This is a genomic window from Amycolatopsis benzoatilytica AK 16/65 (genome assembly GCF_000383915.1).
GTDB classification, from domain to species: Bacteria; Actinomycetota; Actinomycetes; order Mycobacteriales; family Pseudonocardiaceae; genus Amycolatopsis; species Amycolatopsis benzoatilytica.
The window spans coordinates 3,052,349-3,109,334 of the sequence record NZ_KB912942.1; the positions used below are offsets into that span (position 1 = coordinate 3,052,349).

Below are 56,986 nucleotides of genomic sequence, written 5' to 3' on the forward strand. Positions count from 1 at the left end.
AGAGGTCTGGGCCCGGCGCGAGTTCGACGATCTTGCCCAGGTACATCACCGCGACCCGGTCGGACATGTGCCGCACCACGGACAGGTCGTGCGCGATCATGACGTAGGTCAGGTCCAGCTCGTCCTGGAGGTCTTCCAGCAGATTGATCACCTGCGCCTGGATGGACACGTCCAGCGCCGACACCGGCTCGTCCGCGACGATCAGCTTCGGGCGCAGCGCGAGGGTGCGCGCGATGCCGATCCGCTGCCGCTGGCCGCCGGAGAACTCGTGCGGGTACCGGTTGTAGTGCTCCGGGCTGAGGCCGACCAGTTCGAGCAGTTCCTGCACGGCGCGTTTGACGCCCTGCGGCGGTTCCACGCCCTGCAGCCGGAACGGCGCGCCGACGATCGTCCCGACGGTGTGCCGCGGGTTCAGCGACGAGTACGGGTCCTGGAAGATCATCTGGATGTCGCGCCGCACCGGCCGCATCCGGCGGGCGGGCAGATGCGTGATGTCGCGGCCGTCGAACACGATCCGGCCCTCGCTCGGTTCCAGCAGCCGGGTGAGCAGGCGGCCGGTCGTGGTCTTGCCGCAGCCCGACTCGCCGACCAGGGAGAGCGTTTCGCCGCGGGCAACGGAAAACTCGATCCCGTCGACCGCGTGTACCGCCGCGACCGTCCGGCGCAGCACCCCGCGCCGGACTGGGAAGTGCTTGCGTAGGCCCGAAACGGCCAGCATTTCACTCATCGCGCTCGCCTCGCAGCTTCGGTCCGATTTCGCCGTGCCAGATCGTGCTCCACTGCTCCCCGCTCAGATGGCAGGCGACTTCGTGCCCGCCGCCGACGTCCAGCATTTCCGGTACCGCCGTGTAGCAGCGGTTCCCATTGAGGTGGGCGTAGCCGCACCGGGGATGGAACGCGCAGCCCGCCGGGACGTTGATCAGGCTGGGCGGATTGCCCTTGATGGGCAGCAGGCGACCGGTCCGCGCACGGTCGAGCCGGGGCATCGAGCCGAGCAGGCCCCAGGTGTAGGGATGCTGCGGTTCCTCGAACACGACGCGCGCCGAGCCGTACTCCGCGGCCCGCCCGGCGTACATCACGAGGATGTCGTCCGCCATCTCCGCCACCACGCCGAGATCGTGGGTGATCACGATGACCGCCGAGTCGAATTCGCGCTGCAGGTCCTGGATGAGGTCGAGGATCTGCGCCTGTACCGTCACGTCGAGCGCGGTGGTCGGTTCGTCCGCGATCAGCAGTTCCGGGTCGCAGGACAACGCCATCGCGATCATCACGCGCTGCCGCATCCCGCCGGAGAACTGGTGCGGGTAATCGTCCACTCTGGACTTGGCGTGCGGGATGCCGACGCGGTCGAGCAGCTCTGTCGCGTGCGCGCGGGCGGCCGCCTTCCCGACTTTGTTGTGGATCCGGTACGCCTCGACGATCTGGTCGCCCACGGTGTAATACGGGTGCAGCGACGAAAGCGGGTCCTGGAAGATCATCGCCATCTTGCGCCCGCGCAGGCGCCGGACCTCCTCCGCCGTGGCGGCCACCAGGTCACGGCCGTCCAGCAGGACCTTCCCGGAGATCACCGACCTCGTTCCGTGGTGCAATCCCATGATGGCCAGGCTGGTCACGCTCTTGCCGGACCCGGATTCTCCGACGATGCCGAGCGTCGCGCCCCGGTCGAGCTGGAACGACAGCCCGTCGACCGCCTTGACCAGTCCGTCGTCGGTGGGGAAATGCACGCGCAGCTCGCGCACGTCGAGGAAGGCCCCGGGGGCCAGGCGGTCGTCGTCCGCCGCGAGGTCTTCGCGGCGCCGGGGAACGCTCACTGGTACCTCACCCTCGGGTCGACGACCGCGTACATGAGGTCCACCACCAGGTTCGCGACGATGATGAAGATCGCCGCCATCAGCGTCACGCCCAGTACCTTCGGCAGGTCGTTGGTGGTGATGGCCTGCACCGCGTACTGGCCGATGCCGGGCAGCGAGTAGGTGCTCTCGGTCAGCACCGCGCCGCCGAGCAGCAGCCCCAGGTCGAGCCCGAAGATGGTCAGGATAGGGGTGAGCGCGGACCGCAGGCCGTGCTTGAGCACCACGGTCCGTTCCGGCAGGCCCTTCGCCCGCGCGGTCCGGATGAAGTCCTCCCGCATCGTTTCGAGCATTCCCGCCCGGGTGAGCCGGGCGTACCCGGCGGCATACAGGAACGCCAGCGTGATCCACGGCAGCACCAGGTCGTAAGCCCACAACGCCGGGTTCTGCGTGATCGGGGTGTAGCTGCTGCCGCCCGGGAAGATCCGCAGCGTGTAGGCGAAGATCGACAGCGCCAGCAGGCCGGTGAAGAAGATCGGCAGCGACACGCCGGCCAGTGCGGTCCCCATCGCGATCCGGTCGAAGGCGCTGCCGGGGCGCAGCGCGGAGACCACCCCGGTCGCCACGCCGAACACGAGCCAGAGCACCGCCGCGCCGACCGCGAGCGACAACGTGACCGGCAGGCGCTGGAGCAGTTCCGGCAGCACCGGGTTCTGGGTGATGAACGAATAGCCGAAGCACGGCGCCGGGCAGTGCACGGTGACCGGGCCGGTGCTGTAGTCGGACCCGGCCACGAGCCCTTTCGCGAACCGGCCGTACTGCACCCACAGCGGATCGGTGAAGCCGAGCTTCTGCGCCATCTCGTGGATCTGCTGCGGGCCGGCGGTTTTGCCGACGTAGCGCGACGCGAGGTCGTCCGCCGACGCACCGGCGAGACGCGGGATGAAGAAAAAGATCGCGAACGTCGCGACGCTCACCACGAACAGCATGAACACCGCGGCGACCGACCGCCGGATCAGGAATGTGACCACCGCGCCGGCCGCGGCGGCCGGGAGCGGCCGGATCCGCCGGCCCGCTCCCGGACTCCGCCGGCCTCCACCTTCTTCCGCTTACTTCTTCACGCCCAGCGTGAGGTAGTCATACATCTGGAAACCGTCGGTGACGAACACGTTCGTCAGGTTCGGCGGCCGGTAGAGCAGTCCCTTCGCCCAGATGCCGGGCAGGATGTACGCGTCGTCCATCACCTTGGCGTCGATCTGCGCCCAGACCTTCTCGCGCGCCGGGGTGTCCGTGGTGGCGAGCGCCTTGTCGATCAGCGCGTCCACCGCCGGGTCCTTGACCGACAGGTTGGTGTTGCCGCCCGAGGCCCGGATGACCCGGCTGTCGACGATCTGGCTCAGGAAGCCGAACCCGTCCGGCCAGTCCGCGCCCCAGCCGGTGATCATCAGGCCGAGTCCGTTCGCCTTCGCGTAGTCCGGCTTTCCGGCGTACAGCTTGTAATAGTCGCCCGCAGGATAGGGCTTCAGCGTGACGGTGATGCCGGCCTTGGCCAACGACTGCTGCAACGCTTCCGCGGTCGCCTTCTCCTTGGGACGCTCGGCCCGGTAGGACAGTCCGGTCGAGAACCCGCCTGCCTGGCCGCAGGCCGCCAGTTCCTGCTTCGCCTTCGCGACGTCGCCGTGGTTGTCCGGGCCTGGCGGGTAAGGGTTGTTCGCCTGCGCGCCGGGGATCACCGGCGGCATCAGGTTGGTCGCGATCTGGCCGCCGGTCGGCCCGCCGTACGCGTTCTGGTAAGCGACCTTGTCGGCCGCGTACTCGACGGCCCGGCGGCAGTGGATGTTGTCCAGCGGAGCCACGTCGCCGTTGATCGCGGTGTACCAGAGCCGGGCCACGGTCGCGGAGTCCGCGCGCGCCTTCAGCGCCGGGTCGGCGAGGATCCGGCCCTGCGCGGCCGGCTGCACGCCGGTGCCGGCCACGTCGACGTCGAGGTCGCCCGACAGCAGCCGGTTGTCGATGTCGTCGGCGTTCACGTTGAGCTGCACTTCGATCCGGTCCGGCAGCGCCTTGCGGTTCGGGTCGGTCGCCGGGTCCCAGTTCGGGTTGCGCACGAGCGCGAAGTTCTTGCCGAGGTTGTTGGTCTGGAACATGTACGGGCCGGAGGACACGACGTGTTCCTTGTACTTGGTCCCGGTGTCCTTCGCCCGGGGCACCGGGATCGTGGACGGCAGCTGGGCGAAGTAGTCGAATCCGGCGAACGTCTGGTTCAAGTGGAAGACGATGGTCTGATCGTCCGGGGTGTCGATCGCCTTGAGGCCCAGTTTGTTCGGGTCCGGATCGGAGTAGGGGCTCTTGTAGCCCTGCAGCGCCAGGAAGTCGTTGAAGTAGGTCGGCCCGTTCGGGAAGGTGGTCTTGTCCAGCGATCGTTCGACCGCGTACTTGACGTCCTTCGACGTGACCGCGGTGCCGTCCTCGAACTTCACCCCGGGGCGCAGCTTGTAGGTCCAGGTCTTCGCGTTGTCGCTGGGCACGCCCAGCGTCTGCGCGAGGTCCGGAACCAGTTTCGCGCCCTGCGCGCCGGGCGCGGGCGCGAACATCACCAGCGGCCGCCCGTACAGCCGGATGAAGTCCCACGAGTACCCGTAGTAGGTGTCGGCCGGGTCGAGCGAGTCCCAGTCGCCGGCGTTCGCCACGCGCAGAGTCCCGCCCTTCGCGGTCGACGGGTTGAACACGTGGCCCACGCCCGCGTTGAACCCGGCCTGCGAACCGGGCGGGCCAGGCTGGCCGGGCCCTCCGCCGCCTCCGCAGGCCGCGAGGACGGCCGTCGCGCCGAGCGCGAGAATCGTGCTGGTTCTCCGGTGCTTCATCTGGATGCACCCCCTGGTGGGGAGTCGGGATTTCCGGTTTTTTCAGCGCGCCCGCGGGTCGAGCGCATCACGCAGTCCGTCGCCGAAAAGGTTGAACGACAGGACGGTGACGAAAATGGCGAGACCCGGCACGAGCATGAATTCCGGGTCGATCTGGTAGTAGTGCGCGGCGTCGGCGAGCATGCCGCCCCAGGTCGGAGTGGGCGGCCGGATTCCGACGCCGAGGAACGACAACGCGGCTTCGAAAAGCACGTTGGCCGGGATCAGCAAGGTCGAGTACACCAGGATCGGGGCGGCCAGGTTCGGCAGCAGTTCCCGGAACAGGATGTAGGGCCCGCGCGCGCCCAGGCTGCGCGCGGCGTCCACGAATTCCCTTTCTCTCAGCGACAACGTCTGCCCGCGGATGATGCGGCCGATGTAGGGCCAGCTGAAGAAGCCGATGATGAAGATCAGCAATCCGACGCGCAGGCTGTCCCCGCTGAACCCGAACGCGTGGTCGGGAACCACCCCGGCGAGCGCGATCGCGAAGAGCAGCAACGGAAACGCGAGGAAGACGTCCATCGTCCGGCTGATCAGCGTGTCCGCCCAGCCGCCGAAATAGCCCGCGACGACACCGAGAACGGTGCCGAGGACGACCGACAGCGCGGTCGCCAGGAACGCGATCAGCAGGGAAATCCGCGAGCCGTACAGGACCCGGCTGAACAAGTCCCGGCCGTTGACCGGCTCGACGCCCAGCAGGTTGTCCGCGCTGATGCCGCCGAACGCGCCTTTGGGCACCTGGAGATCCGGGTCGACCAAGGTTTCCTGGAATTGCGTCGGCGGGTGGCCGAACCACCCGACGAGCAGCGGGGCCAGCAGCGCGGCGGCGATGAGCAGCAGGACGACGCAGCCGCCGGCTATCGCCACCCGGTCGCGCTTGAGCCGCATCCAGGCGATCTGCCGCAGAGATCGGCTCTGGATGGCTTCTCCGGGGCGGACGAGCGCGGGCTCGCCCGCCGGTTCAGGGACTTCCAGTGGAGCTGCCATGACCCCGCCCGGACACAGTTCGAAAAGCGTGCTCGCGGACCAGAAGACTGTCGTTCCTGGCGCGCCGGCATACCAGCCCGCCGCATTCTCCGTAGCGGGATCGTGATTCAACCGCGACGGTCCGATGCTTCCGCGCTGCCGAGCGGTCGCTGGCAGTGGCGAACCGGTCGATTGTCCGGCCATTCCGGATAAAGGGCCCGGAGGGAACAATCAGCCGATGTCGTTCCTTTGTGGACTCTGCCGAATGCCGGAAGCAGCGCTGGAGGCGCCCGCGGGCGCCTCCAGCGACAAGCCAGGCGGCAGAGCTCCCGAAGCGGGAGCTCCGCGTACCGTCAGGCGGCCACCGCCTGATCGTTGCCAACCGCCCGCGGAGTCCGCTTTCCCAGCTCGGTCAGCGGGGTCCGGTAGGTCTCGCGCATGGTCAGCACCGCGAGCCCGGCCGCGAGAGCCGCACCGGCGGCCAGGCCGGCGACCGGAAGCCAGTTCTTCAGACCCGGACCGGCGAGCGCAGCGGCGATCGACGGCGCGAAGCCGCCCAGTGCGAAGCCAAGTTGCGTGCCGACCGCGACCCCGGACATCCGCACCTTGGTGCCGAACTGCTCGGTCCAGAGCGCGTAGCCGACCCCGCCGTAGGCGCTGTACACCACGCCCGAAAGCAGAATCCCCAGCGCGAACACCAGCGCGACGTTCGCCTGGCTGATCGCCCAGATGAACGGCCAGATCAGCACCGCGACGCCCAGCGCGCCGACGGCGAACACCGGCTTGCGGCCGAACCGGTCGCCTGCCTTGCCCCACAACGGGATCGCCGCCAGCGCCACCACGTTGCTCAGCATGACCATCCACAGCATCGAACCGCGGGACAGGCCGATCGTGGACACCCCGTAGGTGAGCGAGTAGATGCTGACGATCGTGCTGGTGACCGAGATCAGCGCGCTCACCACGATCTTGAGCACGTCGGGAGTGTGGTGGCGCAGCAGCACCAGCAGCGGCGCCTTCGGGACCGCGTCCCGCTTCCGCTCGGCGGCGAATTCCGGGCTCTCCTGCATCGACCGCCGGATCCACCAGCCGGCCACCGTGACGGCGGCGCTGAGCAGGAACGGGATCCGCCAGCCCCAGGACAGCAGCTCGGCGGTCGGCATGGACGACAGCGGGAGGAACACCGCGGTCGCCAGGATCAGGCCGAATTGCGTGCCCGCCAACGTGAAGCTGGTGAAGTAGGCGCGCCGGCCCGCCGGTGCGTGCTCCAGCGTGACGGATCCGGCGCTGGACTGTTCGCCGGCGACCGCCAGCCCCTGGATCAGCCGCAGTGCGACCAGCAGGATCGGGGCCGCGACGCCGATCGTCCCGTATCCGGGCAGGACGCCGATCAGGAAGGTCGCCGCGCCCATCCCGAGCAGCGTCATGAGCAGCACTCGCTTGCGCCCCAGGGTGTCGCCGAGATGCCCGAGGACGAACGACCCGATCGGGCGGGCGACATAGGCGACCCCGAAGGTCGCGAGCGAGGCGATCGTCGCGGTCGCGCCGTTGCCGGCCGGGAAGAACACCTTAGGGAAGATCAGCGCTGCGGCGGTGCCGTAGATGAAGAAGTCGTAGTACTCCAGGGCACTGCCGATCCACGAGGACACGGCTGCCTGGCGGGGGGTTCGGCGGGCCGCGCCCGGCGATGCGGGATCGTGCCCCTGGCGTGCGACGGCGTCGTCCACGTCAGCCTCCTTGATGACCGCGGCGGCGGTCGAACGAATCCGGCCGGCCGGAATGTACCGGCTGGTTATGTACCGGATAGTGAGTTAGCGACCGCGATCGTGTCAAGACTTTGGCCGCGATCGGCGCCGATCCGCCTCCGGTCAGGCCCGCCCGACGTGCGCCGTCAGGTACTCGAGAACCAGGTCTCCGAGCATGCGGCGGTAATGGTCGCGGCGTGCGGGATCCAGCAGGTCGCGATCGAAAATGACCTGGAAGGTGTGCTGGTTGGCGGTCCGGAACACGCAGAACGCGCTGATCACCATGTGCACGTCGAGCGCGTCCACGTCGTCGCGGAACAGGCCGGCCGTGCGCCCGCGCTCCAGGATGCCGGCGAGCACGTCGACCGCGGGCGCGGCCAGGCCGGGCAGGATCGGCGAGGTGCGCAGATGCCGCGCGTGGTGGATGTTCTCGATGCCGACCAGCCGGATGAACGCGGGATGCGATTCGTGGTGGTCGAAGGTCAGCTCGGCGAGAGCGCGCATGGCCCGGGCCGGGTCGAGGTGGTCCACGTCGAGCTGCTGCTCCAGCGCGCGGATGCCCTGGTAGGCGCGCTCGAGGACGGCGACGTACAAACCTTCCTTGCTGCCGAAGTAGTAGTAGAGCATCCGCTTGGTCGTACTGGTGCGGGCGGCGATCTCGTCGACGCGGGCGCCGTCGTACCCGCGGTCGGCGAACTCGCCGGTCGCGACGTCGAGGATCTCGGCACGGGTGCGTTCGGCGTCTCGCTGCCGCTCCGGCGCGTCGGACGGCTCGGCGCTCACGGGATCGTCCTCGCTGCTCGGCTCACGCCGCCGAGGATATCCGGCCGCGCTTCCCTTTCGCGTCAGGACACGGTACAAGTTACTAACTAGTACATTCATCGATCGCGAGGAGCCCTGCCATGCCCCCCGACCGCGTTGCGCCCGGCCCGCTGCGGACCGGTCTGATCGGGAGCGGGATCGGCCCGTCGCTCTCCCCCGCGCTGCACGAGCGCGAGGCGCGCGAACTCGGGCTGGAGTGCACCTACACCCGGTTCGATCTCGACGTGCTCGGCGTGCCGGCCGACGCGGTCGGCGATCTGGTCGCCCAGGCTCGCGCCGAGGGCCGGTCCGGCGTCAACGTCACGCATCCGGCCAAGCAACTCGTGATCCCGCACCTGGACGAGCTGTCTCCGGACGCGGCGGCGATCGGCGCGGTCAACACCGTCGTCTTCGACGGACGTCGCACGGTCGGGCACAACACCGACTGGTCCGGCTTCCGCGACGGCTTCGTCACCGGACTGCCCGCTGCGCCGCTGGCTCGCGTGGTGCTCCTGGGCGCGGGCGGAGCAGGCGCGGCCGCCGCGCACGCGCTGCTGAGCCTCGGCGCCGGTTCGCTCGCCGTACTCGACACCGATTCCGCCCGGGCAGTCCGGCTCGCCGACGAGCTCACCGCACGATTCGGGGCCGGGCGCGCACGGGGCGGCGGCGTCGCCGATCTCGAACGCCGGCTTGCCGAAGCCGACGGATTGGTGCACGCGACGCCGGTCGGGATGGCCGGACATCCCGGCTTGCCGCTGCCGATGTCGTTGCTGCGCGCGGAACTCTGGGTCGCCGAGATCGTCTACCGGCCCCTGGAAACGCCACTGCTGCGCGCCGCCCGCTCGCTCGGCTGCCGCACGCTCGACGGCGGGCGGATGGCGGTGCACCAAGCGGCTGCCGCGCTGAAACTGTTCTGCGGCCGGGAACCGGACCCGGAAAGAATGCTGCGCCACCTCACCGAGCTGATCGACGCCGAAACCGCCGGAGGCACCAGCCGTGTCGCATGAAATCCGCACCGGAATCGCCACCGTCTGCCTGTCCGGAACGCTCGACGGCAAACTCGCCGCCGCGGCGGGCGCCGGCTTCGACGGGGTCGAGATCTTCGAGCCCGACCTCGTCGCTTCTCCCCTGCCACCCGGCGAAGTGCGGTTGCGCTGCGCGGACCTCGGCTTGTCGATTGACCTGTACCAGCCCTTCCGGGACCTCGACTCCACCGATCCGGAGCGGTTCGCCGCCAACCTGCGCCGCGCGGAACACAAGTTCGACCTCATGGAAGAACTCGGCGCGGACACCGTGCTCGTCTGTTCCTCGGTGGCCGCCGACGCGGTCGCCGACCTCGACCTGCTCGCCGAGCAGCTGCACGCGCTCGGCGAGCGGGCCGGCGCGCGCGGCCTGCGCATCGCTTACGAGGCATTGGCTTGGGGCAAGGAAGTGTCCACTTACGACCGGTCCTGGGAGGCGGTGCGGCGGGCCGCTCACCCCGCGGTCGGTCTGTGCCTGGACAGCTTCCACCTCCTCTCGCGCGGCTCCGATCCGGCCGGTATCGCCGAAATCCCCGGAGACAAGCTGTTCTTCCTCCAGCTCGCCGACGCGCCGCACCTCTCGATGGACGTGCTGCAGTGGAGCCGCCACCACCGGCTCTTCCCCGGGCAGGGCGCGTTCGACCTGCCCGGCTTTCTCGCCCCGGTCCTCGCCGCGGGATACGCCGGCCCGCTGTCGCTCGAAGTCTTCAACGACGTCTTCCGCCAAGCCGACCCGGCTCGCGCCGCGATCGACGCGCATCGGTCCCTGCTCGCGCTCGCCGAAGCGACCGCGGCGCGTACCGGAACGTCCGACCCGATCGCCCAGCCCGCGCCCGAAGTCCGCGGACCGGCGTTCGTCGAACTCTCCGCCGGCGACTCGCTGGCGCCGGTCCTGTCCGCGCTCGGCTTCGCGCGCACCGGAATACACCGCACCAAGCCGGTGGAACGCTGGGAACAGGGCACTGCGCGAATCCTCGTCAACCGCTCAGGCGGCCCGGCGGCCGTCGCCGCGCTCGCTGTCGAATCGGCCGACCCGGCGGCCGCCGCGCGCCGGGCAGTGCGGCTCGACGCGACTCGCCCGCCGCGGGAACGAGGCCCCGCCGAAGCGGATCTCGCCGCGGTGACCGCGCCCGACGGAACCGCGTTGTTCTTCTGCCGCACCGGCAACGAAGGCGATTGGACCGGCGACTTCGTGCCCACCGGCGAGACCGCCGACGGCATCGGCATCGTCGGCATCGACCACATCGGACTGGCGCAGCCCTTCGACCACTTCGACGAAGCCGTGCTCTTCTACCGCACCGTGCTCGGTCTCGACCCCGCCGCGACGGGTGAGTTCGCCGCCCCGTTCGGCCTGGTCCGCAGCCAAGCCGTCGCCGACCCGCTCCGCCGGCTCCGGCTCGCGCTGACGGTTTCCCTGCTGCGCCGGGGAGAATGGGCACCCGGAGTTTCCGAACCGCAGTACGTCGCCCTCGCCGTCGACGACCTGCTGGCCACGGCACGCGCCGCGCAGGCGGCGGGCGCTCCCCTGCTGGCCATTCCGGACAACTACTACGCCGACTTGGACGCGCGCCTCGCCCTGCCCGCCGACCGGCTCGCCGCCTACCGCGAACTCGGCGTGCTGCACGAACACACCGCGGAAGGCGACTACCTGCAGGTCTGCACCGAAGTACTCGGCGGCCGGGTGTTCCTCGCCCTCGTCCAGCGCCTCGGCGACCACGACGGCTACGGCTGGACCGACGCACCCGTCCGGATGGCCGCGCACCGCCGCCGGCGGCTCGCCCGCGCACACGCGGCGGTCTGAACAGCGCCGCGTTTCAGCCGACCACCCGCGAACGGGAGAGAACGCCGCGCGCCGCTCACGAAAGTCCGTGAAGGGCCCCTTGCCGGAACCCAAGTCCCTCAAGGCGTCCTTCACGGATTGCCAGCCCGCCCGGCCGAGCGCGCGGGTGCACCTGCCCGGCCCGGCCGAGCGCGCGGGTGCACCTGCCCGGCCCGGCCGAGCGCGCGGGTGCACCTGCCCGGCCCGCCCGGTGATCCGGACAAATACCGTCGAATATCCCGATTGTTCCCTTTTTGATTCCAGAAGATGCCGTCTGCACCGATCTTGAAGCAGCGGATCGCTTGCCTGATCCGCTGGCTTGCCGTTAAAGTCCAACCGATTAGGAAACTTTACTAACTACCGCCGCCGCTATTCACGAGCCATTCGCCGGGCCGAAGGAGCGCGACGTGCACCTGACTCTCGTCCTGCCGTGTTCCTCGCGGCTCGCGCGGATGCCCTCGGCGGGTCGCGCGCAGCGAACGTGACACAACCCGATTCATCGCAAGCACATCCGCAGAAATCGCATCCTTCGTCGGTTTGGGCAGGAAACGGAGAATCACATGGCACACGGAAAAAGGTGGGCGACCACGGTCGTGGCAGCGGCGACAGCCGCACTGGGCCTGGCGGCCAGTCCGGCCAGCGCGAGCCAGGACCTGAGCACCCGGGCCGCACCGCCGAAGCCGGACCACGTGGTCATCGTCATGATGGAGAACCGCGGCTACCGCAACATCATCGGCAGTTCGCACGCTCCGTACCTGAATTCGCTGACCAAGCAGGGTGCGCTGTTCACCAATTCCTTCGCGCTCACACATCCCAGCGAACCCAACTACATCGCCCTGCTGTCCGGCTCCACCCAGGGCGTCACCGACGACTCCTGCCCGCACACCTTCAAAGCGGACAACCTCGCACATCAGCTCACGGCCGCCGGCGGCAGCTTCACCGGCTACTCCGAAAGCCTGCCGAAGGCGGGCTACACCGGCTGCGAAAAGGGCGACTACGCCCGCAAACACAGCCCGTGGGTCAACTTCAGCGACATCCCCGCGTCCGCGAACCAGCCGTACACGAGCTTCCCGGCGGACTACACCAAGCTGCCGACGCTGTCCTGGGTCACCCCGAACCTGCAAGACGACATGCACGACGGCACCATCCAGCAGGGCGACGCCTGGCTGAAGAAGAACCTCGACGGCTACGCCCAGTGGGCCAAAACGCACAACAGCCTGCTCATCGTCACCTGGGACGAGGACGAGGACGACGGCGGGAACAACTCGATCCCGACGATTTTCGTCGGAGCCAACGTGAAGACCGGGCAGTACAGCGAGAAGATCAACCACTACACCGTGCTCAGCACCCTGGAAAGCGCCTACGGCCTCCCCGCGCTCGGCTCGGCCGCCAAGGCGAAGCCGATCACGGACGTCTGGGGGTCCTGAACCAAGGCCGGAGACTGTCCCCGGGCCTGCGGCAGGCGACCGCCTGCCGCAGGCCCGCGTCACCGCCGCCTGCCGTGCGGTGAGCGGTCCAGGGACCGCGCCCTTCCTCAGGCCGCAGCTGGCTGGGCACTGGCCTGCCGGGCGCGCAAGAGTGCGACCCGATAGGTCGCGTACAGCGAAGCCCCCAGCGCGGCGACGAGAACAGCCGCCAGCACGAGCAGTCCGCCGTCGATCGGCGGGGACTTCGGCTGTCCGGCCTGAGCGCGCGCCGACCCGGTGAGGAACGGCACGATCACCAGCACGGACAGCCCCAAGGCGGCTTCTCCCCGAACAACCGCCGGGAAATGACGCAGCGCCAAGGAGAATCCCCGGCCCAGATCGCCGGACGCGTGCGCTCGGGCGATCCGGGGCAGCAGCACCAGCTGGTTGTAGGCACCGGTGCCCACCAGCGCGGCGACCAGCAGCAGTTTCAGCAGCAGGAACCGGCCGTACGAGGTGCTGACCAGCTGATCGACGCTGCCCACGTGCCGCCACGCCAGCCAGCTCCCGGACGCGACGAGCACCCCCACCGCGACCAGCGCCAGCACGCTGAACCGCGACCACACCGGTGCCCAGTACAGGCTGGCGTCGGCCCCGAACGGTCGAGACCGGGCGAGCGCCGCGAGGCAGACCAGCCCGCCGAGCCAGGCCGCCGCGGCGACGATGTGCGCTTGCGTCAACCAGGTGTCCAGCTGTTTGTCGACGGTCAGCCCGGCCAGCTTGCCCGGCACCGACAGCACCAGCGACGCGGCCGTCGCCAGCGCGACCGCCGAAGCCGAGATCGCGGTGAGCCGCTGCCGGGCGAACAAGCTCAGCAGCGCGAGGGCGGCCAGCAGGAGCAGCGCGTTTTGGATCAGCACCAGGACGCCGGTCGACACCCATGCCCCCGGTTCGGCCGGCGCCGTCAGGAAAGACCAGATGCGCCACGGTGCCAGCGCTTGCCCGAACGAGACACCGGAGACGGTCCGCGCGACCCGGGCCGCCAGCTGCAGGTAGGCGGCGACGATCAGGACCGGACCGCACCAAGCCAAGAACCTCGCGCACCGGGCGCGTACGACGTCTGCCACGTCGTCGCGCAAGACTGGCCGGACGACCAGCAAGTATGCGAGACCGCCGCCGATGACGACGGAGAGCGCGGCGAAGTAGGCGGACATGCTCACCACTCGCCACCACGGCGGCAGGGAAGCGGCGGCCGGTGCGGCCGCCAGCGAAATCTCGATCACAAGGTAAGTAGGTTAGGCTTAGCTAACTCATGAAGCAAGAGGCGCGTCTGCCCGGCGAGACCCAGGGGCCGGAGCTGGCAATGCAGCCGGGCCCGCGGAGGCCGGGGATACCCGCAGCCTTGGAACGTGCCCTGATCGCGACCCGGCCCGATGTCGAATCGGAGATCTGCCGGCCTTGCGACACCCGCCCGCCTTGACGGCTCGGGCCCCCACGGAGACCCGGCCGCATTGATAACCCCCGCCGTCGCACTCGAACCAGGCGACGATAAGTCAAACTTTCCAATTGACAAGTTTCCGCCGGTCGCCGACTCTGGTCCCCGTCACAGGCGACTCCCGCTCACCGGGAGCCGCCCTCTGGATCCCGCTGAAGCGGGCCTGGTGGAGGCGCTCAATGTCGAACGCGGAAACACCCCGGACCAGTCTCAAACGCGACGCTTTCGGCGTCCCCAGCATCCTGTTCTTCGTCCTGTCCGCCCAGGCGCCGCTGACCAGCATCGTCGGCGCCGCCTGCCTCGCCATCGCCATGGGCGACGGGGCCGGGGCGCCGGGCGCGTACCTGGTGGTCGGGCTGGTGGTGATCCTCTTTTCCGTCGGGTTCACCACGATCACCCGGCATCTCGACACCCGGGGCGGGTTCTTCGCCGTGATCCGGGCCGGGCTCGGGCTGCGCACCGGCGCGGGCGGGTCGCTGCTCGCCCTGTTGTCCTACAACGCCGTCCAGTTCGCGATGTACGGACTGTTCGGCGCGAGTCTCGCCGGGCTGTTGGCCCGGGACGCCGGGTTCGGCTCGCCGTGGTGGACGTGGTCGCTCGCCGCGATCGCGCTCGTGTGGTTCCTCGGCTCGCGCAAGGTCGAACTCGGCGCCCGCGTGCTCGCCGTGCTGGTCGCGTTCGAACTCCTGCTGCTGATCGCGTTCGCGATCGGCGTGCTCGCCACTCGCGGCCTCGGTTCCCTCGACGTGGCAAGCAGTTTCGGTCCGAAAGCAGTGCTGGCGGGCGCACCGGGAGTCGCGATCATGTTCGCGATCGCGTCGATGTTCGGATTCGAGTCCACCGCCATCTACTCCGGCGAAGCCAAGGATCCGAAGCGGACCGTCCCGCGCGCGACCTACATCGCGGTCACACTCATCGCGGTCTTCCTCGCCTTCGTCACCTGGACGCTCGTCGGCTACTACGGCGCCGCACACGTGCAGGACCAGGCCGCCCAGGCGCTCGGCACCGACCCCGCGCTGTTCGCGCTGACCCCGCTGCAGAACGTCCTCGGCGGCTGGGCCAGCACCGCGGCCGACATCCTGCTGTGCACCTCGCTGTTCGCCGGAGTGCTGGCCTTCCACAACATGATCACCCGGTACTTCCACGCGATGGCCGGCAGCCGCCTCTTCCCGGCGGTGCTCGAGCGCACCAACCGGCACCAGGCACCCGCGAACGCCTCCGCGGCGCAGTCCTTCGCCGCGGCAGCCGCGATCGCCCCGTTCGCGATCCTCGGGCTCGACCCGGTAGCGAAGCTGTTCAGCTGGTTCAGCGGCCTCGCGGTGGCGACGCTGATCGTGCTCTATGCGCTCACCTCGGTCGCGGTCGTCGTCTACTTCCGGCGCGAACGGGTCGAGACCAACCCCTGGACCACTCGCATCGCACCCGGACTGTCCACGCTGCTGATGGCCGGGATTCTGGTGCTGGTGCTGAACAACTTCGGCGTGCTGACCGGCGGCGACCCGCTCACCGTGGTCCTCCTGCTCGCGTCCGTTCCGGTCAGTTTCGCCTTCGGCTGGGCACGGGTGCGCACCAAGTCCGCGGTGCCGGTGCCCGCCGAAATCGCTTGATCCGCCTACGAAAGCAAGGATGAAGATGTCGTTGCAGACGCTGCCCGTCACCGACGCCGAGCCGACCTCCGTCCGTCATCCGCTCGCTCCGCTGACCCCGGCCGAGATCCGGCGCGCCCGGACGGTTCTGGACGAAGCCGGGCTGACCACCGCGCACAGCCGCTTCTCCTACGTGATGCTGCGCGAGCCGGAGAAAGCCGACGTTCTCGCCTGGGATGGAACACGGGAGCTGCCCAGGGAAATCTCCCTTCTGAAGACCGAAGTGGACACTCTGGAGCTCAGCGTCCTGGTGGTCGACGTGTCCTGCGGCCGAGTGGTCTCCCGGACCGGACTCGACCCGGCCGCCGCGGGCTTCGGCCCCTGCTTGGACGAGGACTACGAGCTGGTCGACCAGATCGTCAAGGCCGATCCCGGCTGGATCGCGGCCCTGGCCAAGCGCGGGGTCACCGACCTGTCGACGGTCAAGCCGGTGCCGTTGTCGGCGGGCGTGTTCGGCTACGACGACGAGATCGGCACCCGGGTCTACCGCGTGCTCAGCTTCGTCCAGCAACACCCCTCCGATTCCGCTTGGGCGCATCCGGTCGGCGGCGTGATCGCGCACGTCGACATCGCCGGGCGCAAAGTGCTGCGGGTGGTGGAAACGCACGTCGGCCATGTTCCCGAGGAGTCCGGCGACTACCTGGACCCGGACTTGCGCGGGCCGGAGCGCACCGGACTCAAACCGATCTCCATCACCCAGCCCGAGGGCGTGTCCTTCACCGTCGAGGACGGTGTGCTGCGCTGGCAGAACTGGTCCGTCCGGCTCGGCTTCAACGGCCGTGAAGGTCTTACCCTGCACCAGCTTTCCTACGACGACCACGGCGCCCAGCGGCCGATCCTGTACCGCGCGTCGATCGCCGAGATGGTCGTCAACTACGGCGACCCCGGCCCGACCCACGGCTGGCAGAACTACTTCGATCTCGGCGAGTACCAGTTCGGCCGGCTGGCGAACTCCCTCGAACTCGGCTGCGACTGCCTCGGCGAGATCACCTATCTCGACGCCGTCGTAGTGGACGACCACTGCGCGCCGGTCGCCATCCGCAACGCGATCTGCGTCCACGAAGAGGACTACGGCGTCCTGTGGAAGCACAAGGACATCTTCTCCGGTTCCGCCGAAACCCGCCGCCAGCGCCGGATCGTCGTGTCCTTCTTCGGCACCGTCGGCAACTACGACTACGGCTTCTACTGGTACCTGTACCTGGACGGCACAGTCGAACTGGAGGCGAAAGCCACCGGCATCCCGTTCCCCTCCGGCTACGACGGAACGGACCCGTACTTCACCGAGCTGGCCCCGGGTCTCGGCGCGCCGGTGCACCAGCACCTGTTCTCCGCGCGGCTCGACTTCACGGTGGACGGCGTCCGCAACCACGTGGACGAACTCGACGTCGCGACCGTGCCGATGGGCGAAGGCAACCCGTGGGGCAACGCGATCTCCCGCACGACGACCCGGCTCCGCACCGAGCGGCAAGCCCGCCGCCAGGCCGCCGGCCACCTCAACCGCGTCTGGGCGGTGTCGAGCGACGAACGCGCCAACCGGCTCGGGACGCCGACGTCGTACGTGCTGTATCCCGAGGGGCAGCCCGCGCTGCTGGCCGACCCCGCGTCTTCGATCGCCGCCCGCGCCGCCTTCGCCCGGCACCATCTCTGGGTCACCCGCTACGACCGCGACCAGCTGTGGCCCGCCGGCTACACGGTCAACCAGAACCCCGGCGGCGACGGCCTGCCCGCCTACTCCGCGGCCGACCGCGACGTCGACGGGCAAGACCTGGTCGTCTGGCACACCTTCGGGCTCACCCACTTCGTCCGCCCCGAGGACTGGCCGATCATGCCGGTCGACTACACCGGGTTCACGCTGAAACCGCACGGCTTCTTCGACCGCAACCCGACCCTTGACGTCCCGGACCTCAACCGCCGCACCACCACCTGCTGCCCGGCCGAAGGCGGCCATGCGCACGGGTGAGGTCCTGGTGCGCCGCGCCGTCGCGGTCGTCTCGGCAGCCGGGGGTCTCGGCCACCTCGCCATGGCCGGTGCGTCATGGACGTTCGCCGTCATGGCCGCGCTGTGCCTGCCGTGCGCGGTGCACCTGTGGCGCCGCGGCAGCCGGCGGGCGTGGGCGATGGCAGCGTTCGGCGCGGTCGGCATGGTCGCCGCGCACCTCGCGCTCCTCGTGCACTCCCCCGGCGGTTCCCCGCACCACCATTTCGCCGCACCGGCAATGCTTTCCCATCCCACAGCGCACCTGCTCCCGCTGACCGCGATCGAGGCGCTGGTCGTCATCGGCGCGCTGTGGGCAGCCCCGTCCCCGTCCCGACCCTTCAGGAGCCAGGCATGACCGCGACCACGACCGCACCGACCGAGCTGTTCCTCGCCGGACGGTGGACCTCCGGAGGCGCCGGCACTCTCGAGACGCTCAACCCGAGCACCGGCGAAACGCTTGCCGAAGTCGCGTCCGCGAGCGCGGACGACGTCGACACTGCCGTCCTCGCCGCCACCGCCGCGCTGCGCGGCGACTGGTCCGCCGTTCCCCCTTCGCAGAAGGGGCACTTCCTCGCCAAGCTCGCCGACCTCGTCGAACGCGACGCCGAACTCCTGGCCCGGCTCGAAGCGCTGGAAATCGGCGTCCCGTACGGGTTCGCGAGCGCCTTGTTCGTGCCGAACCTGATCGGCTCGCTGCGGTACTACGCGGGTTGGGCGGACAAGGTCAACGGCGAACTCGTCGTCAACGACGGCTACTTCGGCACGCCCACGCACGCCTATACCCGGCGCGAGCCGGTCGGTGTCATCGCCGCGATCGTCCCGTGGAACGCGCCGCTGATGATCCTCGGCTGGAAGCTCGCGCCCGCGCTGGCCACCGGCAACACCGTGATCGTCAAGCCCGCCGAGGACGCCTCGCTGGCGATCCTGCACCTGGGGAAGCTGATCGAAGAAGCCGGTTTCCCTGCCGGGACAGTGCAAATCCTGCCCGGTGCCGGCGGTGTCGTCGGCGAAGCCCTCGCGGTGCACCCGGGCGTGCACAAGGTCAGCTTCACCGGTTCCACCGCGACCGGCCGCCGGATCCTTCGCAACTCGGCCGGCAACTTCAAGCGCACCACGCTCGAGCTGGGCGGCAAATCGCCGCAGATCGTCTTCGAAGACGCCGACCTGGACTCCGCGGTCCGCGGCGCGGCGATGGGCCTGTTCTCCAACCAAGGGCAGGTGTGCGCCGCCGGCACCCGGGTCCTGGTGCACCGTTCGATCCGCGACGCGGTGCTCGACGGCCTGAAAGCCGCCGCCGAAGCGCAGGTGCTCGGCGACCCGTTCGACCCGGCCGCGACGATGGGACCGCTGGTCAATCGCGCACAGCGGGACAAGGTGCTCGGCTACGTCGAGAAGGGCAAGGCCGAGGGCGCGCAACTGGTCACCGGTGGCGCCGCGCCGGACGGCCCCGGCTTTTTCGTCGCACCGGCGGTGTTCGCCGGCACGAACGAGCAGACCATTGCCCGCGAAGAAATCTTCGGACCGGTCGGGACGGTGATCCCGTTCGAAGACGAGGACGAGGCCATCGCGCTGGCCAACGACAGCGAGTACGGCCTCGCGGCGACCGTCTGGACGAAAGACTTGCGGCGCGCGCACACCGTTTCCGCCGCGCTGCAAGCCGGCGCGGTCGGCGTGAACGGCTGGTCGCCGCTCGGCCCGCAGCTGCCCTGGGGCGGGGTGAAAGCCAGCGGAGTCGGCCGAGAGCTCGGCTACGAAGGCATTCTCGCCAACACCGAAACCAAAACCGTCACGATCGTGCTGTGAGGTGACCGCCGTGTCCATCGAAGAAACCGTCGCGGAACTGGCCCGCCGGGTCGGGGTCCTGGAGGCCGAAGCGGAGATCCGCCGGATCCAGGCGCGCTACATGTTCCTCTGCGACACCCCGTGCCCGGAGTTCGGCGTCGCCGACGACGAGCGGCGCATCGACCTGATCATGGAGCTCTACGCCGAAGACGCGGTGTGGGAAGGCGTGGGCGAGTACTACGACGGCCAGTTCGGCCGAGCCGAGGGCGCCGCCGCGATCCGGGCCCACTTCCAGCGGTTCTGGGGCGAGAAACGTGACCCGGCGCTGCTGCTCAACGCGCATTACCTGACCTCGGAGCAGATCCGGGTCGACGGCGACGCGGCGACCGGGCAGTGGATCCACCTGCAGCCGTGGCTGTTCTCCGACGGCACCGCGCTGCTGCGCTCCAGCAGGCTCAACAACGCGTTCCGCCGGGAACCCGGAGGCTGGCGGATCACCCGCACCCGCACCGAAAATGTCTTCATCGCCCCGCTGTCGCCCGGTTGGGCGAGCGACTACCCGTCGGCGTCGGTGCTGATGAAGCCTTAGCTTTCACTAGACTTCCGCCACGAGGGAAGCGGAGGTAGCAGCCGATGGGCGGGGTGGCGTACGGATCGGGGCGGCAGGCGCTGCTCGACGCCGCGATCCGGGTGGTGTCGACCCAGGGCCTGCGCGGCCTGACCTACCGGTCGGTGGCCGCGGAGGCCGGGGTCAGCCACGGTTCGGTGCGCTATCACTTCGGAGACTGGGCGACGCTGGTCGAGGAGGCACTGGCCAGCTGCGTCGAACGCAGTGTCGCCGACGCCGAGCTGTCCTCGGACGAGCCCGGGTTCGGCCAGTTCGCGAGCGGGCTGGTGTCTCTGGTGTCGGCGAACCCGGACGCCCAGGCGTTCCAGTACGAGCTCACCCTGGAGGCGCGCCGCCGCCCGGAGCTGCGTCCGGTGATGGAACGCGTCAACGACATCTATCGCGACGCCGTCCAGCGCGAACTGGCCCGCAACGGCCTCGACGACCGCGCGCTGGCGGAGCTGGTCTTCATGACAATAGACGGGCTCGTTTTCCACCAGACCGCCTTCGGCGACGACCAGCGGACCGAACGCGCGGTGGCGGCTCTTCGCGCGTTGCTGTCCGCTTACGCGGCCAGTCGCTCGTGACGCCCGGGTAAGATCGCCACGAGCTCGGATGCCGGGTCTCCGGTCTCAGCCGCCCTTTGCCGGTCCGGTCTGACCGAGGTCGAGGGCGCAGCGCGCTCATGCTCGACAACGCCCGGTCCAGGCCGCGGCATATCCGGATCGCTCCGTCGAGTCGCCGTCACCGAACGCGTCCTCTCTCCGGCGCTGGCCGGCGCCCGAGGTTTATCGGCGCCGGATGCGGAAAACCTGCCGGGGAACCGCACCCTCGACCAGGAGACCGGACATGACCGCACCCGGACCCGAACCGGACGAGGTGCCGGGTCTCGAACCCGGCGGCTCGGTGCCGCCCGGCGACACCCCGCCCGACGCGGGCCAAACGTCGGGCCTCTCGCACCCGCAGCCCATGCCTTCGCGCACGCTGCCGGTCGGGTGGCTCGTCGCGGTGGCGGTGCTCGTGCTGGTGGTGGCCGCCTTCTTCGCGCTGCGAGCCGCGGAGTGGTTCTAGCGTCTCGCGATCCCGGTGCCTTTGTTCCGCGTTGTTGTCGACGAGTTGCCCGGACGCCGGTGAACGCGCACCGCCCTACGTCCGTGAAGGACCCCTTGAGGGAATCCAGGTCCGGCAAGGGCCCCTTCACGGCAGTTGCGCCGTAAAGCGATCACGCGACACTGGCTGGCGGCTACGCCCGGATTATCAACGTTTCGCCTGCTTCGCGGCGGGTAACCGGACGCCGGAAGGGAACTCGAATGACAAGCTTGATCACTGACGACTCCGGCGCGACGGCGCACCGAGGCCCGCTCCACCGCGGCATCCCGGTCCCCCGCACGGCGCTGCCCGATGCGTCCTCGCTGCTGCACCGACTTTCGTCGCTGGCCTCCCTGCGCGCCTGGGAGCAACGATCCACTCCGGCTCTGATGCACCAGGCGATTCTGGGCGGCGCGAATGCGTGTCAAGCCGCCGAAGCGGCACACCTGACAGTCGCCGACGCACATTTGTGCTGGTGCGTATGGGCGACCAAGCAGCTGGACCGGCAGCATCCCGACCTGACAGTGGAGCAGTTCCTGACAGTGCACGGTGCTTTCGCGACAGTACTCTCGCACGCACAACGCGCCGCGACGGAACAGGTGCGGCGCTAGCCGCGCAGATCGCGCCCGCGCCAGGTCCGTCCGCAGCTCGGCCAGGTCCGGCCGCGCGCCGGGCTTGTCCACCACTACGGCCTGCTTTCCTCCGTCAATTTCGCGCCCAGCCCGGTACACCTGCGACCTACGCAACGGCCGCGCCGAGGCTGGCTCTGCCCGACGTTGCGCGGCGTCTCCCCCGGCGGAGCCTCCGGATCCGCATCGGCTCGGCCGCCCACGGCCGCGAAGCGCCAGATCGAGATCGGACTGGCGCCGCAGCGAACCGTCGCGTAAAAATGGGGCCGCCACGAGCCCGGCGGCGTGCTGCGGCGCCGCCGGAAGCACCGGAGTTCCGGCAGGAAGGAGCGTGCGCGGCGAATGCTCCACGTTCTGTCTGGACGAACCGGCCGTCGCGGTCGGACGGCGCGCGAAGTTCGCCGAAGCCACCGGCTACCGGACCGAGGCCGAGGAACCCGGCATCTCGGAGGTATTCCACGCGATGGTGCGGCCGGACGCACCTGGCCGGCATCCAGCCCGACCGCCGATCCTTGGAGCGCCGATGACCTCGATCGAGACCGTCCGCGGGCCGGTGGACACCGCCTCTCTGGGCGTCACACTCATGCACGAACACGTCTTCGTGCTCACCGCCGACATCCAGGCGAACTACCCCGAGCAGTGGGGAGACGAGGACGAACGCGTCGCTGACGCGGTCGCCAAGCTGCAGCGCGCGTACGACGCGGGCGCGCGCACGATCGTCGACCCGACGGTGGTCGGGCTGGGCCGCTACATTCCGCGCATCCAGCGCATCGCCGAGCAGGTGCCGCTCAACATCGTCGTCGCTACGGGCATCTACACCTACGACGACGTGCCGTTCTACTTCCGCTACCGGGGCCCGGCGCTCAACGCCCAGGTGCCGGACCCGATGGTCGACATGTTCGTCAAGGACATCCGCGAGGGCATCGCCGGCACCGGGGTCAAGGCGGGGATGCTCAAATGCGCCATCGACAGCCAGGGCCTCACCGCCGGCGTGGAACGGGTGCTGCGCGCGGTCGCGAAGGCGCACCTGGTGACCAATGTGCCGATCACGGTGCACACGCACCCCGGCTCGCGCACCGGGCTGGCGGTCAAGCGCGTGCTGTGCGACGAGGAGGGCGTCGACCCGCGCCGGGTCGTGCTCGGGCACAGCGGCGACACCACCGACTGCGATCATCTCGCCGAGCTGGCCGAAGCGGGTTTCGTGCTCGGCATGGACCGGTTCGGCATCAACCTGGAGACCACGTTCGAGGCTCGCGCGGACACCCTGGCCGAGCTGGTCCGGCGCGGTTACGCCGGACAAATGGTGCTTTCGCAGGACGCGTCGTGCTATCTCGACTGGATCGACCCGAACGTGCTGGAACTGTTGCCGCAATGGCATTTCACGCATCTCTTCGAGGACGTTCTTCCCTACCTGCGAGACAGCGGCGTGACCGAGGAGCAGATCCGTACCATGCTGATCGACGTGCCGCGCAGCTTCTTCGAAAGACGGTGACCGATGTCGTTCAACCTCGCCGCGATGCTCACCGAATCGGCCGCGGCGCACGCGGACAAGCCGTTCCTGCACGCCGGCGACCGGGTGCTGACCTACGCCGAGGTCGACGAGCTTTCCGGCCGCGTCGCCGAATCGCTGGTGCGGCTCGGGCTCGAACCGGGCGACAAGGTCGCGGTGCAGCTGCCGAACGTGCCGCAGTTCGTCCTCGCCTACTTCGGCATCCTCAAGGCGGGCCTGACGATGGTTCCGCTGAATCCGCTGCTGACCGCGCCGGAGATCGCGTATCACCTGCAGGACAGCGAGTCCCGGCTGCTGATCGCATTCGACCAGTTCGCGGAGGCCGCGTTCCAGGGCGCGGGCGGGCTTCCGGTGTACGTCGTCGGCACGCCCGGCGAAGCCCGCGCGTTCGACGAACTCCTCGAAGCGCCGGATTCGGGCCTGCTGCGGGCGATGTCCCCAGACGACACCGCGGTGCTGCTCTACACCAGCGGCACCACCGGCAAGCCCAAGGGCGCGGAACTGACCCACTTCCAGCTCTTCATGAACTGCACCGTCTCGGGCGAGCTGTTCGGTGCCACCGCCGAGGATGTGGGCCTTGGCGTGCTGCCGCTGTTCCATGTCTTCGGACTGTCCAGCGTGCTCAACATCATGGTCCGCTTCGGCGGATCTCTCGTGCTGGTGCCGAGATTCGACGCGGCGACAGTCTTGGACGAGATCGAGCGGCACCGCTGCACGCTCTTCTCCGGCGTCCCGACGATGTACGTCGCGTTGCTGCAACAGGATCTGTCCGGCCGCGACCTGTCGTCGCTGCGCTCGGCGGTCTCGGGCGGCGCGTCGATGCCCGGCGAGGTGATCCGGGCGTTCGAGGAGAAGTTCGGCGGGGTCGTCGTCCTCGAAGGCTACGGCCTGTCCGAGACGGCGAGCACGACGACGTTCAACATCAGCGCCGAGCAACGGAAAGTGCTGTCGATCGGCAAACCGATCTGGGGCGTGGAGGTGCGAGTCCTCGACGCCGACGGGAAGGTGCTCGGCCCCGGCCCGGACCAGATCGGCGAAATCGTCGTGCGCGGGCACAACGTCATGAAGGGCTACTACCGCCGCCCGGAGGCGACCGCGCAGACGATCCGCGACGGCTGGTTCCGCACCGGCGACCTCGGCTACCGCGACGACGAGGGCTACTTCTTCGTCGTCGACCGGCTCAAAGACCTGGTGATCCGCGGCGGCTTCAACGTCTATCCGCGCGAGATCGAGGAAGTGCTGTACGAGCATCCGGCCGTGGCGGAAGCCGCGGTCGTCGGCGAGCCGCACGAACGGCTCGGCGAGGAGGTCGCGGCATACGTCGTGCTCAAGGCCGGGTCCAGCGCGAGCGTCGAAGATCTGGCAATGCACTGTAAGGAACGGCTCGCTGCCTACAAGTATCCGCGCACGATCACACTGCTGGACGAGCTTCCCAAGGGACCCACCGGGAAAATTCTCAAGCGGACGCTGCGAGGCTGACCGGCCCCGGCCCGGGGTCCCGGCCGGTGCCGCCGGGCTAACCGGTCGTGCGCAGGTCGTAGTCGTGCGGGTCGCCGGCCAGCGGAGTCGCCGTGACCTGCAATCGGTCGTAATGCCCGTCGGACAATCCGCTGACCGTCACCTCGGTCCGGACCGAAACGACTTTTCCGTCCGCGCAGTCCGGAGCGCAGTCGTTCTCCCGCAACGTGCCGGTGGCGTGCGCGGTGGCCGAGCCCCATCCGGACCAGTGCAAATCGTCGAGAACGGTATTCGCGTCCGCGCAGGTCAGGATCAGGCTCGAAGGTTTCACCACGTATTTGCCGCACGCGTTGACAGTCGGCACCGCAGCGGCGGGACTCGACGCGACGGGCGTGGACACCGGCGGTGCCTCCCCCGGCCCGCCGGCGCACGCCGCGCCGGCGGACGCGATCAGCATTAGCGCACCAGCGCCGAGAACTGATCGTCGAAGTGCGTTTCTCGCCATGGCTTTCTCCCTCCCGCGCGGCTCCGGACGATGCCCCCGAATCACCGTAGTCGTTCCGGGCAGATGTGCGGGTTAGTACCTCGCGATCCGGCGTCTTTACTTCGCGTTGTTTCGACGAGTTTCTTCATGTCGGTCTGGACGAGGCGGACCTTGACGCTGATGCAGGCAGGCGCAGCGACCCAAGTCCGTGAAGGACCCCTTGAGGGAATCTGAGTCCGGCAAGGGCCCCTTCACTGCAGTTCCACCGCTGCCCCGGCCCGGGAACCCATATGATCCGCCCGGCGTCGTACCCGCGTCGCGGTCTGGGCGGAAAGCTGTGGAGGACAGGCATGTCGAACCTGGGGTTGACCCTCATCCGGATCATTCCGGAGCTGTTGCAGCTGGTGGTGGGTTTGATCGGCCTGATCGTTTCGGTCCAGCGACGCGCCCGCGGGGTTTCCGGGCTGATGGTGGCCGCGTTCGCGGTCATGCTGGTCGCGACGGCGGCCTCGATCGCCTGGCAGTTCCTGCTGATGGACACGACGTCCTGGATGGACTCCGACCACCTCAGCAGCGACGAGATCACGGTGATCTTCACGGTCGTCGGCCTCGTGCTCGACGGACTCAGCCTGCTCTCGTGGATCCTGGTCGCGGTAGCGGTCGCCAAGGGCGGCCGGCAGCCGCAGCAGCCCGGATACGCCCCGGTCGGCTACGCGCCGCAGCCGGGATTCGGGCCGGGGCAGCCAGGATTCGGGCCGCCGCAGCAGGGTTTCGGCACCACCCCGCCGTCCGGGTACAGCCAGCCCGGGCAGCCGCCGTTCCCCCAGGACGGGCCGCCGCCGCAGAGCTGACCGCGGAACGCTACAGCGCGTCGCGTCCGCGTTCCCCGGTGCGGACCCGGATCACCGTCTCGACCGGCGTGACCCAGATCTTGCCGTCGCCGATCTTGCCGGTGTGCGCGGTCTCCAAGATCGCGCGCAGCGCGGTGTCGACCTGGTCGTCGTCGAGCAGGATCTCCAGCCGGTACTTGGTGATGAAGTCGACCGCGTACTCGGCGCCGCGGTAGATCTCGGTGTGGCCCTTCTGCCTGCCGTAGCCGCGGACCTCGCTCACCGTCATCCCGGCGATGCCGAGGTCCTGCAGGGCCACCCGGACGTCGTCCAGCACGAACGGTTTGACGACGGCGGTCAGCAGCTTCATCGAGTCTCCTCGCGCGCCGGCAGGTGCGGCCCGAAGCCGCCGGCGGGCGCGCTCCCCCGGCGTCCGGACTGGATTGCCAGCTCGTACGCGCCTTCGGCGTGCTCGGCCTCGTCGACCCCGTCGATCTCGGCTTCGCGGTCGACCCGGAATCCCCAGAACTTGTGCATGGCCCAGCCGATCAGCAAGGTCACCACGAACGAATACCCTAGTACCGCCAGCGTTCCGACCGCCTGGCGCCACAACTGGTCGAGTCCGCCGCCGTAGAACAGGCCGTTCGCGCCTTGCGGGTCGACGCTCATCGTCGCGAACAGGCCGATCATCAGCGTGCCGGTGAGCCCGCCGAGTCCGTGCACCGCGACCACGTCGAGCGAATCGTCGAAGCCGAACCGGTACTTCAGGCTCACCGCGAACGAGCAGGCCACGCCCGCGACCGCGCCGATGGCGATCGCGCCGAGCGGTTCCACGTACGCGCAGCCGGGCGTGATCCCGACCAGCCCGGCCACCGCGCCGGACGCGGCGCCGAGCGTGGTCGGCTTCCCGTCGCGCAGCTGCTCGACGATCAGCCAGCCCACCACTGCCGCCGCACCGGCGACAGTGGTGTTCAGGAACGACGTGGCGGCCAGATTCTTCGCGACCAGCGCGGAACCGGCGTTGAACCCGAACCAGCCGAACCACAGCAGCCCGGCGCCGAACATCACGAACGGCAGGTTGTGCGGCCGGACCGGCTGTTTCGGCCAGCCGTGCCGGCGGCCGAGCACGAGCGCCAGCGCCAGCGCGGCGGCACCGGAATTGACCTCGACGACCGTGCCGCCCGCGAAGTCCAGCACGTGCAGCTTCGCGGCGATCCACCCGTCGGGGGCGAACACCCAATGCGCCACCGGGATGTACACCAGGGTGACCCAGACGATGGAAAACACCGTCCAGGTCCAGAACCGGGCGCGCTCGGCGATCGCGCCGGCCAGCAGTGCGACGGTGATGATCGCGAACATCATCTGGAACGCGACGAACCCGTAGAGCGGTACCTGGTTCCCCGGCGGCCCGACGGTCTGCTCCGCCAGTCCGCGCAGGCCCGCCATCCGCAGATTGCCGAGCAGCCCGCCGAACCAGTCCGGGCCGAACGCGAGCGAATACCCGTAGATCACCCAGACGAGCCCGACCGTGGCGAGGCAGATGAAGGTCATCGCCATCACGTTCAGCACGCTCCGGGCGCGGACCATGCCGCCGTAAAACAGCGCGAGGCCCGGGGTCATGAGCATGACCAGGGCGGCGCTGCCGAGCAGCCATGCCGTGCTTCCGGTATCCACCACGCTGGAACACTCCTCGTCTCCGACTACCGGCCGTTGGAAGCTAACCGCGCGGTGTTACGAGGATGTTTCCGTCGTGCTTCCGGCGGTCGCCCGCAACCGGGCGAAACAGCCGAAACGGAATCAGCGGGAAGAGGAATGCCCGCAGAAGCGGACAGCAGCGGCCGGACTGCGCGAAGTCGCCGAAAAGGGGGCAGTCCGGTCGGCGCGGCGGCCGCGGCCAGTCCGCGGTTCCGGTCCGAGCCAGCGAAAAGGAGGTGCTCAGCGAGGGTCCAGCAGCGCAGGCAACTCCGCCACCGAACCCAGCACGTGCGTCGCGCCGTGCGCGCGCAGCACCGCTTCGTTGTGCGCTCCGGTCAGCACTCCGGCAACCACCGAAGCTCCGGCTCGGCGGCCGGTCAGCATGTCGAACCCGGTGTCGCCCGCCACGGCCACCGCGCGCACGTCGCTGATTCCCAAGCGCAGCACCGCCGTCAGCACCAGGTCGGGGAACGGCCGTCCGCGGCCCGCGTCCGAGGGGCACATCACCAGGTCGGCCACCTCGGTCCAGCCGAGCCGGGCGAGGAGCGCGTCGCGGGTCTCGGCCGAGAAACCGGTGCTGAGGCATACCTTGCGGCCCTGTGCCTGGAGCTTGTCGATCGCCTCCGCCGCACCGGGCAGCGGCTCGGCCGCTTCGATCGCGTGCGCGGCGAACGCCTTCTCGAACGCGAGATTCGCTTGTTCGGCAACGTCGTCCTCCGCGAACAATGCGCGGAATACCTCAATTTTGGACTGTCCCATGGTGTCGCGGACGTAAGCGTCCACCTCCGCGCGCTCCGGCGAGTCCGCCGGCACGCCTGCCGTCTCCAGCGCCTCCGCGAAGGCGGCTTCGACCGCTCCGTCGTCGCGAACCGTCGTGCCGGCCAGGTCCAGCACGACCAACTCGATGCCTGCGCTCATCGGGCTTCCTCCATTTCCCGGCCGGTCACCGCGTGCACCGCGCTGATCAGCGCCATCGTCTCGACATCGGCCGCGCTGCACCCGCGCGAAAGATCGTGCAGCGGCGCGGCGACGCCTTGCAGGATCGGGCCGAGCGCGGTCGCGCCGCCGAGCCGTTCGGCGACCTTGTAGGCGATGTTTCCGGCGTCGAGATTCGGGAACACCAGCACATTCGCCCGACCGGCGACGGACGAGCGCGGCGCCTTCGCCATGCCCACCGCGTCCACCACGGCGGCGTCGAACTGCAGTTCGCCGTCCACCTCGATGCCGGGCAGCCGTTCCTGGACCAACTCGGTGGCGCGCCGGACCTTCTCCACCGCGGAGTGCTTCGCGCTGCCGCGAGTGCTGAACGACAGCAACGCGACGACCGGCTCGGTTCCGGTGAGCGCACGGTGCGTTTCGGCGGCGCTCGCGGCGATGTCCGCCAGCGCGTCGGCGTCCGGCTCCGGCACCACAGCGCAATCGGCGAAGGTGAGTGCCCGGCCGTCTCGCAGCAGCATCAGGAACGAGCTGCTCAAGGTCCGCACGCCAGGGACCAGGCCGACGATCCGCAGGCCGGCCCGGAGCACGTCGGAAGTCGGCCGGGTCGCGCCGGCCAGGCAGGCGTCGACCCGGCCGAGGGCCAGCGCGGCCGCGGCGAGCGCGAGCGGGTCGCAGACCACCGTGTCCGTCCGGCCCGGGAACGCGGCGGCAAGCCGGGCGAGGACGGCTTCGTCGGCCGCGAGTTCCGCAGTGTCCAAAACGGACGGAACAGGCAGCCCCAAAACAGCAGCGGCCGCGGCGATTTCCGCGGTCGGACCGACCAGCAACGGTCGGATCGCGCCTTGCTCGGTCAGCCGGGCGGCCGCGCGGACCGCGCGTTCATCGGCACCGTCGGCCAGTGCGACCCGCGGGCGGGCGCTGCCGACGCGTTCGCGCCAGGTCTCGGCCAGAGGGGCCATGGTCATCTCGCAACTCCTCGCGGCGGACAGCAACGCTCTCCGTGAGGATGGCGACCCGCTGGCCACCACGACAGGGCCAGAACCGTCCCCGATGGCGGGTCCAGCCGAGCTCCTTCTGGACCCTTCGACCGCGCGGTTTCTGGCACTTTCGCCGTGGCCAGCCGTCCCGCACTCTCGGTCCACACACGACAGATGGGAGCAGGCGATGAAGATCGGTGTGCCTCGTGAGGTCAAGAACCACGAGTACCGGGTAGCGGCGACGCCGGCCGGCGTGCACGAGTTCGTCGCGGCCGGCCACGAGGTCTTCGTGGAGCGCGGCGCGGGCGAGGGCTCGTCCATTCGCGACGACGACTACGCGGCCGCCGGCGCGAAGCTGCTCGACCGGGCGGACGACGTGTGGGGCACCGCGGAACTGGTGCTGAAAGTGAAGGAACCGGTCGCCGAGGAGTACCACCGGCTCCGCTCCGACCAGCTGCTGTTCACCTACCTGCACCTCGCGGCCAGCGAGCCCTGCACGCGGGCGCTGCTCGACGCGGGCACGACGACGGTCGCCTACGAGACCGTGCAGCTGCCCAACGGCTCGCTTCCGTTGCTGTTCCCGATGAGCGAGGTAGCCGGCCGGCTGGCGCCGCAGGTCGGCGCGCAGACGCTGATGCGCGTGAACGGCGGGCGCGGCGTGCTGATCGGCGGCGTGTCCGGAGTCCCGCCGGCCCGCGTGGTCGTGCTGGGCGCGGGCGTCGCCGGGATGAACGCGGTCGCGGTCGCGGCGGGCACCTGGGGCGACGTCGTGTTGTTCGACAAGAACGTGGACAAGCTGCGTGCCGCGGACCGGATGTACCAGGGCCGCATCCGCACCGCCGCGGCGAACTCGTACGCGATCGAGCAGGCGGTGCTCGAAGCCGACCTGGTGATCGGCGCGGTGCTGGTGCCCGGGGCGAAGGCGCCGAGCCTGGTGTCCAACGAGACGGTCTCCCGGATGAAGCCGGGCAGCGTGCTGGTGGACATCTCGATCGATCAGGGCGGCTGCTTCGAAGACTCCCGGCCCACGACGCACGCCGAGCCGACCTTCCGCGTCCACGAATCGGTGTTCTACTGCGTGGCCAACATGCCGGGCGCGGTACCGCACACCTCCACGCACGCGCTCACCAATGTGACACTGCCCTATGCGCTGGAAATCGCGAACAAGGGCCTGCGGACCGCGGTGCGCGACACGCCCGAACTGCTCGGCGGCGTGAACACCGTGTCCGGGACGCTGACCTACGAGCCGGTCGCCGTCGCCCACGGCCTTCCCGTCGCGGACGCGGCCGCCGCGCTCGCCTGAGGCGCGCCGGCCCACCCGGCGCGGGGTGGGAAAACGGGCCGCCGCACGTTACGTTCGGCCCACCTTGCCCCGCGCCGGCCATCGGAGGAGAACGCCCTTGCCGCGCACCTTGATCGAGATCGACCGGTCGTCCGACGAGCCGCTGTACCGGCAGGTCCGCCGGGCGATCGAGCACGGCATCGCGGTCGGTACGTTCGACCCGGCGCGCCGGCTGCCCAGCTCGCGGGAGCTGGCCGTGGAGCTGGGTGTCTCCCGTAACACGATCAACCTTGCCTACCAGGAGCTGGTGGCCGAGGGCTACGTGGACAGCCGCGAACGCAGCGGGCTGTTCGTCAACCGGGAGATGCGCCCGCACTGCGCGACCGAGCAGCGCGACACCGAGTCGCGCATCGACTGGACCCGCCGCGTGCGCAGCTTCCCGGACGCCGGCATCGCGCACATCGAGAAGCGCAGCGACTGGGCGAGCTATCCGTACCCGTTCCTCGCCGGGCAGGTCGACGTCGCCGCCTTCCCCGCGCGGTCGTGGACTCGCTGCCTGCGCGACGCGCTGTACAAACCGCACGTGTTCCACAGCCTCCAGGACAGCGTCGGCTCCGACGACCCGATGCTGGTCGAGATGGTCTGCCGGGAGCTGCTGACCGCCCGCGGGATCGAAGCGGAACCGGACGAAGTGCTGATCACCGTCGGATCGCAGCAGGGGCTCGACCTGCTCGGCCGGGTGCTGCTCGGACCGGACCAGGTGGTGGGCATCGAAAACCCCGGCTATCTCGACGCACGGCACATTTTCCTGCGCACCGGAGCGCGAGTCGCCGGAATCGACGTCGACTCCCGCGGCCTGCGCCCGCCCGAGTCGCTCGACGGGATCGACCTGCTCTACCTCACGCCGAGCCACCAGCACCCGACGAACGCGACACTGAGCATCGGCCGCCGCCGCCAGCTGCTCGCCCAGGCCGCCGCGTCCGGGACTGTGGTCGTCGAGGACGACTACGACAGCGAGTTCCGCTACCAGGGCAGCCCGACTCCCGCACTGAAGGCGCTCGACAGCAGCGGGGACGCGGTCTACCTGGGCACGTTCTCCAAGTTCCTGTCCCCGGGGCTGCGACTGGGCTACCTGGTCGGGCCGAAGGAACTGGTGCGCGCCCTGCGCGAAGCCCGCCGCTACATGGTGCGCCACCCGCCCGGGCAGCTGCAGCGCGCATTGGCGCTGCTCATCGAAAGCGGCGAGTACCACCGTTCGCTGCGGCGCTACCGCACGAAACTCATGCGCAAGTGGGCCGCCACCTGCGCCGCCTCCGCCGAAGATCTGCCGTGGCCGCAGCCGCCGTACCCGCCCGGCGGCGTCAGCCTGTGGATGACCGGCCCGCCCGAGCTGGACTGCCGGGTCCTGGTGGAGCGCGCCGAGCGGAAGGGAATCCTGATCGAGCCCGGCGACATCTTCTTCCTCGGCGACGATCCGCCGCGCAACCACTTCCGCATCGGGTTCTCCGCCACGCCGGCGCCGGCGATCGAACCGGGAATCCGGCTGCTCGGCCAGGTGTGCACAGAGCTGCTCGGGGGCTGAACCCGGCCACGTCCGGCGGCCCCGGCTGTCAGTGAAGGACCCCTTGAGGGACTTGGATTCCGTGAAGGGGCCCCTGACGGACGCGGAGTTCGTCAGGACCTCCGACGGACCTGGAGTCCGTGAAGGGAACATTCAGGGACTCTGAGTCCCTCAAGGGGTCCTTCACGACCGCACCGCACCCGGACCCGGACGAACCGCGGAACGCTCGCCCCGCAACCGCCCCCGGCGGCATCAACACCGGCCTGGTGTCGATGGGGTTGAACCTGGTGATCGTCTTCGGCTGGAGCCTGCTTTCTCGCTGCTCAGCCGGCCGGCTGACGGCGCGCGATCAGGTCGAGGATCTCGCGGAAGGCGCGGAAACCCGTGCCTTCCGCGGCATCCAGCGACAGGCTGCGTCGGTAGTACGCGCTCAGATCGAGCCCGACCCCGATGCCGTACACCTCCGCGTCGCCGCCGCGCGCAACATCGCCGGCCACCTCGGCCAGGTGGTGATCGAGACAGCGCTCGTCGTTCGCCAGCGCGGTGGCACCGTCCATCGGACTCCCGTCGGACACCACGAAAATCAGCCGCCGCCGCGCCTCGCACGCGCGCGCCCGAGAGGCAGCCCAGGCCAGTGCTTCGCCGTCGATGCCTTCACGGAACAAGTCCGGTTTGAGCAACGCCGCTATGTCCCGCCGAGCACGTCGCCAGGGCGTCGCAGCGTCTTTGAACACCAAGTGCCGACGCTCGTTCAGCCGTCCCGGATGCGCCGGGCGCCCGGCCCGCAGCCAGTCGCGCCGGGCGCGGCCGCCGTTCCACGCGGAGGTGGTGAAGCCGAGGATTTCGCAGCTCGCGCCGGCCAGATCGAGCGCTCGGGCGAAAAGGTCGACCAGCACCGCGACGGTTTCGCGGTGCGCCTTCATCGAACCCGAGCAGTCCAGCAGGAAGGTCACCAGCACGTCGGCGACCGGCTCGGTGCGCTCCACCCGGAACACCCGGTGATCCGCGGGAGTGGCGATCAGCCGCGCCAAGGCCCGGCCGTCGATCCGGCCCTCCTCCTGGTCGCTGTCCCACCCGGCGCGCTCGGGTGCGGCCAGGACGGCGGTCAGTTCCCGCGCCAGCCGGGCCACGTTGACGCCGTGGCGCGCGACCCGCTCGTCCAGCCGTTCCCGCAGTTCCCGCAACAGGTCCGGCCGCACGAGCGAGCCCGCCCGGTCCTCCCGGTCGTACGCGGTGGTGAACACCCGATACGGTCCGCTCGCGGCGGTCAGTCCGGTCTGGCCGCCCAAACTGGCGGTGCCGCCGTCCTCCGCGCCTGGATCGTCCTCGAAATCCAGCAAGAGCGCGTACTCCACGCCCTTCTCGTCCTTCTCCGCGTCCTCCGCCTGCTCAGGTCCAAGCATCCCAGCGACTGCGTCGGCCAGCGCGCGAGCGTGCGCGGCAAACGCTTCCTGGTCGGTGCGGCACCGGCGAAGCCCGGCCAAGTGGGTGCCGAGGACAGGGGCGATCGCCGCGCGCGTAGGCTCGATCAGGTCCTCAGTTTCAGCCACTACCGGCTCGCCGGTGATCCGGGCACGGGCGACCTGGGCAACGGTGTAGATCAGCACTCCGCGCGCGGTTTCAGTCAGTCCATTGTGGTGCGCCGCGAGCGACCAGCGAACGTGTCGCCGCCGCAGATTCGCCGCGATACCGGGAAAATCGGCCGGCACCAGAGACTCCACCCGGAATTGTTCGAGCAGCTCGAACAGCAGCCGCGCGACGCCGCCGCCGGGCCGCAGGCGCGCGTGCCGGGCGCGGTCGGACCGGACCAGGCGCAACGCCATCCCGTCCGCCGCACCGCGAAACGACCGCACGTCCTCGTCTTCGGCGCGCAGGTGCGGCACGGACAGCGGCACCGGCCGGCCGTCGCGATGCAGCCGCCCGGCCCGGAAATGCACCTCGGGTTCGCCGCTGACCGCGCGGATCGCCGCCGCGGACAGCTCTTCGACTTCCTGGCGGCGCCGGACCTCGGAAGCGTTCACGCCGCGGCGAGTTCCCGGTCGAAGCAGCGCTGGAAGTACTCGGCGACGACCGGCCGCTCGGCTTCGTCGCATTTGTTGAGGAAGGTCAGCCGGAACGCCAGCGCCGGATCGCCGAAGATCTCGCAGTTCTCCGCCCACGTGATGACGGTGCGCGGCGACATCAGCGCGGACAGATCACCCGCCCGGAACCCTTCGCGAGTCAGCCCGGCCACCGCCACCATCGCCGGCACCAGCTGCGCGGGCAGCCGCGGCACCCGGGCGCGCACGATCGCGGCTTCCTCCTCCGGTGCCAGATAGTCCAGCGCGGCCACGATGTTCCAGCGGTCGATCTGCGCGTGGTTGAGCCGCTGGACCCCATGGTAGAGACCGTTGAGGTTGCCCAGCCCCACCGTGTTGGCGGTGGCGAAAAGCCGGAAGCCGGGATGCGGGCGGAGCACCGTGTTGCTGTCGATCAGCGTGAACTTGCCGTCCCGCTCCAGCAGCCGCTGGATGACGAACATGACGTCCGGCCGCCCCGCGTCGTATTCGTCGAGGATCAGCGCGGTGGGCCGGCGCAGGGACCACGGCAGGATTCCCTCGCGGAACTCGGTCACCTGCTTGCCTTCGCGCAGCACCACCGCGTCCTTGCCGACCAGGTCCAGCCGGCTCAGGTGCCCGTCGAGGTTCACCCGCAGGCACGGCCAGTTGAGCCGGGCGGCGACCTGCTCGATGTGGGTGGACTTGCCGGTGCCGTGCAGGCCCTGCACGAGCACCCGCCGGTTGTGCGCGAACCCGGCCAGCAACGCGAGCGTCACGTCTGGATTGAACCGGTACGCGGAGTCGAGTTCGGGCACGTGCTCGTCCGGTTCGGCGAAGCACGGGACGAGCAGGTCCGCGTCGATGCCGAACGCGTCGCGCACGGCGACCCGGGCGTCGGGACCGTGGGGGGACAACGAGTTCATCAAGGGACCTCCGTCAGGACGGGATGCTGTCGGCGGCGTCGGGTTGTCCCTCTGCCTCGACCTCCTGGATCGCCTCGGCGGCTCGCTGCAGCGCGGGCAGCGCCTGCAGCGCCTTGTCTGCGGTGAGCCGCATGACCGGGGCCTGCACCGCCACCGCCAGGTTGGAACGGCCAGTGCGGCTGGGCACCAGCACCGCCACGCACACCAGGCCGGGCAGGAACTCCTCGTCGTCCAGGGCGAATCCGTCCCGCCGGATGCGGGCGAACTCCTCCTCCAGCTCGTCGAGGTCGGTGATCGTCTTCGCGGTGTAGGACTTGAGCGGCGCGTGCGCGAGCAGCTTGCGCCGCTGCGCCGGGCTCATCTGGGCCAGGATGATCTTGCCGCTGGCCGAGCAGTGGATCGGCACCCGCGAACCCGGGCGCAGGTAGAACCGCAGCGGCTCGGGCGTCTCGACGCGGTCGAGGTACACGATTTCGCTGCCGGACAGCGCGGTGATGTTGCAGCTCTCCCCCAGCTCGTCCACCAGGTGCTTGAGCACCGCGTGCCGCGCGCCGTGATGGGTCGCGTTGAGCAGCAGGTTCTCCGCGAGCCGGCGCAGCCGGACGCCGGTGCCGTAGTGCCTGCCGTCCGCCTGGCGGACGAGCAGCCCGGCGCCTTCCAGCTGCTGCAGCATCCGGTGCAGGGTCGGTTTGGGCAGGCCGGTCTCCTCGACCAGCCCCTGCAGCGTCACCAGCTGGTCCTTGGCCGCGATGAGCTCGAGCAGCGAGAACAGCCGCATGGTCGGGGTGTCGCCGTCGAGGCCCGCCCCGTCCGGCTCGCGCACGAGCTCGACGGCGGGCGGCTTACGCAACTCACTCACGTTCCGAAAAGTAGCACACCCTGTCTCGTTTTCCAGGAACTCGCGGTTGACCTGCCGCACGTGGCGTCCTATCGTCCACCATGTTCAGCTTTTATGAACTTCACGTACCGAAAACCAAGACTTTCACTCGTCGAAGGAGTTCAACCATGGCGGAGAGGAAGACGGGCGACGGCCGCACCGTCGTCAGCGGGACGGCGAAGATGACCCCGTCCGAGGCCTTCGTCGAGACGCTGGTGGCCAATGGCGTCACCGACATCTTCGGCATCATGGGCTCGGCGTTCATGGACGCGATGGACATCTTCGCGCCGGCCGGCATCCGGCTCGTCCCGGTCGTGCACGAGCAGGGCGCCGCGCACATGGCAGACGGCTACGCCCGGGTCAGCGGCCGGCACGGCGTGGTGATCGGGCAGAACGGCCCGGGCATCAGCAACTGCGTCACCGCGATCGCCGCGGCCTACTGGGCGCACAGCCCGGTCGTGATGATCACGCCGGAGGCGGGCACGATGGGCACCGGGCTGGGCGGCTTCCAGGAAGCCAACCAGCTGCCCATGTTCCAGGAGTTCACGAAGTACCAGGCGCACGTGAACAACCCGAAGCGGATGGCCGAGTACACCGCGCGGGCCTTCGACCGGGCGCTCGCCGAGATCGGCCCGACCCAGCTGAACATCCCCCGCGACTTCTTCTACGGCGAGATCGAAACCGAGATCCCGGAGCCGCAGCGGCTGGACCGCGGCCCCGGCGGCGACAAGAGCCTCGCCCAGGCGGCCGAACTGCTGGCCACCGCGGAGTTCCCGGTCATCATCTCCGGCGGCGGCGTAGTCATGTCCGACGGCGTCGAGGAGGCCAAGGCGCTCGCCGAGCGCCTCGGCGCGCCGGTCGTCAACAGCTACCAGCACAACGACAGCTTCCCGGCCAGCCACCCGCAGTGGTGCGGCCCGCTCGGCTACCAGGGCTCCAAGGCCGCGATGAAGCTCATCTCGCAGGCGGACGTGGTGATCGCGCTCGGCACCCGGCTCGGCCCGTTCGGCACCCTGCCGCAGCACGGCATGGACTACTGGCCGAAGAACGCGAAGATCATCCAGATCGACGCGGACCACAAGATGCTCGGCCTGGTCAAGAAGATCACCGTCGGCATCTGCGGCGACGCGAAGGCCGCCGCGGCGGCGCTCGCCGACCGGCTCGCCGACCGGACGCTCGCCTGCGACGCCACCCGCGACGAACGCGCCGCGCGCACCAAGGCCGAAAAAGAGGCGTGGGAGCGAGAGCTCTCCGAGTGGACCCACGAGAAGGACCCCTACTCCCTCGACATGATCGCCGAGCAGGACCAGGAGGAGGGCAACTGGCTGCACCCGCGCCAGGTCCTGCGCGAGCTGGAGAAGGCCATGCCGCCGCGGGTGATGGTCTCCACCGACATCGGCAACATCAACTCCGTCGCGCACAGCTACCTGCGGTTCGAGGAGCCCCGCTCCTTCTTCGCCCCGATGTCCTTCGGCAACTGCGGTTACGCGCTGCCGACCATCATCGGCGCGAAGGCCGCCGCGATGGACCGGCCGGCGATCGCGTACGCCGGCGACGGCGCGTGGGGCATGAGCATGGGCGAGATCATGACCGCGGTGCGGCACGACATCCCAGTCACCGCGGTGGTCTTCCACAACCGGCAATGGGGCGCGGAAAAGAAGAACCAGGTCGACTTCTACGACCGCCGGTTCGTCGCCGGCGAACTGGAAAGCGAGAGCTTCGCCGGGATCGCGCAGGCGATGGGCGCCGACGGCATCGTGGTGGACAAGCTCGAGGACGTCGGCCCGGCGCTGCGGAAGGCGGTCGACGCGCAAATGAACGAGGGCCGCACCACGGTCGTCGAGGTCATGTGCACCCGCGAGCTGGGCGACCCGTTCCGCCGCGACGCGCTGTCGAAGCCGGTTCGATTCCTGGAAAAGTACCAGGACTACGTGTAAGCGCGCGGCGGTTCGCGAGCCGGAAAGTCCGTGAAGGGCCCCTTGCGGGAATCAGGGCGGATTCGAGGGGTCGTCGCAACACAGGCTGGATTAGCTGGTTTCGGTGAGGAGTGTAGCGAGGCGTTCGGCTGGGGTGTCCCAGCCGAGCGTTTTGCGTGGGCGGCAGTTGAGCTCTGCGGCGACGGCGGCGAGGTGTTCGGGGCTGTGGAGGGAGAGGTCGGTGCCTTTGGGGAAGTACTGGCGCAGCAGGCCGTTGGTGTTTTCGTTGCTGCCGCGTTGCCAGGGGCTGTGGGGGTCGCAGAAGTAGACGGGGATGCCGGTGGCGATGGTGAATTCGCGGTGTCGGCCCATTTCCGAGCCTTGGTCCCAGGTCAGGGACCGTGTCAGGTGGTCGGGCAGGGTGTGCATGGCGGTGACGAGGGCGTCGCGGACGGCGTCGGCGCCGCGGCCGTGGGGCAGGGGGACCAGGAGCGTGTAGCGGGTGGCGCGTTCGACCAGGGTGGCGATGGCGGAGGCTCCGTCCTTGCCGATGATCAGGTCGCCTTCCCAGTGGCCGGGGACGGCGCGGTCGGCGGCTTCGGCGGGGCGTTCGCTGATCATGACCATGGGTTCGGCGAAGCGGGGCCGGCGGGCTTCGCCGGTGCGGCGGGGTTTGCGCACGGCGCGGCCGGTGCGCAGCGCGCGGTGCAGTTCGCGGCGCAGTTCGCCGCGGCCTTGGACGTAGAGGGCCTGGTAGACGGTTTCGGGGGTCACGTGCAGCTCCGGGCGGTCGGGGTGGTCGCGGCGCAGCCGCTGGCTGATCTGCTCCGGGCTGAACTTCTTGCGCAGCATGCCCTGCACGAGGTCGCGCAGCTCGGGACAGGCCGCGATCTTGCCGGTCTTGGGCCGTTTGCGGCGCGCGTCGGCGCGGGCCTGGGCGGCGTAGGGCCGGTAGCCGCGGCTGCCGGGACGGGCGTTGCGGGCCAGTTCGCGGCTGATCGTGGCGGGATCGCGGCCCAGTTCCCGGGCGATCGCGCGGACCCCGGCCCCTGCCCGGCGCAGGTCGGCGATCGCCAGCCGTTCCTGCTGCGTCAGGAACCGCGACTGCGCCTCGGGGCGGGCATCGGCGACGGGGGCCGGACGCGAGGGCGGGGCCGGCGACCGCACGGCCGTCCGCCCCGCCCGGCTCGGCCGCCCGTGCCGCCACCGGTGCCCGGTCCGCCGGTCGACCCCGACAACCCGGCACGCCTCGACAGTGCCCACGCCTTCCGCCACAAGATCAAAATACCGGCGGCGTTCCGCCGCCAACCTCCCCCGACCCCGCGACGCTGCAACCTCCCGGACCCCCGCCACGGCAACCCCTCAACAACTCAGGCGTTGCAACCACCACTAGAACCCAAGCAGATTCCCGCAAGGGGCCCTTCCCGGATTAACCGGTCCGGGCCTCGATCTGGCCCCAGTGATCGGCCGCTTTCTGGCTCTGGGCCAGGGCCAGCCTCATTGCGATGCTCGACACATCCCGTTTTTCGCACTCACAGGAGGTCGCCAGGTGAACGTCACGGAGCTGCGGGCCACGGCCCGCCGACACCTCGGGCCCCACTTCACGCGCAAGGACACCTGGCAGAGCGAGTTCCCGGTGTTCGTCCGCGGCGAAGGCAGCTACCTGATCGACACCGAGGGCCGCCGGCACCTCGACGGACTCGCCGGACTGTTCTGCGTCAACATGGGCCACGGCCGCGCGGACATCGCCCAGGCGGCGGCCGAGCAGGTCGCCACCCTCGCCTACGCGAGCAACTGGGGTTCCGCGCACCCGCCGTCGATCGAAGCGGCCCGGCTGATCGCCTCGCTCGCGCCCGGCGACCTGGGCACCACGTTCTTCGTCAACTCCGGTTCGGAGGCGGTGGAGACCGCGCTCAAATTCGCCCGGCAGTACCACCGCAGCCAGGGCGCCCCGGAGCGGACGAAGATCATCAGCCGCGAAATGGCTTACCACGGAACGACTCTGGGCGCGCTGTCGGTCACCGGGCTGCCGAAGATCAAGGAGCCGTTCGGCCCGCTCCTGCCGGGCATCCGGCACGTGCCCAACACGCTCGGCCTCACCGGCGACTGCGGTCCGGCCGACCAGCTGGACTGCGTCCGCGCCATCGAAGCGGTCATCCTCGAAGAAGGCCCGGAGACGGTCGCGGCGGTGTTCGCCGAACCGGTGCAGAACGGGCGCGGCGCACTGGTCCCGCCGGAGGGCTACTGGCCGGCTTTGCGGGCGCTGTGCGACAAATACGGCGTCCTGCTGGTGTCCGACGAGGTGATCTGCTCGTTCGGCCGGCTGGGCCACTTCTTCGGCCACGGACTGACCGGTGTCGTGCCGGACCTGATCACCTTCGCCAAGGGCTCCACGTCCGGCTACGCCCCGCTCGGCGGCGTCATCGTCCGCGAGCGGCTGGTCGCCGACCTGTACGACTCCCCCAAGGGCGGCGTCTTCACCCACGGCGCGACCTGGGGCGGACATCCGGTGTCGACGGCGATCGCGGTCGCCAACATCACCGCGATGCGCGACGAGAAGGTCCCCGAGCACGTGCTGACCGAGGGGCCGAAACTGCATGCCGCGCTGGAGTCTCTCAAGGACGCGCACCGGTGTGTGAAGGACGTGCGCGGCACCGGGTTCTTCTACGCGATCGAGCTGATGGCCGACCGCGACAGCGGCCGCGAGCTGACCGAGCAGGAGTCGCTGACCGTGCTGCGCCAGGTACTGCCCGAAGCGTTCCGGCGCACCGGCGTCATCCTCCGCGGCGACGATCGCGGCGCGACCATGCTCATGATCTCGCCGCCGCTGGTGGCCGACACGGACGTGCTCGACGCGTTGCTGCACGGCGTCGACGGCATGCTCACCGACGTGGAAAAGGCGATTCAGCCCTGACAGACAACCGTATCGATAGCCAATTCACTACCGTTTGACCGCATTTCCACGTCCGTGAAGGGCCCCTTCCGGGACTCAGATTCCCTCAAGGGGTCCTTCACGGACCGCACACCTGATCCCGCCTCGGCGGATGAGCGCGACGGGCGCCGGGTACCCCCAAGCAGCACGGGGCACCCGGCGCCTTTCGTGCTGTCCGGGACTGGTCCATTCTGGTACCGGCGCATCGGCCGCATCTGGCTCTCGCGGAGGGGCCTGTCCCTTCTTACGGTGACGGGAACCACATAGCAGCTCTCAGCGACATCGCGGCGGCGGCCGGCGCGGGGACATCGAGGTCCCCCGGCGCCGCCGGAAGGAGGAGACGTGGGCTCTGCACCGGAAACCGCCGCTTCGAGCGGTCTCAAACCGGGCCTCAAGCAACGCCACATGAACCTGATCGCCCTGGGCGGGGTCATCGGCGCCGGCCTGTTCGTCGGCAGCGGCGTGGTCATCCAGTCGGCGGGCCCGGCCGCGGTGGTCTCGTTCCTGATCGCCGGCCTGATCACCGTTCTCATCATGCGGATGCTGGCCGAGATGACCGTGGCGCGGCCCGCGCTCGGCTCGTTCTACGTCTACGCCCGGGAGGCGATGGGCAATCGCGCCGGCTTCGCGGTCGGCTGGATGTACTGGTACTTCTTCGTCATCGTGGTCGCCGTCGAGGCGGTGGCCGGCGGGCGGATCCTGCACCTGTGGCTGCCCGGCGTGCCGCTCTGGGCGCTCAGCCTCGGCCTGCTCCTGCTGCTGACCGTGACGAACCTGGTGTCGGCGCGCTCCTACGGCGAGTTCGAGTACTGGTTCTCCTCGATCAAGGTCATCGCGATCGTGGTGTTCCTCGGCCTCGGCGTGCTGTACCTGTGCGGCTTCTGGCCGCATGCGCACGCCGGCCTCGGCAACCTCGTGGCACACGGCGGATTCGCCCCGATGGGCATCGGCGCCGTTCTGGCCGCGGTGGTCCCGTGCGTCGGGTTCTACACCGGCGCGGAGATCGTCACCATCGCCGCGGCCGAATCCGCCGAGCCGCGGCGCGCGATCGCCAAGGCGATGCGGTCGATCGTGTTCCGCGTGGTGCTGTTCTACGTCGGCTCGGTGTTCGTCGTGGTCGCCGTCAAGGCGTGGAACTCGCCGGACACCGGGGTGAGCCCGTACGCCGCGGTGCTGGACGTGCTCGGCATCCCGGCGGTCGGGACGATCATGAACGCGATCGTGCTCACCGCGGTGCTGAGCTGCCTCAACTCCGCGCTCTACACCTCGTCGCGGATGCTGTTCGCGCTGACGCGCAACGGCGACGCGCCGACGTACTTCACCAAGCTGTCCCGCAGCGGGGTGCCCCGGCGCGCGATCATCGCCGGCACCGCGGTCGGCTACGTCTCGGTCATCGCGTCCTACGTCTCACCGAACCTGATCTTCCAGTTCCTGGTGAACTCCTACGGCGCGGTGGCACTGTTCGTGTACCTGTCCATCGCGCTCGCCCAGGTCCGGCTTCGGAAACGACTGCAGAACACCGACCCGGGCGCGCTCAGCCTCAAGATGTGGCTGTTCCCGTGGCTCAGCTACGCGACGATCGCCCTGATGCTCTCGGTCATCCTGGCGATGGCGTTCCTGCCCTCGACCCGCTCGCAGTTCTGGCTCAGCGCCGTCACTCTGGCCCTGATCCTGGTCAGCTACGAGGTCCGCCGGCGGCGACCGGCCGGACCGGCGGCTCCGGAGGCGCAGGACTCCGCGCGCGGCCAAGCCGGGATCGCCTCGGCCTGACCGGCTGGCACCACCCGGCAGCACGATTCTGGATCTACCGTCACAGCCAGAATTGGCTCAGGCTGGTGCGGCCCGTTCCCCGTGGAGGTCTCATGCCGCACCCGTCCCCAGCCCAGGCGTCCGAGTGAGCGCAGCCACCTTCTGGCAGCTGTCCCCGGCGGCGATGGCTTTGGCCATCGCCGCCTTGCTGGCGGGCGGGCTGATCCGCGGATATTCCGGGTTCGGCGCGTCGATGGTGTGGGTCAGCTGCCTCTGCCTGGTGCTGCCGCCGGCCGCCGTCGTCCCGAGCACACTGCTCCTGGAAGTCGCTTCGAGCGCCACGCTGGCCCCGCGTGTGTGGCCGGACGTGCACCGTCCGTCGCTGCGGTGGCTGCTCGCCGGCGCGCTCGTCGGCCTGCCCGCTGGGATCTGGCTCCTCGCGGAGCTGCCCGTGCGTGCGACGAGGCTCGCGGTCGGGCTGACCGTCGGGATCTCGGCACTCGCGCTGGCCTTCGCGCACCGCGCGCGGTTCCTGCCCGGCCGCGCCACGTCGGCGGGCGTCGGCACCGCGTTCGGCGTGCTCAACGGCGCCTGCGGGGTGGGCGGTCCGCCGGTTGTCCTGATGTTCCTGGCGTCGCCGTTGCCGATGGCGGTGAACCGGGCCAGTCTCGTGGTGTTCTTCCTGGCGGCCGACCTGATGACCGTCGGCACCGCGGGCGCGGGCGGGTTGCTGACCGCTGCCGTGCTCGCGCAGACCGCGCTTTTCCTGCCGGTCGCGCTGGCCGGCGTCGCGGTCGGCAATCGGCTGTACCGCCGGGGAGGCGGCGACGTGCGCCGGATCGTGCTCGGCATCCTGACGGCGCTGTCGGTCGCGCTGGTCGGTCAGGCGGTGTTCGCGTGACGGCCGAGCTCGTCCTCGGCGCGTTGACGCTCGCCTTCTCCGGCTTCGTCGGCGGCCTGACCGGGTTCGGCGCGTCCCTGGTGGGCACTCCCCTGCTGCTCCTCAACGGTTTCCCGCTGCCGCAGGTGGTGCTGATCAACCTGATCACCACCATGATCACCCGGCTGGCGGTGCTGCGCCGCGAACGCGACCACGTCGTCTGGCGGCGGGTGGCGGTCCTCGGCGCGGCTGCCCTGCCGGGCGCGGCCGCCGGAGCGCTCACCCTGCACTGGCTGCCGCCGCACGGGTTACGGGTGCTGGCCGGGATCGTCGTCGTGCTTTCCGGGTTGCGGATGCTGCTCCGCCCTGCCCGCGCCGCTCATCCGGCGACCCCCGCGAAGCAGACGATCGCCGGTCTGCTGGGCGGCTACCTCTCCACCACGACGTCGCTCAACGGCGCCCCGCCCGCCGTCCTGCTGGCTTCGGCGAAGGTCCCGCCGCGCACCTTCGTCGCCGACCTCGCCGGGTACTTCGTCGTGACGAACTGCCTGTCCCTGCTCCTGCTGGCGACCGCGGGCCAAGTCGATACCGCCGGTCTGGCGATGCGCCTGCCGGTCCTGGCGGCCGCCGCGCTGATCGGCAACGCGATCGGCGGGCGGCTGATCGGCCGCGTGCCCCGGGCGATCTTCGAGCGCGGCATCATCGGGCTGATCGTGGCGTCCGGCATCGTGACCATGGTCAGCGCTTGATCCCCGACCGACTCGTCCGTGAAGGGAACATTCAGGGACTCTGAGTCCCTCAATGTTCCCTTCACGGACAGCTGGCACGGACCGTCGCGGCAGGGGCAGGCGGGTCAGACGCGGCCCGCGCGGTCCGCCGCCCGCAGCGGGGCGCCGAGCCCGTGCAGATGGCCGAGCACCTGCCCGTAGGACCGCACCAGGCTGGTTTGGACGTACGGAATGTCGTGGCTGCGGCAGAACCGCTCCACGATCGGCTGGGCGCGGCGCAAGTGCGGCCGGGGCATGTTCGGGAACAGGTGGTGCTCGATCTGGTAGTTCAGCCCGCCGAGGACGAAATCGGTGACCGGCCCGCCGCGGATGTTGCGCGAGGTCAGCACCTGCCGGCGCAGGAAATCGAGCGGACGGCCGGTCATGGTGGCCATGCCCTTGTGGTTCGGGGCGAACGAAGAGCCCATGTACACGCCCCACAGGGCCTGGTGCACCACGATGAACACCACCGCGATGCCCGGGGAGAGCACCAGGAACACCGCGGTGAGATACGCCACGAGGTGCGCCGTCAGCAAAGCGCCTTCCAGGCGGCGCATTTTCGTCTCGCCGCGCCACACCGCCCGGAAGCCGGCGGCGTGCAGGCTCAGCCCCTCGAGCGTCAGCAGCGGGAAGAACAGGATGGCCTGATGCTTGGCCATCCACCGGAGAAACCCTTGCTTGGCAGCGGCTTGCCGGCTGGTGAAGGCCAGCGCCGGGATGACGAGATCCGGATCGCGCTCTTCGTGGTTGGGGTTGGCGTGGTGCCGGTTGTGGCCGTCGATCCACCACTGGAAGCTCATCCCCACCAGGCCGCCGTGCAGGACGCCGACCGCGTCGTTGGGCCGCCGGGTCCGGAAAATCTGCTTGTGCCCGGCATCGTGGCCGATGAACGCCAGCTGCGCGAAGACAACGGCGAGCAGTGCCGCGATGAGCAGCTGCCACCAGGTGTCGCCCAGGAAGGCGAAACCCACCCACGCCCCGGCGAGCACGAGCAGATTGGCGATCATCACCGTGGCGTAATAGCCGGGCCGGCGACGCAGCAGCCCAGCAGCTCGGACTTCGGCGAGCAGGGTGTGGTACTCGCCCGGCGTGCGCTCGTTCACTGGCGTGCGCTCGTTCACTGGCGTGCGCTCGTTCACTGGCGTGCGCTCGTTCACTGGCGTCGCGCCGCGGGCGCGCTGGCCGAGGGGGCGGAAAACTGGATTCCGCGACTGCGGACCCGGTCCGCGGCGGAGAGATCGCTCCCGCCGGCATGCGCCGCCGGATGGCTGAACAGCACGGGCGAAACGGGGGCCCGGACGCTGCCGGAACGCAGGCGTGGGTACGGCAAAAAGAACTCCTCGGTGGTGGGCCGGCGACCGAAGCGCGTCCGGCGGGAGAACAGCGAGAGCCGGACGACAGCGCCGGATTCGGGGTGGCGCGCCTCTCGGCCGCGGGCTGGGATTCGCAGGCCGGGCGGCTTCGTCAAGGCTCCTCATGACCAAGATAGGAGGCGCGGCGCGGACCTGCTGCCTTCGACGCTACCCGCTTGGCCGGGCAACTGCCAGCTCGCGAGCTGCGCGGCTACTTCGCCGGATGCCCGCCACCCGCCGGTTGCCCGCCGCCCGTCACCGGATGCAGCGCCAGCCTTCTGCCGAACAGTGCGATCAGCACCACAGTGACGAGCAACGGGCCCAGCACCGCGAGCGGGCGTTCGGCCCACCAGATCCAGTCCGGCCCGCGGTCGTCGGTGAGCTGGCCGCCGTCGATCAGGTACCCGATTCCGCGCGCTACGGCCATTCCGCTGGCATGAAAGAGAAACAGCGGCAGTGCGTACCGGGCGAAGAACGCGTTGGCCCGCCGCACGCGGGGCCGGGCCAGCATGCGCTCAGCGGCAGGCCGCAGCGTTTCGCACACCCCGATCTGGAAGACGAGCAGTGCCACGATGGCGAACGTCGGCGGGGACATGTTCGACAACCGCTCTCCCGGCACTCCGACCATCGATCCGGGATACAGCCCGGAAAACACGAGTCCCACGAGCAGGAACAGTCCGGTCAGCAGGATCGCCACCGAGACCCGCGGACGCGCGGCGGCGATGCGCGCCCGGAAGAATCCCGCTTGGTAGGCCAAGGTCCACACCGCCGCGAGGTTGATCCAGCTCGCTTGCCCCCAGCCGTAGCGCAGCCGCACCAGGTCGACGAGCAGGGCGACACCGCCGAGGCACACGGGCACGAGCAGGTCGAACCGCTCGTGCAACCACGCGAGCGCGGGCAGCAGGAGCAGCAAGACCGCGTAGACCGCGAGAAACCACAGCGGGCTCAGGATCAGCAGCACCGCGTTCCCGATCCACGGCACGCCGAACGCCCGGGAGAACACCAGCCCTATCGCCACCCAGACCAGGATCAGGCCGGCCGCGGGCACGACCAGCTGCTTCAGGTGCACCCAGAGGTAATCGCGCCGGCGCTGGCCCTCGGCGCGGGCGCGTTGCCAGGACGACAGGTGCACGCATCCGCCGACGTAGAAGAACACCGGCAGCACTTGCAACAGCCAGGTCAGGATCCACAGCCCGCGCAGATATCCCAGCGGACTCGTGGGCTGCGGGCCGTTCGGCGCCCAGTGCAGGATGGTGAACCCCCAGTGCCACAGCACGACGACGACCAGGCTGACCGCACGCAGGAAGTCCAGGTACGGTTCGCGTTTCATGGTCGTCATCGCGCTCCGGCCTTTCCGAGGGCACACTGGAACCACGATGTCTGTTGCCGCTGTTGTCCCGAAACTGCCGGAAGTCCCTGCTTTCCGGCGTCGTGCCCTTACCGTGCTGCCCGCCGTGCTGTTGCTCGCGGCGGCTACTTTCCTTGCCAACCGGGTGCTGCCCGGCTGGGCGTATCCCATTTCCGGTGCCGTCACGGCCACCGCACTTCTCGTCCTTGCCCGCATCGCCGGTCTCCGCTGGGCCGAAATCGGCTTCAGCCGCGAGCACGTGCGCCGCACGCTCTGGTTCGGGCTCGGCGGATTCGCGACCGTGGCGCTCGGGTTCGGGCTCGCCGCAGTGATCCCGTCGCTGCGCGTGCTGTTCCACGACGGCCGGATCGGCTCGCCCGGGTTCGGCCAGCTGATGTGGCTTGCCCTGATCCGGATTCCGCTCGGCACCGTCCTCGTCGAGGAAATCGCGTTCCGCGGCGTACTGCCGGCGTTGCTGGGCGCGGGCGAACGCTGGCGGTGGTGGCCGGTGCTCGGCGCGTCCGCGCTGTTCGGGCTGTGGCATTTGCTGCCGTCGCTCGCGCTCACCCGGAACGCGGCCGTGCACCAGACGATCGGCGGGCTGCCGCTCTCCGTGGTCTCGGTGCTGGCGATGCTCGCCGCGGCCGGCGCCGGAGTGTTCCTGTGCTGGTGGCGCTATACCGGGCGCGGCCTGCTCGCCCCGGCGATGGTGCACCTGGCCACCAACTCCGGCGGGCTGATCCTGGCCTGGGCGCTCATCGCCCGCTGATCCGGGTCGCCGGGCCGTGCCGGAGACGGAACCCCAGCGCGCTCGCGACGAGCAGCACGGCACCGGCGATCAGCACGATCACCGCGGCGCCGGTCGCGCCGCCGGTCAGGTTCCAGACTGCTTCCGGAACCGCGAGCGTGATCCCCAGCACCCCGGCGACCAGCAGGACCCAAGCAGGTTTCCATCGGTACAGCGCCAGGAACGCGACCCCCAGCGCGAAGGTGAGGCCATAGGCGACTCCAACCGTGCTGTGTTCGCCCAACGGCTGCTGCGCGCCGACCAGCGAAAGAAAGGCGCCCAGCGCCGCGCCGGCCAGCCGGTGCCGGAGTGCCTGCCCGACTGAGGCCCCCACGAGCAGGAGTCCGATCACGGTGATCGCGATGCCGGCGCGCAGCGCCGTCGTGCCCACCGTCGCGTCCATCCCGGCCAGGACCGTCGCGACCAGCAACCCGACCGTCGTCAGCAAGCCTGGCACCGAAGGCACCAGGGCATAGGCGATGCCGGACAGCACCGCGCCCGAGCCGCACGCGATCGCGACGCCCGCGCTCCCGGCGTCGTCGGGCAGAGCGATCCCGATCGTGATCGCGGTCGCGCCCGCGGCGAGCGCGAACAACGTCGCCGCCACTCGGAGCCGCGCCGAAGACGGCTTCGTCCGAGCCGAGATCAGCCCGGATATTCCCTGCACGGCAACGAATCCACCCGCGAACAGGAGCGCCGCCGCACTCGCGCACACCGTCGTGCGGGCGATGCCCGGCCAGCGCGCCCAGGTGGTGGCGACCAGGAGCACCGCACCGGCCAGGACCAGCGCGCCGCCCAGGTACCCGGCGACCTCCGCCCAGGGAACCCGCAACCGCCGCAGCACCACGGTGTCCCGCAAGGCGCGTTCGACCTCGGCCGCCTGCTCTTCCGACAGCACTGTCCGCTGAACCAGCCCGCGCAGCGTCTCTCGGACCGGCGACTCGTTCGTCATCCTCGCAGGATCGGCTCCGCGGCCGGTCTGCCGCCAGGGACCGACGGAACCGGGCCGCGGGACTTTCGGCGGAACCTCACGCGCCTTCGACCGGCTGCCGCAGGATCGTGCGCAACCGCTCCGGCGCGCTCCGCGCCGGGTAGCTCGCGTGATGGTGCCGACCGGCCGGCAGCCGCGATGTTCTTGTGCAGACCCTCGATCGACGGCGCTTCGTTCGCGTACGGCCCGACGCGCAGCAGCTGGGCGTACTCGCCTTCCGCCCACCGCTGGTACCGGAGGCCGTCGAGCTGCGCGCCTGCCACTGCCAGCGGTCCGGATCGGCAGCGTCGAACCGGGCGGGACCGAATCGACCGTGCCCTTGCACACCGGGTAGAGACTCTCGAAACCCGACCGCACCATCTCGTGAGCATCGCCAGCGGCAGGGCGGCGAGGGAAGGGCCCGGAACCGGCTGAGGGCGGAATGCCCTCCGGATGAGGACCTTCGGCAGCGCACATTTTCTTTGCGCGCAACGATGTTCAGGAGAGACGAAGGAGTCGGCGATGACGATCCGGTTGGCGCTGGAACCGGCCCGGCTGCCGCATGACGGCAGCTTCCCGAAACTGTCGTGGAAGGCACCCGGACGTTGGCTGGACGTCTACGTGCGCGCGCAGTCGCTGTGGTGGTCCGCTGACCGGATGGCCACGACGGCGGACGCGACCCGGCTCGCCGGCCTCGAAGAAGTGAAGAACGTCCTGGCGGCCGTTGCAGAGCAGATCCTGCCCACCCGGCTGCTGCCGCGGATCCGGCTGTGGTGGAGCGCGACGCCGATCGAAGCAGCCTGGGGCTTGCTGCACGACATCGAGGAACGACTGGTCAGCCTCGCCAGTGACGAGGACGTGGTCAGCGAAGCCGCTAAGGCGCTCGAACACGCACCCCCGTTTCTGAAGCCGGACGACGAACGCGTGCGCTATCTGCGCGAGACACTCGAGAACGCCCGCGCCGCCGCCGATCCGGCCGCGCACGCGGCAACCGTGCGTACGGCCGCCATCGCGGTGCTCGCCGTCACCCACGAAGCCTCCGACATGCTCCATCGGCAAGCCCGCACGCTGCGCAACCGGATGCTGGGAGCGAGCGTGGTGAGCCTGCTCGCGGTGGGGATCGCGTTCGCGGCGCAGGCCGTGCTGCCGGACGGGCAGCTGCTGCTGGACGTCGGAACCCCTGACCCACCCCATCGCATGGCGGTGCTGGGACTCGTCGCGCTGAGCGGTCTGATCGGCGCGGTCATCAGCGCACTGCCGGTGATGGCCGCAATGCCCGCCGGCTACCGGCGCAATCCCTATGCGCTCCCGGTCCAGCAGGCGTTGCTCAAGCTCTGCACGGGACCGCTCACCGCGATCGTGGGGATCGCGCTCGTCTCCAGCGATCTCGGGCTCCACAACACCGGGCAGCTAGTGTCCCTGTCCGTCGTTTTCGGAACAGCGCAGCACGTCCTGACCCGGATCGCCGACCAGAAGGCCGCCCAGCTGACGAACGCCGCCGCACCGGCCTCGACCCCGCCGTCCTGACCGGGCCGACCGCTCAGCCGCCGAGGCCCGGCAGAGTCAACTGGCGCCGGTGGACGTCGTAGTGCTGCACCGGGAACCGGTAGATGTCCGCCAACGTCATGTATTCCCGGAAGCACGGGTCCCACCGCGTCGGGTAGGCCATGCCGCGCGCCAGGTCGGCGTCGGACTCCGCGTCGATGCGCCGGTGCAGAGCCGCGATGGTGCGGTCGAAGAGCGCCAGCATCCACCGTCTCGGCAAGATCGTGCCGGCGAGCCATGAACCGGCGAAGTTGACCACGTCGAACGGCGCCGACGCGACGTCGAGCAGCCAGGCGAACCGGCGGCTCGCGGAGTCCGGAAGACGGCCGAAGAACCGGACCAGGTTCCGCAAGGCCCGCACGATCAAGAAGCCGAGCAGCAGGTGGAACAGCAGCTGCCGGTTGGTCCAGCGGGTTCCGGCGGTGGACCGGCGCAGCGCGGCGCGGTCCGCGCCCGCGAGCAGGGCGTGGAAGTCCCGGCGGGTGCGATCCAGCTCGTCGTGCAGCTCCTGCCTGTCCACCCTGGACAGTGTGCGCCGTCGCCGCGCCGGGGTCACGTGTCGCGCAGAAACCTCGCGTAGAACGCTCCGAAGACCAGGACGATTCCGACATTCACCGCCAACCGCTCCCAGAACTGGTCGCGGAAGAACAGGATGTCCACGCCGACTACCACCGCGATCATGAGCAGCAGGTAGAGCGCGAGAACCGCTGATTTCGCCATCCTCCGGTGATACCCGCCGGAGCGCACCCGGAACAGAGTCCGCGGACCTTCGCCTGGTGGCGTCCGAAAGTCCCCCGGACGGGGACCTACGCCCCTCGCCGTACTCCGGCGGGCTGGGCGAGCCTGGATCCTCCGGACGCGAGGGAGAAGCCATGCGACGCGGTGGACCTGCCGACCACGCGGCGGAGCCAGCGCCCCGTCCGCCCGAGCGGGCCGCGACCTGGCCGCCGATCAGCAAGCCCGACCGCGTCCGCGCGGCCGCGAATCTCCTCGATTACGCACGGACGTGCCGCGGGTTCCGCTGGGACGAAGCACGACACAACCTTTCCGGGCTGCCCGGCGGTGCCGGGCTGAACATCGCCTGGGAGGCGGTCGACCGGCACGCCGCCGGTCCCCGGCGCGACCGGACGGCACTGCGCTGGGTGGACCGCTTCGACCGCGCCCACGACCTCTCCTACGCCGAACTGGCCGAACGGACGAGCAGATTCGCGAACCTGCTGGGGGAACTCGGAATCCGCCGCGGCGAACGCGTTTACACCCTGCTCGGCAGGCAGCCGGAGCTCTACCTCGCCGCTCTCGGCGCGCTCAAAGCCGGCTGCGTGCTGTCCCCGTTGTTCTCCGCGTTCGGACCGGAACCGGTCCGGCAGCGGCTGCGTCTCGGCGAAGCCGCCGTGCTGGTCACCACACCGGCGCTGTACCGCAGGAAAGTCCGCGGCATCCGCGATTCGGTGCCCTCGCTGCGCCAGGTGCTCGTGACCGGCGACGAGGCCGAGCCGGGGACGATCGCCCTCGGCCCCGCCACGGCCGCCGCCAGCCCCGAGTACGAAATCGCGCCCACCGCTCCCGAGGACCCCGCTCTGCTCCATTTCACCAGCGGCACGACCGGCACGCCGAAAGGCGCCCTGCATGTCCACGAAGCCGTGCTCGCGCACCACGTCACCGCGCGGTACGCGCTCGATCTCAAACCGGACGACGTGTTCTGGTGCACCGCCGATCCCGGCTGGGTCACCGGCATGTCCTACGGCGTCATCGCGCCGCTGACCCACGGGGCCACGCTGATCAGCGACGAAGGGGATTTCGACGCGCAGCGCTGGTACCGCGTCCTCGCCGAGCAGCGAGTGAATGTCTGGTACACCGCTCCGACCGCGCTGCGGATGCTGATGCGGGGCGCGCGCACCGCCGCCGATTTCGACCTGTCGGCCCTGCGGTTCGTCGCGAGCGTCGGCGAACCGCTGAACCCGGAGGTCGTCGTGTGGGGCCAGGAGGCGCTCGGGCTTCCGGTGCACGACAACTGGTGGCAGACCGAAACCGGCGCGATCATGATCGCCAACTTCGCCGCGGAGGAGATCCGGCCCGGTTCGATGGGGCGGCCGCTGCCCGGCGTGGCCGCGGGCCTGCTCGAGCGCGGCCCGGACGGACGCGCCCTGGTCGACGGCGGCCGGGTGCGCGAAATCACCGAGCCGGGCGCTGAGGGCGAACTCGCGTTGCGCCCTGGATGGCCGTCTATGTTCCGGGGCTATTGGGGCGACCCGGCCCGGTACGCGCGGTCCTTCGCCGACGGCTGGTACCTCACCGGGGACGTGGCGCGCCGGGACCGGGACGGCTACTACTGGTTCGTCGGGCGAGCGGACGACGTCATCAAATCCGCCGGGCACCTGGTCGGTCCGTTCGAGGTGGAGAACGCGCTGCTCGCGCACCCGGCGGTCGCGGAGGCCGGGGTCATCGGCACGCCCGATCCGGTGGCGGGCGAACTCGTGAAGGCGTTCGTTTCGCTGCGGCCCGGCAACGAGCCCACCGAAGCGCTGCGGCTGGAGCTGCTGGCGTTCGGCCGGCACGCGCTCGGCGCGGTGGCGCCCAAGGAGATCGTGTTCGACCAGCGCCTTCCGCATACGCGCAGCGGAAAGGTGATGCGCCGGCTGCTCAAGGCGAGGGAACTGGGATTGCCCGAGGGCGACGTGTCCACATTGGAGGTTTCGGGATGACCAGGCGCCAGGCCGCGCACACCGCGCGCGCGAAGCACCGCACCGAGCTGCTGCGCCAGATGATCCGGATCCGGCGGTTCGAAGAGCGATGCGTCGAGCTCTACAGCGCCGCCCAGATCCACGGTTTCATGCACCTCTGCATCGGCGAGGAGGCCGTGGCGGCCGGTGTGCTGCAGGCGATCGGGCCGGACGACGCGGTGGTCTCCACCTACCGGGAACACGGGCACGCGCTCGCCCGCGGCATTCCGATGGATGCCGTGCTCGCCGAAATGTACGGCCGCGCCAACGGCTGCAGCCACGGCCGCGGCGGCTCGATGCACCTGTTCGACGCGTCCAGGCGGTTCTACGGCGGCAACGCGATCGTGGGCGGCGGCCTGCCGCTGGCGGTCGGGCTGGCGCTGGCCGACGCTATGCGGCACCGGCCGCAGGTCACGGTCTGCCTGTTCGGCGACGGCGCGGTGGCCGAGGGCGAGTTCCACGAATGTCTCAACCTGGCCGCGCTGTGGCGGCTGCCGGTGCTGTTCTGCTGCGAGAACAACCAGTACGCGATGGGCACCCGGATCGACCGCTCGCACGCGCGCACCGACCTGGCCGCCCGCGCGGCGTCCTACGGCGTCCCCGCCGTGCCGGTCGACGGCATGGACGCGCCCGCCGTCGCCGCGGCCGCCGACGAGGCGGTCGAAGCGATCCGCACCGAGGGCGGCCCCCGGTTCCTCGAGCTGCGCACCTACCGGTTCCGGGCGCATTCGATGTACGACCCGGACCGCTACCGGGACAAAGCCGAAGTGGCGCAGTGGAAAGAGCGCGATCCGATCCCGGCGCTGGCCCAGCTGATGACCGCGGACGGCGAACTGGACGACCGCCGCCTCGCCGCTCTCGAATCCGAAGCGGACGCCGAGATCGAAGCCGCGGTCGCGGCGGCCGCCGCCGGGCCGTTGGAGCCGGTCGCCGACCTCACCCGCTTCGTCTACGCGGAGCAGTCGTGACCACCTACCGAGAGGCGCTGCGCGAAGGTTTGCGCGACGCGCTGGCCCGGGACGAACGCACCTTTCTGATGGGCGAAGACGTCGGCGAGTACGGCGGGTGTTTCGCGGTCAGTCTCGGCCTGCTCGAGGAGTTCGGGCCGGAGCGGGTGCGCGACACCCCGCTCTCGGAGTCCGCGTTCGTCGGCGCGGGCATCGGCGCCGCGCTGGGCGGGATGCGGCCGATCGTGGAGATCATGACCGTCAACTTCAGCCTGCTCGCCCTGGACCAGATCCTCGACAACGCGGCGACGCTGCGGCACATGTCCGGCGGCCAGCTCGGCGTCCCGCTGGTGATCCGGATGACGACCGGCGCCGGGCGGCAGCTCGCCGCGCAGCACTCGCACAGCCTGGAAGGCTGGTACGCGCACATCCCCGGCCTGCGGATCGTCGCGCCGGCGACGCTCGAGGACGCGCGCGGGATGCTCTGGACCGCGGTGCAGGACCCGGATCCGGTCCTGCTGTTCGAACACGGCTCGCTCTACAACGTCGACGGCGAGCTCGCCCCTGGCGCCGGTGCGGTGGACATCGACCGCGCGGCGATCCGGCGTCCCGGCTCCGACGTGACGCTGATCGCTTACGGCGGCACTCTGCGCACCGCGCTGGCCGCCGCGGACGAACTCGCTGCCTCCGGAATCGACGCGGAAGTCCTCGACCTGCGCACGCTCCGGCCATTGGACGACGCCGCGATCCTCGGCTCGGTGGCGCGCACCCACCGGCTCGTCGTGGTCGACGAAGGATGGCGCAGCGGCAGCCTGTCGGCGGAGATTTCCGCGCGGGTCGCGGAAAAGGCGCTGTACGAACTCGACGCTCCGATCGAGCGGGTCTGCACGGCCGAGGTCCCCATCCCCTATGCCGCGCATCTCGAACAGGCCGCGCTGCCGCAGCCGGAGGACGTCGTCGCCGCGGCGAAGCGGACGGTGAGCTGAGGTGGCGGATTTCCTGATGCCCGCGCTCGGCGCGGACATGACCGAGGGCACCGTGCTGGAGTGGCTGGTGAAACCGGGCGATGCGGTCCGCAAGGGCGACATCGTCGCGGTGGTGGACACCGCCAAGGCGGCGATCGAGGTCGAGTGCTTCGCCGGCGGCACGGTCCGGGAGCTCGTCGTCCCGGTCGGCGCCCGCGTCCCGGTCGGCACGCGGCTGGCCGTCATCGACACCGGCGACGAGCCGACCGCTCCGGCCGCGCCCCCTCACCCGGCCGCCCCGCACCTGGCCACGACACCGCCTGAGGTCGCGCTCGCGACGCCGCCGACTCGTGCGTTCGCCGCGCGCGCCGGGGTGGACGTGAAATCCCTGCGGGGCACCGGAAGCGGCGGCCGGGTCACGCATGCGGACATCACGCGAGCGCTCGCCGAACGAACGCATCCGCCGACGACGCGCGTACCGATCTCGCCGTACGCACGCAAGCTGGCCGCCGAGCTCGGCGTGGATCTTCATGCGCTCGGCCCGCGTGATGGCGTGCTGCACGCGCGCGACATCCGCGCCGTAGCCGAGGCGGCCCGGGGGCACAGCCGGGACACCGAAGCCATGCGTCAGGCGATCGGTGCGCTGATGGCCCGCTCCAAACGCGAGATTCCGCATTACTACTTGACCGCGACCATCGATCTGCACGCCTGCCTGGATTGGCTGCACGAGCACAATCTGCGCGTCGCGGTGCCGGAGCGGATCCTGCCCGCGGCGGCGCTGCTGAAAGCGACCGCACTCGCCGCCCGCAAGGTCTCTCAGCTCAACGGCCACTGGACGGACGGAAGCTTCCGGCCCGCCGCCGAGGTGCAGCTAGGGGTCGCCGTTTCGCTTCGGGGCGGAGGGCTGGTCACGCCGGTCATCACCGACGCGGCGAACCGTCCGCTCCCCGAACTCATGGACGAGCTGCGCGCGGCTGTCGCCCGGGCACGCTCCGGCACGCTGCGCTCAGCGGACCTGACCGCGGGCACGCTCACCGTGACGAACCTGGGCGACAACGGCGTCGAATCGGTGCACGGCGTCATTTATCCGCCGCAGGTCGCCCTCGTCGGCTTCGGCGCGATAGCGGAACGGCCGTGGGCGGTCAACGGCCTGCTGGGCGTCCGTCCGCTCGTGACCGCAACGCTTTCCGCCGACCACCGCGCGAGCGACGGCGCGACCGGCGCCCGTTTCCTGTCCGCGATCGCGGACCTGCTGCAGCATCCGGAGGAACTATGACTCAGGCACTCACCCGCGACCAGGCCACCGCCGCGGTCCGCACCGCGCTCGCCGGCTTCGCCACCGAAGCGGAACTCGCCGAACTGCCTCCCGGAGAGTCTCTCCGGGAGGCGCTCGAACTCGATTCGATGGACTTCCTCACCTTCGTCGAACGGCTGTCGCAGCGGCTCGGCCGGCGCATCGAAGAGGCCGACTATCCCCGGCTCGCCACGGTGGACTCGGCCGCCGACTTCCTCACCGCGGACCGCTGACCCGCGCCGGCCCTCACACCGCCCGCTGAAACCTGGCCACCGCGCCGGCCGCGGCCACCGCGGAGACCACCGCGACCAGCGCGAGTTCGCTGCCGGTGCCGAGAGTCCACGACCCCCAGGTCACCCCCGGCGCGAGCTGAGCCAGAACCTGGTGCGGCAACGCGAGCCGGCTCAGGACGGCGCGGCGCATCGGGTCGACCGCGTAGGTCAGCGGGTCGATCCGGGTCAGCACGGAAAGCCAGGCGGGCAGCCCCGCGGTCGGGAACATCGCGCCGGACAGGAAGAACATCGGCATCGCCACGAACTGCAGCACCGCCTGGAACGCCTCGAT

Annotated in this window: 51 protein-coding genes (2 of these 51 cut by a window edge); 28 read left to right on the forward strand and 23 right to left on the reverse strand. The window is 70.0% G+C overall.

The window, feature by feature from the left end; translation table 11 throughout:
• The 7 genes from AMYBE_RS0113935 to AMYBE_RS0113965 form a co-directional block, all read right to left on the reverse strand.
• Positions 1–718: the 5' portion of an ABC transporter ATP-binding protein gene (locus AMYBE_RS0113935; RefSeq protein WP_020660001.1), read on the reverse strand. It extends 257 nt beyond the left edge of the window; only the first 718 of its 975 coding nucleotides appear in the window; it begins with the start codon at positions 716–718; the stop codon falls past the left edge of the window.
• 1 nt (position 719) lies between these two features.
• Positions 720–1,811 (reverse strand): ABC transporter ATP-binding protein, encoded by a 1,092-nt coding sequence (locus tag AMYBE_RS0113940; protein WP_020660002.1) that lies wholly within the window; start codon positions 1,809–1,811, stop codon positions 720–722.
• Positions 1,808–2,821: an ABC transporter permease gene (locus tag AMYBE_RS0113945; RefSeq protein WP_020660003.1), complete on the reverse strand. Its 1,014-nt coding sequence runs from the start codon at positions 2,819–2,821 to the stop codon at positions 1,808–1,810. The genes AMYBE_RS0113940 and AMYBE_RS0113945 overlap by 4 nt, the downstream gene beginning before the upstream one ends.
• A 78-nt stretch (positions 2,822–2,899) precedes the next feature.
• Positions 2,900–4,654, reverse strand: coding sequence for an ABC transporter substrate-binding protein (locus AMYBE_RS0113950; RefSeq protein ID WP_020660004.1), 1,755 nt, complete (start codon positions 4,652–4,654; stop codon positions 2,900–2,902).
• A gap of 42 nt (positions 4,655–4,696) precedes the next feature.
• Positions 4,697–5,680: an ABC transporter permease gene (locus AMYBE_RS0113955; protein ID WP_020660005.1), complete on the reverse strand. Its 984-nt coding sequence runs from the start codon at positions 5,678–5,680 to the stop codon at positions 4,697–4,699.
• Between the two features lie 332 nt (positions 5,681–6,012).
• A complete protein-coding gene (locus AMYBE_RS0113960) occupies positions 6,013–7,383 on the reverse strand; it encodes an MFS transporter (protein ID WP_020660006.1) in 1,371 nt (456 codons plus the stop codon).
• 141 nt (positions 7,384–7,524) lie between these two features.
• On the reverse strand, positions 7,525–8,184 hold the full coding sequence (locus AMYBE_RS0113965) for a TetR/AcrR family transcriptional regulator (RefSeq protein ID WP_020660007.1): 660 nt from the start codon (positions 8,182–8,184) through the stop codon (positions 7,525–7,527).
• A 119-nt stretch (positions 8,185–8,303) separates the two neighbouring features.
• Here AMYBE_RS0113965 and AMYBE_RS0113970 point away from each other — a divergent pair, with 119 nt between their 5' ends.
• From AMYBE_RS0113970 to AMYBE_RS0113980, 3 genes are all read left to right on the forward strand, one after another.
• Positions 8,304–9,209 carry a shikimate dehydrogenase gene (locus AMYBE_RS0113970; protein ID WP_020660008.1) on the forward strand — a complete coding sequence of 302 codons (906 nt, stop codon included), beginning with the start codon at positions 8,304–8,306 and terminating at the stop codon, positions 9,207–9,209.
• On the forward strand, positions 9,199–11,025 hold the full coding sequence (locus AMYBE_RS0113975) for a sugar phosphate isomerase/epimerase and 4-hydroxyphenylpyruvate domain-containing protein (RefSeq protein WP_020660009.1): 1,827 nt from the start codon (positions 9,199–9,201) through the stop codon (positions 11,023–11,025). Before AMYBE_RS0113970 ends, AMYBE_RS0113975 begins: the two co-directional genes overlap by 11 nt.
• A gap of 578 nt (positions 11,026–11,603) precedes the next feature.
• Positions 11,604–12,470: an alkaline phosphatase family protein gene (locus AMYBE_RS0113980; protein ID WP_020660010.1), complete on the forward strand. Its 867-nt coding sequence runs from the start codon at positions 11,604–11,606 to the stop codon at positions 12,468–12,470.
• A gap of 107 nt (positions 12,471–12,577) precedes the next feature.
• On the opposite strand, the gene AMYBE_RS41675 is transcribed toward AMYBE_RS0113980, so the two are convergent.
• Positions 12,578–13,732, reverse strand: coding sequence for a CopD family protein (locus AMYBE_RS41675; RefSeq protein WP_020660011.1), 1,155 nt, complete (start codon positions 13,730–13,732; stop codon positions 12,578–12,580).
• 391 nt (positions 13,733–14,123) lie between these two features.
• On the opposite strand from AMYBE_RS41675, the gene AMYBE_RS0113990 reads away from it, so the two are divergent.
• The 10 genes from AMYBE_RS0113990 to AMYBE_RS0114035 all read left to right on the forward strand — a co-directional run bounded on the left by AMYBE_RS0113990 (position 14,124) and on the right by AMYBE_RS0114035 (position 24,664).
• Positions 14,124–15,551: an APC family permease gene (locus AMYBE_RS0113990; protein WP_020660012.1), complete on the forward strand. Its 1,428-nt coding sequence runs from the start codon at positions 14,124–14,126 to the stop codon at positions 15,549–15,551.
• Positions 15,552–15,570: 19 nt separating this feature from the next.
• On the forward strand, positions 15,571–17,550 hold the full coding sequence (locus tag AMYBE_RS0113995) for a primary-amine oxidase (protein WP_020660013.1): 1,980 nt from the start codon (positions 15,571–15,573) through the stop codon (positions 17,548–17,550).
• Positions 17,537–17,923: a hypothetical protein gene (locus AMYBE_RS41680; RefSeq protein ID WP_020660014.1), complete on the forward strand. Its 387-nt coding sequence runs from the start codon at positions 17,537–17,539 to the stop codon at positions 17,921–17,923. The genes AMYBE_RS0113995 and AMYBE_RS41680 overlap by 14 nt, the downstream gene beginning before the upstream one ends.
• Positions 17,920–19,371, forward strand: coding sequence for an aldehyde dehydrogenase family protein (locus tag AMYBE_RS0114005; protein ID WP_020660015.1), 1,452 nt, complete (start codon positions 17,920–17,922; stop codon positions 19,369–19,371). The genes AMYBE_RS41680 and AMYBE_RS0114005 overlap by 4 nt, the downstream gene beginning before the upstream one ends.
• A 1-nt stretch (position 19,372) precedes the next feature.
• Positions 19,373–19,939, forward strand: a complete 567-nt coding sequence (locus tag AMYBE_RS0114010) for a nuclear transport factor 2 family protein (protein ID WP_020660016.1) — start codon at positions 19,373–19,375, stop codon at positions 19,937–19,939.
• A gap of 44 nt (positions 19,940–19,983) precedes the next feature.
• Complete coding sequence (locus AMYBE_RS0114015; RefSeq protein WP_020660017.1) at positions 19,984–20,544, forward strand: TetR/AcrR family transcriptional regulator; 561 nt, start codon at positions 19,984–19,986, stop codon at positions 20,542–20,544.
• A gap of 262 nt (positions 20,545–20,806) precedes the next feature.
• Positions 20,807–21,028, forward strand: a complete 222-nt coding sequence (locus AMYBE_RS0114020; protein ID WP_020660018.1) for a DUF6480 family protein — start codon at positions 20,807–20,809, stop codon at positions 21,026–21,028.
• A gap of 239 nt (positions 21,029–21,267) precedes the next feature.
• Entirely contained in the window at positions 21,268–21,657 is a 390-nt protein-coding gene (locus AMYBE_RS0114025) for a hypothetical protein (RefSeq protein WP_020660019.1), read from the forward strand.
• Positions 21,658–22,198: 541 nt separating this feature from the next.
• Positions 22,199–23,167: a phosphotriesterase family protein gene (locus AMYBE_RS0114030; protein ID WP_027927641.1), complete on the forward strand. Its 969-nt coding sequence runs from the start codon at positions 22,199–22,201 to the stop codon at positions 23,165–23,167.
• A 3-nt stretch (positions 23,168–23,170) separates the two neighbouring features.
• On the forward strand, positions 23,171–24,664 hold the full coding sequence (locus AMYBE_RS0114035) for a long-chain-fatty-acid--CoA ligase (protein ID WP_020660021.1): 1,494 nt from the start codon (positions 23,171–23,173) through the stop codon (positions 24,662–24,664).
• 37 nt (positions 24,665–24,701) lie between these two features.
• On the opposite strand, the gene AMYBE_RS41685 is transcribed toward AMYBE_RS0114035, so the two are convergent.
• Positions 24,702–25,100, reverse strand: a complete 399-nt coding sequence (locus tag AMYBE_RS41685; protein WP_020660022.1) for a hypothetical protein — start codon at positions 25,098–25,100, stop codon at positions 24,702–24,704.
• A 377-nt stretch (positions 25,101–25,477) separates the two neighbouring features.
• Here AMYBE_RS41685 and AMYBE_RS0114045 point away from each other — a divergent pair, with 377 nt between their 5' ends.
• On the forward strand, positions 25,478–25,978 hold the full coding sequence (locus AMYBE_RS0114045) for a hypothetical protein (protein ID WP_020660023.1): 501 nt from the start codon (positions 25,478–25,480) through the stop codon (positions 25,976–25,978).
• Between the two features lie 10 nt (positions 25,979–25,988).
• Here AMYBE_RS0114045 and AMYBE_RS0114050 read toward each other — a convergent pair whose 3' ends face one another.
• From AMYBE_RS0114050 to AMYBE_RS0114065, 4 genes are all read right to left on the reverse strand, one after another.
• Positions 25,989–26,327 carry a P-II family nitrogen regulator gene (locus AMYBE_RS0114050; RefSeq protein ID WP_020660024.1) on the reverse strand — a complete coding sequence of 113 codons (339 nt, stop codon included), beginning with the start codon at positions 26,325–26,327 and terminating at the stop codon, positions 25,989–25,991.
• The gene (locus AMYBE_RS0114055; RefSeq protein ID WP_020660025.1) at positions 26,324–27,634 is read right to left on the reverse strand and encodes an ammonium transporter; all 1,311 of its coding nucleotides are present in this window, start codon (positions 27,632–27,634) and stop codon (positions 26,324–26,326) included. Before AMYBE_RS0114055 ends, AMYBE_RS0114050 begins: the two co-directional genes overlap by 4 nt.
• A 258-nt stretch (positions 27,635–27,892) precedes the next feature.
• The gene (locus AMYBE_RS0114060) at positions 27,893–28,570 is read right to left on the reverse strand and encodes a phosphonatase-like hydrolase (RefSeq protein ID WP_020660026.1); all 678 of its coding nucleotides are present in this window, start codon (positions 28,568–28,570) and stop codon (positions 27,893–27,895) included.
• A complete protein-coding gene (locus AMYBE_RS0114065) occupies positions 28,567–29,556 on the reverse strand; it encodes a phosphotransacetylase (protein WP_020660027.1) in 990 nt (329 codons plus the stop codon). Before AMYBE_RS0114065 ends, AMYBE_RS0114060 begins: the two co-directional genes overlap by 4 nt.
• 199 nt (positions 29,557–29,755) lie before the next feature.
• Here AMYBE_RS0114065 and ald point away from each other — a divergent pair, with 199 nt between their 5' ends.
• The gene (gene ald / locus AMYBE_RS0114070; protein WP_020660028.1) at positions 29,756–30,871 is read left to right on the forward strand and encodes an alanine dehydrogenase; all 1,116 of its coding nucleotides are present in this window, start codon (positions 29,756–29,758) and stop codon (positions 30,869–30,871) included.
• A gap of 97 nt (positions 30,872–30,968) precedes the next feature.
• Entirely contained in the window at positions 30,969–32,432 is a 1,464-nt protein-coding gene (pdxR, locus tag AMYBE_RS0114075) for a MocR-like pyridoxine biosynthesis transcription factor PdxR (protein ID WP_020660029.1), read from the forward strand.
• Positions 32,433–32,734: 302 nt separating this feature from the next.
• On the opposite strand, the gene AMYBE_RS0114080 is transcribed toward pdxR, so the two are convergent.
• Genes AMYBE_RS0114080 through AMYBE_RS0114090 form a run of 3 tightly spaced genes read right to left on the reverse strand, consistent with a single transcriptional unit; the run spans position 32,735 to position 36,232 of the window.
• On the reverse strand, positions 32,735–34,432 hold the full coding sequence (locus AMYBE_RS0114080) for a cobaltochelatase CobT-related protein (RefSeq protein ID WP_020660030.1): 1,698 nt from the start codon (positions 34,430–34,432) through the stop codon (positions 32,735–32,737).
• A complete protein-coding gene (locus tag AMYBE_RS0114085; protein WP_020660031.1) occupies positions 34,429–35,373 on the reverse strand; it encodes an AAA family ATPase in 945 nt (314 codons plus the stop codon). The genes AMYBE_RS0114080 and AMYBE_RS0114085 overlap by 4 nt, the downstream gene beginning before the upstream one ends.
• 13 nt (positions 35,374–35,386) lie before the next feature.
• Positions 35,387–36,232 carry an IclR family transcriptional regulator gene (locus AMYBE_RS0114090; RefSeq protein ID WP_020660032.1) on the reverse strand — a complete coding sequence of 282 codons (846 nt, stop codon included), beginning with the start codon at positions 36,230–36,232 and terminating at the stop codon, positions 35,387–35,389.
• 146 nt (positions 36,233–36,378) lie between these two features.
• On the opposite strand from AMYBE_RS0114090, the gene xsc reads away from it, so the two are divergent.
• Positions 36,379–38,187: a sulfoacetaldehyde acetyltransferase gene (xsc, locus tag AMYBE_RS0114095; protein ID WP_020660033.1), complete on the forward strand. Its 1,809-nt coding sequence runs from the start codon at positions 36,379–36,381 to the stop codon at positions 38,185–38,187.
• A 90-nt stretch (positions 38,188–38,277) separates the two neighbouring features.
• Here the strand turns inward: xsc and AMYBE_RS0114100 are convergent, their stop codons facing one another.
• Positions 38,278–39,441, reverse strand: a complete 1,164-nt coding sequence (locus tag AMYBE_RS0114100) for an IS30 family transposase (protein ID WP_020660034.1) — start codon at positions 39,439–39,441, stop codon at positions 38,278–38,280.
• A 274-nt stretch (positions 39,442–39,715) separates the two neighbouring features.
• On the opposite strand from AMYBE_RS0114100, the gene AMYBE_RS0114110 reads away from it, so the two are divergent.
• The 4 genes from AMYBE_RS0114110 (at position 39,716) to AMYBE_RS0114125 (ending at position 44,476) form a co-directional block, all read left to right on the forward strand.
• Entirely contained in the window at positions 39,716–41,080 is a 1,365-nt protein-coding gene (locus tag AMYBE_RS0114110; RefSeq protein WP_020660035.1) for an aspartate aminotransferase family protein, read from the forward strand.
• Positions 41,081–41,503: 423 nt separating this feature from the next.
• Complete coding sequence (locus tag AMYBE_RS0114115; RefSeq protein ID WP_051124944.1) at positions 41,504–42,868, forward strand: amino acid permease; 1,365 nt, start codon at positions 41,504–41,506, stop codon at positions 42,866–42,868.
• 124 nt (positions 42,869–42,992) lie between these two features.
• Positions 42,993–43,748 (forward strand): sulfite exporter TauE/SafE family protein, encoded by a 756-nt coding sequence (locus AMYBE_RS0114120; protein ID WP_020660037.1) that lies wholly within the window; start codon positions 42,993–42,995, stop codon positions 43,746–43,748.
• Entirely contained in the window at positions 43,745–44,476 is a 732-nt protein-coding gene (locus tag AMYBE_RS0114125) for a sulfite exporter TauE/SafE family protein (protein ID WP_020660038.1), read from the forward strand. The genes AMYBE_RS0114120 and AMYBE_RS0114125 overlap by 4 nt, the downstream gene beginning before the upstream one ends.
• A 104-nt stretch (positions 44,477–44,580) precedes the next feature.
• On the opposite strand, the gene AMYBE_RS0114130 is transcribed toward AMYBE_RS0114125, so the two are convergent.
• Together AMYBE_RS0114130 and AMYBE_RS0114140 are read right to left on the reverse strand one after the other, a co-directional pair.
• Positions 44,581–45,633 (reverse strand): fatty acid desaturase family protein, encoded by a 1,053-nt coding sequence (locus AMYBE_RS0114130; RefSeq protein ID WP_020660039.1) that lies wholly within the window; start codon positions 45,631–45,633, stop codon positions 44,581–44,583.
• Positions 45,634–46,057: 424 nt separating this feature from the next.
• On the reverse strand, positions 46,058–47,185 hold the full coding sequence (locus AMYBE_RS0114140; RefSeq protein ID WP_020660041.1) for an acyltransferase family protein: 1,128 nt from the start codon (positions 47,183–47,185) through the stop codon (positions 46,058–46,060).
• 37 nt (positions 47,186–47,222) lie between these two features.
• Here AMYBE_RS0114140 and AMYBE_RS0114145 point away from each other — a divergent pair, with 37 nt between their 5' ends.
• A complete protein-coding gene (locus AMYBE_RS0114145) occupies positions 47,223–47,963 on the forward strand; it encodes a CPBP family intramembrane glutamic endopeptidase (protein ID WP_027927644.1) in 741 nt (246 codons plus the stop codon).
• Here the strand turns inward: AMYBE_RS0114145 and AMYBE_RS0114150 are convergent.
• Positions 47,950–48,933: a DUF2157 domain-containing protein gene (locus AMYBE_RS0114150; protein ID WP_020660043.1), complete on the reverse strand. Its 984-nt coding sequence runs from the start codon at positions 48,931–48,933 to the stop codon at positions 47,950–47,952. The two genes, AMYBE_RS0114145 and AMYBE_RS0114150, sit on opposite strands and share 14 nt — an antisense overlap.
• A gap of 540 nt (positions 48,934–49,473) precedes the next feature.
• On the opposite strand from AMYBE_RS0114150, the gene AMYBE_RS0114160 reads away from it, so the two are divergent.
• On the forward strand, positions 49,474–50,478 hold the full coding sequence (locus AMYBE_RS0114160; RefSeq protein WP_020660045.1) for a hypothetical protein: 1,005 nt from the start codon (positions 49,474–49,476) through the stop codon (positions 50,476–50,478).
• Positions 50,479–50,491: 13 nt separating this feature from the next.
• On the opposite strand, the gene AMYBE_RS0114165 is transcribed toward AMYBE_RS0114160, so the two are convergent.
• Entirely contained in the window at positions 50,492–51,016 is a 525-nt protein-coding gene (locus tag AMYBE_RS0114165) for a DinB family protein (protein WP_020660046.1), read from the reverse strand.
• A gap of 32 nt (positions 51,017–51,048) precedes the next feature.
• Entirely contained in the window at positions 51,049–51,216 is a 168-nt protein-coding gene (locus tag AMYBE_RS45435) for a hypothetical protein (RefSeq protein ID WP_020660047.1), read from the reverse strand.
• A gap of 152 nt (positions 51,217–51,368) precedes the next feature.
• Between AMYBE_RS45435 and acsA the strand changes: the two genes are divergently transcribed.
• Genes acsA through AMYBE_RS0114195 form a run of 5 tightly spaced genes read left to right on the forward strand, consistent with a single transcriptional unit; the run spans position 51,369 to position 56,655 of the window.
• Positions 51,369–53,198, forward strand: coding sequence for an acetate--CoA ligase (acsA, locus tag AMYBE_RS0114175; RefSeq protein WP_020660048.1), 1,830 nt, complete (start codon positions 51,369–51,371; stop codon positions 53,196–53,198).
• On the forward strand, positions 53,195–54,184 hold the full coding sequence (pdhA, locus tag AMYBE_RS0114180; RefSeq protein ID WP_020660049.1) for a pyruvate dehydrogenase (acetyl-transferring) E1 component subunit alpha: 990 nt from the start codon (positions 53,195–53,197) through the stop codon (positions 54,182–54,184). The genes acsA and pdhA overlap by 4 nt, the downstream gene beginning before the upstream one ends.
• Positions 54,181–55,149 carry an alpha-ketoacid dehydrogenase subunit beta gene (locus tag AMYBE_RS0114185; protein WP_020660050.1) on the forward strand — a complete coding sequence of 323 codons (969 nt, stop codon included), beginning with the start codon at positions 54,181–54,183 and terminating at the stop codon, positions 55,147–55,149. The genes pdhA and AMYBE_RS0114185 overlap by 4 nt, the downstream gene beginning before the upstream one ends.
• A gap of 1 nt (position 55,150) precedes the next feature.
• The gene (locus AMYBE_RS0114190; protein WP_020660051.1) at positions 55,151–56,404 is read left to right on the forward strand and encodes a dihydrolipoamide acetyltransferase family protein; all 1,254 of its coding nucleotides are present in this window, start codon (positions 55,151–55,153) and stop codon (positions 56,402–56,404) included.
• On the forward strand, positions 56,401–56,655 hold the full coding sequence (locus AMYBE_RS0114195; protein WP_020660052.1) for an acyl carrier protein: 255 nt from the start codon (positions 56,401–56,403) through the stop codon (positions 56,653–56,655). Before AMYBE_RS0114190 ends, AMYBE_RS0114195 begins: the two co-directional genes overlap by 4 nt.
• A 13-nt stretch (positions 56,656–56,668) precedes the next feature.
• Here AMYBE_RS0114195 and AMYBE_RS0114200 read toward each other — a convergent pair whose 3' ends face one another.
• On the reverse strand, positions 56,669–56,986 hold the end of the coding sequence (locus tag AMYBE_RS0114200; RefSeq protein WP_154676203.1) for an ABC transporter permease. Its footprint extends 534 nt past the window's final position; only the last 318 of its 852 coding nucleotides appear in the window; the start codon falls outside the window, past its right edge; the stop codon is at positions 56,669–56,671.

Excerpts from the sequence above, each read along its gene's own strand:
- AMYBE_RS0114085 (WP_020660031.1), bottom strand. The coding sequence starts at position 35,373 with ATGAACTCGTTGTCCCCCCACGGTCCCGACGCCCGGGTCGCCGTGCGC.
- AMYBE_RS0114025 (WP_020660019.1), top strand. The coding sequence starts at position 21,268 with ATGACAAGCTTGATCACTGACGACTCCGGCGCGACGGCGCACCGAGGC.
- AMYBE_RS0114020 (WP_020660018.1), top strand. The coding sequence starts at position 20,807 with ATGACCGCACCCGGACCCGAACCGGACGAGGTGCCGGGTCTCGAACCC.
- AMYBE_RS0114195 (WP_020660052.1), top strand. The coding sequence starts at position 56,401 with ATGACTCAGGCACTCACCCGCGACCAGGCCACCGCCGCGGTCCGCACC.
- pdhA (WP_020660049.1), top strand. The coding sequence starts at position 53,195 with ATGACCAGGCGCCAGGCCGCGCACACCGCGCGCGCGAAGCACCGCACC.
- AMYBE_RS0114115 (WP_051124944.1), top strand. The coding sequence starts at position 41,504 with ATGAACCTGATCGCCCTGGGCGGGGTCATCGGCGCCGGCCTGTTCGTC.
- AMYBE_RS0113980 (WP_020660010.1), top strand. The coding sequence starts at position 11,604 with ATGGCACACGGAAAAAGGTGGGCGACCACGGTCGTGGCAGCGGCGACA.
- AMYBE_RS41685 (WP_020660022.1), bottom strand. The coding sequence starts at position 25,100 with ATGCTGATCGCGTCCGCCGGCGCGGCGTGCGCCGGCGGGCCGGGGGAG.
- AMYBE_RS0114050 (WP_020660024.1), bottom strand. The coding sequence starts at position 26,327 with ATGAAGCTGCTGACCGCCGTCGTCAAACCGTTCGTGCTGGACGACGTC.
- AMYBE_RS0114060 (WP_020660026.1), bottom strand. The coding sequence starts at position 28,570 with ATGAGCGCAGGCATCGAGTTGGTCGTGCTGGACCTGGCCGGCACGACG.
- AMYBE_RS0113950 (WP_020660004.1), bottom strand. The coding sequence starts at position 4,654 with ATGAAGCACCGGAGAACCAGCACGATTCTCGCGCTCGGCGCGACGGCC.
- AMYBE_RS0114140 (WP_020660041.1), bottom strand. The coding sequence starts at position 47,185 with ATGACGACCATGAAACGCGAACCGTACCTGGACTTCCTGCGTGCGGTC.
- AMYBE_RS0114030 (WP_027927641.1), top strand. The coding sequence starts at position 22,199 with ATGACCTCGATCGAGACCGTCCGCGGGCCGGTGGACACCGCCTCTCTG.
- AMYBE_RS0114150 (WP_020660043.1), bottom strand. The coding sequence starts at position 48,933 with ATGACGAACGAGTCGCCGGTCCGAGAGACGCTGCGCGGGCTGGTTCAG.
- AMYBE_RS0113970 (WP_020660008.1), top strand. The coding sequence starts at position 8,304 with ATGCCCCCCGACCGCGTTGCGCCCGGCCCGCTGCGGACCGGTCTGATC.
- AMYBE_RS41680 (WP_020660014.1), top strand. The coding sequence starts at position 17,537 with ATGCGCACGGGTGAGGTCCTGGTGCGCCGCGCCGTCGCGGTCGTCTCG.
- ald (WP_020660028.1), top strand. The coding sequence starts at position 29,756 with ATGAAGATCGGTGTGCCTCGTGAGGTCAAGAACCACGAGTACCGGGTA.
- AMYBE_RS0114045 (WP_020660023.1), top strand. The coding sequence starts at position 25,478 with ATGTCGAACCTGGGGTTGACCCTCATCCGGATCATTCCGGAGCTGTTG.
- AMYBE_RS0114035 (WP_020660021.1), top strand. The coding sequence starts at position 23,171 with ATGTCGTTCAACCTCGCCGCGATGCTCACCGAATCGGCCGCGGCGCAC.
- acsA (WP_020660048.1), top strand. The coding sequence starts at position 51,369 with ATGCGACGCGGTGGACCTGCCGACCACGCGGCGGAGCCAGCGCCCCGT.
- AMYBE_RS0113955 (WP_020660005.1), bottom strand. The coding sequence starts at position 5,680 with ATGGCAGCTCCACTGGAAGTCCCTGAACCGGCGGGCGAGCCCGCGCTC.
- AMYBE_RS45435 (WP_020660047.1), bottom strand. The coding sequence starts at position 51,216 with ATGGCGAAATCAGCGGTTCTCGCGCTCTACCTGCTGCTCATGATCGCG.
- AMYBE_RS0114145 (WP_027927644.1), top strand. The coding sequence starts at position 47,223 with ATGTCTGTTGCCGCTGTTGTCCCGAAACTGCCGGAAGTCCCTGCTTTC.
- AMYBE_RS0113990 (WP_020660012.1), top strand. The coding sequence starts at position 14,124 with ATGTCGAACGCGGAAACACCCCGGACCAGTCTCAAACGCGACGCTTTC.
- AMYBE_RS0114015 (WP_020660017.1), top strand. The coding sequence starts at position 19,984 with ATGGGCGGGGTGGCGTACGGATCGGGGCGGCAGGCGCTGCTCGACGCC.
- xsc (WP_020660033.1), top strand. The coding sequence starts at position 36,379 with ATGGCGGAGAGGAAGACGGGCGACGGCCGCACCGTCGTCAGCGGGACG.
- AMYBE_RS0113995 (WP_020660013.1), top strand. The coding sequence starts at position 15,571 with ATGAAGATGTCGTTGCAGACGCTGCCCGTCACCGACGCCGAGCCGACC.
- AMYBE_RS0114005 (WP_020660015.1), top strand. The coding sequence starts at position 17,920 with ATGACCGCGACCACGACCGCACCGACCGAGCTGTTCCTCGCCGGACGG.
- AMYBE_RS0114065 (WP_020660027.1), bottom strand. The coding sequence starts at position 29,556 with ATGACCATGGCCCCTCTGGCCGAGACCTGGCGCGAACGCGTCGGCAGC.
- AMYBE_RS0114160 (WP_020660045.1), top strand. The coding sequence starts at position 49,474 with ATGACGATCCGGTTGGCGCTGGAACCGGCCCGGCTGCCGCATGACGGC.